At 64.1% G+C, this 55656-nt stretch carries 52 protein-coding genes and 3 pseudogenes (1 of these 55 only partly in view); 34 read left to right on the forward strand and 21 right to left on the reverse strand.

The genetic code is table 11. The features are described from left to right. The 3 genes and pseudogenes from AC0L3S_RS30860 to AC0L3S_RS30870 form a co-directional block, all read left to right on the forward strand. Nucleotides 1–260: pseudogene (locus tag AC0L3S_RS30860) on the forward strand (hypothetical protein); the annotation flags it as partial. A 455-nt stretch (nucleotides 261–715) separates the two neighbouring features. Further along, nucleotides 716–2440 carry a dihydroxy-acid dehydratase gene (gene ilvD / locus AC0L3S_RS30865; RefSeq protein WP_473283416.1) on the forward strand — a complete coding sequence of 575 codons (1725 nt, stop codon included), beginning with the start codon at nucleotides 716–718 and terminating at the stop codon, nucleotides 2438–2440. Then, entirely contained in the window at nucleotides 2427–3248 is an 822-nt protein-coding gene (locus tag AC0L3S_RS30870) for a tetratricopeptide repeat protein (RefSeq protein ID WP_473265811.1), read from the forward strand. Before ilvD ends, AC0L3S_RS30870 begins: the two co-directional genes overlap by 14 nt. Nucleotides 3249–3263: 15 nt before the next feature. Here AC0L3S_RS30870 and xth read toward each other — a convergent pair whose 3' ends face one another. Beyond that, a complete protein-coding gene (gene xth / locus AC0L3S_RS30875; protein WP_473265812.1) occupies nucleotides 3264–4061 on the reverse strand; it encodes an exodeoxyribonuclease III in 798 nt (265 codons plus the stop codon). A gap of 133 nt (nucleotides 4062–4194) precedes the next feature. Between xth and AC0L3S_RS30880 the strand changes: the two genes are divergently transcribed. Continuing rightward, complete coding sequence (locus AC0L3S_RS30880; RefSeq protein ID WP_473283418.1) at nucleotides 4195–6525, forward strand: hybrid sensor histidine kinase/response regulator; 2331 nt, start codon at nucleotides 4195–4197, stop codon at nucleotides 6523–6525. Between the two features lie 9 nt (nucleotides 6526–6534). On the opposite strand, the gene erpA is transcribed toward AC0L3S_RS30880, so the two are convergent. Continuing rightward, the gene (gene erpA, locus AC0L3S_RS30885; RefSeq protein ID WP_007610737.1) at nucleotides 6535–6864 is read right to left on the reverse strand and encodes an iron-sulfur cluster insertion protein ErpA; all 330 of its coding nucleotides are present in this window, start codon (nucleotides 6862–6864) and stop codon (nucleotides 6535–6537) included. 134 nt (nucleotides 6865–6998) lie between these two features. On the opposite strand from erpA, the gene AC0L3S_RS30890 reads away from it, so the two are divergent. The 12 genes from AC0L3S_RS30890 to surE all read left to right on the forward strand — a co-directional run bounded on the left by AC0L3S_RS30890 (nucleotide 6999) and on the right by surE (nucleotide 19085). Beyond that, nucleotides 6999–8207: a deoxyguanosinetriphosphate triphosphohydrolase gene (locus AC0L3S_RS30890; protein ID WP_473283420.1), complete on the forward strand. Its 1209-nt coding sequence runs from the start codon at nucleotides 6999–7001 to the stop codon at nucleotides 8205–8207. A 9-nt stretch (nucleotides 8208–8216) separates the two neighbouring features. Beyond that, a complete protein-coding gene (gene argS, locus AC0L3S_RS30895; RefSeq protein ID WP_473283422.1) occupies nucleotides 8217–10007 on the forward strand; it encodes an arginine--tRNA ligase in 1791 nt (596 codons plus the stop codon). A 139-nt stretch (nucleotides 10008–10146) separates the two neighbouring features. Further along, a complete protein-coding gene (locus AC0L3S_RS30900) occupies nucleotides 10147–11688 on the forward strand; it encodes an SPOR domain-containing protein (protein ID WP_473283473.1) in 1542 nt (513 codons plus the stop codon). A 45-nt stretch (nucleotides 11689–11733) separates the two neighbouring features. Beyond that, nucleotides 11734–12762: a beta-N-acetylhexosaminidase gene (gene nagZ / locus AC0L3S_RS30905; protein WP_473283424.1), complete on the forward strand. Its 1029-nt coding sequence runs from the start codon at nucleotides 11734–11736 to the stop codon at nucleotides 12760–12762. After that, nucleotides 12759–13598 (forward strand): segregation and condensation protein A, encoded by an 840-nt coding sequence (locus AC0L3S_RS30910; protein WP_473265817.1) that lies wholly within the window; start codon nucleotides 12759–12761, stop codon nucleotides 13596–13598. Before nagZ ends, AC0L3S_RS30910 begins: the two co-directional genes overlap by 4 nt. A 21-nt stretch (nucleotides 13599–13619) precedes the next feature. Next, nucleotides 13620–14372 carry an SMC-Scp complex subunit ScpB gene (scpB, locus tag AC0L3S_RS30915; RefSeq protein ID WP_473265818.1) on the forward strand — a complete coding sequence of 251 codons (753 nt, stop codon included), beginning with the start codon at nucleotides 13620–13622 and terminating at the stop codon, nucleotides 14370–14372. A gap of 166 nt (nucleotides 14373–14538) precedes the next feature. Then, nucleotides 14539–14775, forward strand: a complete 237-nt coding sequence (locus tag AC0L3S_RS30920) for a twin-arginine translocase TatA/TatE family subunit (RefSeq protein ID WP_007610722.1) — start codon at nucleotides 14539–14541, stop codon at nucleotides 14773–14775. A gap of 89 nt (nucleotides 14776–14864) precedes the next feature. After that, nucleotides 14865–15419, forward strand: coding sequence for a Sec-independent protein translocase protein TatB (gene tatB / locus AC0L3S_RS30925; RefSeq protein WP_473265819.1), 555 nt, complete (start codon nucleotides 14865–14867; stop codon nucleotides 15417–15419). Continuing rightward, nucleotides 15416–16228 carry a twin-arginine translocase subunit TatC gene (gene tatC, locus AC0L3S_RS30930; protein ID WP_473265820.1) on the forward strand — a complete coding sequence of 271 codons (813 nt, stop codon included), beginning with the start codon at nucleotides 15416–15418 and terminating at the stop codon, nucleotides 16226–16228. Before tatB ends, tatC begins: the two co-directional genes overlap by 4 nt. 195 nt (nucleotides 16229–16423) lie before the next feature. Next, nucleotides 16424–17755: a serine--tRNA ligase gene (gene serS / locus AC0L3S_RS30935; RefSeq protein ID WP_473283426.1), complete on the forward strand. Its 1332-nt coding sequence runs from the start codon at nucleotides 16424–16426 to the stop codon at nucleotides 17753–17755. 94 nt (nucleotides 17756–17849) lie between these two features. Then, entirely contained in the window at nucleotides 17850–18212 is a 363-nt protein-coding gene (locus AC0L3S_RS30940) for a hypothetical protein (protein WP_473265822.1), read from the forward strand. A gap of 105 nt (nucleotides 18213–18317) precedes the next feature. After that, nucleotides 18318–19085 (forward strand): 5'/3'-nucleotidase SurE, encoded by a 768-nt coding sequence (gene surE, locus AC0L3S_RS30945; RefSeq protein ID WP_473283428.1) that lies wholly within the window; start codon nucleotides 18318–18320, stop codon nucleotides 19083–19085. 24 nt (nucleotides 19086–19109) lie between these two features. On the opposite strand, the gene AC0L3S_RS30950 is transcribed toward surE, so the two are convergent. Further along, complete coding sequence (locus AC0L3S_RS30950; protein WP_007590670.1) at nucleotides 19110–19481, reverse strand: response regulator; 372 nt, start codon at nucleotides 19479–19481, stop codon at nucleotides 19110–19112. Between the two features lie 226 nt (nucleotides 19482–19707). Here AC0L3S_RS30950 and AC0L3S_RS30955 point away from each other — a divergent pair, with 226 nt between their 5' ends. Beyond that, complete coding sequence (locus AC0L3S_RS30955) at nucleotides 19708–20358, forward strand: protein-L-isoaspartate(D-aspartate) O-methyltransferase (RefSeq protein WP_473265824.1); 651 nt, start codon at nucleotides 19708–19710, stop codon at nucleotides 20356–20358. A gap of 109 nt (nucleotides 20359–20467) precedes the next feature. After that, entirely contained in the window at nucleotides 20468–21850 is a 1383-nt protein-coding gene (locus tag AC0L3S_RS30960) for a peptidoglycan DD-metalloendopeptidase family protein (RefSeq protein ID WP_473283430.1), read from the forward strand. 163 nt (nucleotides 21851–22013) lie between these two features. Here AC0L3S_RS30960 and AC0L3S_RS30965 read toward each other — a convergent pair whose 3' ends face one another. Continuing rightward, nucleotides 22014–23042, reverse strand: coding sequence for an ATP-binding protein (locus AC0L3S_RS30965; protein WP_473283432.1), 1029 nt, complete (start codon nucleotides 23040–23042; stop codon nucleotides 22014–22016). 180 nt (nucleotides 23043–23222) lie between these two features. Between AC0L3S_RS30965 and yajC the strand changes: the two genes are divergently transcribed. Genes yajC through AC0L3S_RS30995 form a run of 6 tightly spaced genes read left to right on the forward strand, consistent with a single transcriptional unit; the run spans nucleotide 23223 to nucleotide 28876 of the window. Continuing rightward, a complete protein-coding gene (gene yajC, locus AC0L3S_RS30970) occupies nucleotides 23223–23588 on the forward strand; it encodes a preprotein translocase subunit YajC (protein WP_007610701.1) in 366 nt (121 codons plus the stop codon). Nucleotides 23589–23647: 59 nt separating this feature from the next. Beyond that, complete coding sequence (gene secD / locus AC0L3S_RS30975; protein WP_473283434.1) at nucleotides 23648–25252, forward strand: protein translocase subunit SecD; 1605 nt, start codon at nucleotides 23648–23650, stop codon at nucleotides 25250–25252. Between the two features lie 10 nt (nucleotides 25253–25262). Next, complete coding sequence (gene secF / locus AC0L3S_RS30980) at nucleotides 25263–26282, forward strand: protein translocase subunit SecF (RefSeq protein WP_473283436.1); 1020 nt, start codon at nucleotides 25263–25265, stop codon at nucleotides 26280–26282. 60 nt (nucleotides 26283–26342) lie between these two features. Then, on the forward strand, nucleotides 26343–26726 hold the full coding sequence (locus AC0L3S_RS30985; RefSeq protein WP_473265829.1) for an Mth938-like domain-containing protein: 384 nt from the start codon (nucleotides 26343–26345) through the stop codon (nucleotides 26724–26726). Continuing rightward, nucleotides 26723–27586, forward strand: coding sequence for a phytoene/squalene synthase family protein (locus tag AC0L3S_RS30990; protein ID WP_473283438.1), 864 nt, complete (start codon nucleotides 26723–26725; stop codon nucleotides 27584–27586). The genes AC0L3S_RS30985 and AC0L3S_RS30990 overlap by 4 nt, the downstream gene beginning before the upstream one ends. Before the next feature lie 45 nt (nucleotides 27587–27631). Continuing rightward, nucleotides 27632–28876: a threonine ammonia-lyase gene (locus tag AC0L3S_RS30995; protein WP_473283440.1), complete on the forward strand. Its 1245-nt coding sequence runs from the start codon at nucleotides 27632–27634 to the stop codon at nucleotides 28874–28876. Nucleotides 28877–28893: 17 nt separating this feature from the next. Here the strand turns inward: AC0L3S_RS30995 and AC0L3S_RS31000 are convergent, their stop codons facing one another. From AC0L3S_RS31000 to AC0L3S_RS31030, 7 genes are all read right to left on the reverse strand, one after another. Continuing rightward, nucleotides 28894–30072 (reverse strand): aminotransferase class V-fold PLP-dependent enzyme, encoded by a 1179-nt coding sequence (locus AC0L3S_RS31000; protein ID WP_473283442.1) that lies wholly within the window; start codon nucleotides 30070–30072, stop codon nucleotides 28894–28896. 90 nt (nucleotides 30073–30162) lie between these two features. After that, nucleotides 30163–30720: a CAP domain-containing protein gene (locus tag AC0L3S_RS31005; RefSeq protein ID WP_473283444.1), complete on the reverse strand. Its 558-nt coding sequence runs from the start codon at nucleotides 30718–30720 to the stop codon at nucleotides 30163–30165. A 104-nt stretch (nucleotides 30721–30824) separates the two neighbouring features. Continuing rightward, the gene (locus tag AC0L3S_RS31010; protein ID WP_473265834.1) at nucleotides 30825–31919 is read right to left on the reverse strand and encodes an AMP-binding enzyme; all 1095 of its coding nucleotides are present in this window, start codon (nucleotides 31917–31919) and stop codon (nucleotides 30825–30827) included. 7 nt (nucleotides 31920–31926) lie between these two features. Beyond that, nucleotides 31927–33354 carry a methylenetetrahydrofolate--tRNA-(uracil(54)-C(5))-methyltransferase (FADH(2)-oxidizing) TrmFO gene (gene trmFO, locus AC0L3S_RS31015; protein WP_473265835.1) on the reverse strand — a complete coding sequence of 476 codons (1428 nt, stop codon included), beginning with the start codon at nucleotides 33352–33354 and terminating at the stop codon, nucleotides 31927–31929. A 125-nt stretch (nucleotides 33355–33479) separates the two neighbouring features. Then, nucleotides 33480–33632 (reverse strand): DUF1127 domain-containing protein, encoded by a 153-nt coding sequence (locus tag AC0L3S_RS31020; protein WP_007590701.1) that lies wholly within the window; start codon nucleotides 33630–33632, stop codon nucleotides 33480–33482. 471 nt (nucleotides 33633–34103) lie between these two features. Continuing rightward, nucleotides 34104–34928, reverse strand: a complete 825-nt coding sequence (locus AC0L3S_RS31025) for a lytic murein transglycosylase (protein WP_473265836.1) — start codon at nucleotides 34926–34928, stop codon at nucleotides 34104–34106. A 130-nt stretch (nucleotides 34929–35058) separates the two neighbouring features. After that, entirely contained in the window at nucleotides 35059–35967 is a 909-nt protein-coding gene (locus AC0L3S_RS31030) for a DUF2189 domain-containing protein (protein ID WP_473265837.1), read from the reverse strand. A gap of 331 nt (nucleotides 35968–36298) precedes the next feature. Here AC0L3S_RS31030 and AC0L3S_RS31035 point away from each other — a divergent pair, with 331 nt between their 5' ends. Next, nucleotides 36299–36688, forward strand: a complete 390-nt coding sequence (locus tag AC0L3S_RS31035; RefSeq protein ID WP_473265838.1) for a DUF3597 domain-containing protein — start codon at nucleotides 36299–36301, stop codon at nucleotides 36686–36688. Between the two features lie 53 nt (nucleotides 36689–36741). On the opposite strand, the gene AC0L3S_RS31040 is transcribed toward AC0L3S_RS31035, so the two are convergent. Next, nucleotides 36742–37017 carry a GNAT family N-acetyltransferase gene (locus AC0L3S_RS31040; protein ID WP_018458006.1) on the reverse strand — a complete coding sequence of 92 codons (276 nt, stop codon included), beginning with the start codon at nucleotides 37015–37017 and terminating at the stop codon, nucleotides 36742–36744. A gap of 103 nt (nucleotides 37018–37120) precedes the next feature. Between AC0L3S_RS31040 and AC0L3S_RS31045 the strand changes: the two genes are divergently transcribed. After that, nucleotides 37121–38056, forward strand: coding sequence for a tetratricopeptide repeat protein (locus AC0L3S_RS31045; protein WP_473283446.1), 936 nt, complete (start codon nucleotides 37121–37123; stop codon nucleotides 38054–38056). 63 nt (nucleotides 38057–38119) lie between these two features. On the opposite strand, the gene AC0L3S_RS31050 is transcribed toward AC0L3S_RS31045, so the two are convergent. Then, nucleotides 38120–38479 carry a hypothetical protein gene (locus AC0L3S_RS31050; RefSeq protein WP_473283448.1) on the reverse strand — a complete coding sequence of 120 codons (360 nt, stop codon included), beginning with the start codon at nucleotides 38477–38479 and terminating at the stop codon, nucleotides 38120–38122. Nucleotides 38480–38573: 94 nt separating this feature from the next. Between AC0L3S_RS31050 and AC0L3S_RS31055 the strand changes: the two genes are divergently transcribed. The 3 genes from AC0L3S_RS31055 (at nucleotide 38574) to AC0L3S_RS31065 (ending at nucleotide 41654) form a co-directional block, all read left to right on the forward strand. Next, nucleotides 38574–39071: a hypothetical protein gene (locus AC0L3S_RS31055; protein WP_473283450.1), complete on the forward strand. Its 498-nt coding sequence runs from the start codon at nucleotides 38574–38576 to the stop codon at nucleotides 39069–39071. A 105-nt stretch (nucleotides 39072–39176) separates the two neighbouring features. Further along, nucleotides 39177–40784, forward strand: a complete 1608-nt coding sequence (locus tag AC0L3S_RS31060; protein ID WP_473283451.1) for an acyl-CoA synthetase — start codon at nucleotides 39177–39179, stop codon at nucleotides 40782–40784. 9 nt (nucleotides 40785–40793) lie between these two features. Further along, on the forward strand, nucleotides 40794–41654 hold the full coding sequence (locus AC0L3S_RS31065) for a PCC domain-containing protein (RefSeq protein WP_473283453.1): 861 nt from the start codon (nucleotides 40794–40796) through the stop codon (nucleotides 41652–41654). A 16-nt stretch (nucleotides 41655–41670) separates the two neighbouring features. Here AC0L3S_RS31065 and AC0L3S_RS31070 read toward each other — a convergent pair whose 3' ends face one another. Continuing rightward, nucleotides 41671–43743 (reverse strand): DUF1217 domain-containing protein, encoded by a 2073-nt coding sequence (locus tag AC0L3S_RS31070; RefSeq protein WP_473283475.1) that lies wholly within the window; start codon nucleotides 43741–43743, stop codon nucleotides 41671–41673. A gap of 701 nt (nucleotides 43744–44444) precedes the next feature. Between AC0L3S_RS31070 and AC0L3S_RS31075 the strand changes: the two genes are divergently transcribed. The 3 genes from AC0L3S_RS31075 to AC0L3S_RS31085 all read left to right on the forward strand — a co-directional run bounded on the left by AC0L3S_RS31075 (nucleotide 44445) and on the right by AC0L3S_RS31085 (nucleotide 46441). Continuing rightward, on the forward strand, nucleotides 44445–44687 hold the full coding sequence (locus AC0L3S_RS31075; protein ID WP_473283455.1) for a hypothetical protein: 243 nt from the start codon (nucleotides 44445–44447) through the stop codon (nucleotides 44685–44687). 216 nt (nucleotides 44688–44903) lie between these two features. Next, nucleotides 44904–45485 carry an SRPBCC family protein gene (locus AC0L3S_RS31080; RefSeq protein WP_473283457.1) on the forward strand — a complete coding sequence of 194 codons (582 nt, stop codon included), beginning with the start codon at nucleotides 44904–44906 and terminating at the stop codon, nucleotides 45483–45485. Nucleotides 45486–45487: 2 nt separating this feature from the next. Then, nucleotides 45488–46441 carry a YVTN family beta-propeller repeat protein gene (locus AC0L3S_RS31085; protein WP_473265845.1) on the forward strand — a complete coding sequence of 318 codons (954 nt, stop codon included), beginning with the start codon at nucleotides 45488–45490 and terminating at the stop codon, nucleotides 46439–46441. A gap of 72 nt (nucleotides 46442–46513) precedes the next feature. Here the strand turns inward: AC0L3S_RS31085 and AC0L3S_RS31090 are convergent, their stop codons facing one another. Both AC0L3S_RS31090 and AC0L3S_RS31095 read right to left on the reverse strand, forming a co-directional pair. Beyond that, entirely contained in the window at nucleotides 46514–47146 is a 633-nt protein-coding gene (locus AC0L3S_RS31090) for an HAD-IA family hydrolase (protein WP_473283459.1), read from the reverse strand. Between the two features lie 99 nt (nucleotides 47147–47245). Then, nucleotides 47246–48460, reverse strand: coding sequence for a hypothetical protein (locus tag AC0L3S_RS31095; RefSeq protein WP_473265847.1), 1215 nt, complete (start codon nucleotides 48458–48460; stop codon nucleotides 47246–47248). Nucleotides 48461–48543: 83 nt separating this feature from the next. Between AC0L3S_RS31095 and AC0L3S_RS31100 the strand changes: the two genes are divergently transcribed. Further along, nucleotides 48544–48885: a hypothetical protein gene (locus AC0L3S_RS31100; RefSeq protein ID WP_473265848.1), complete on the forward strand. Its 342-nt coding sequence runs from the start codon at nucleotides 48544–48546 to the stop codon at nucleotides 48883–48885. A gap of 15 nt (nucleotides 48886–48900) precedes the next feature. Here the strand turns inward: AC0L3S_RS31100 and AC0L3S_RS31105 are convergent. From AC0L3S_RS31105 to AC0L3S_RS31125, 5 genes and pseudogenes are all read right to left on the reverse strand, one after another. Next, nucleotides 48901–49304 (reverse strand): annotated as a pseudogene (locus AC0L3S_RS31105) (ATP-binding cassette domain-containing protein); the annotation flags it as partial. A gap of 2 nt (nucleotides 49305–49306) precedes the next feature. Further along, a pseudogene (locus tag AC0L3S_RS31110) lies at nucleotides 49307–49860 on the reverse strand (DinB family protein). 45 nt (nucleotides 49861–49905) lie between these two features. Beyond that, nucleotides 49906–52887, reverse strand: a complete 2982-nt coding sequence (gene uvrA, locus AC0L3S_RS31115) for an excinuclease ABC subunit UvrA (RefSeq protein ID WP_473283461.1) — start codon at nucleotides 52885–52887, stop codon at nucleotides 49906–49908. 277 nt (nucleotides 52888–53164) lie between these two features. Then, nucleotides 53165–53860 carry an outer membrane protein gene (locus tag AC0L3S_RS31120; protein WP_473283464.1) on the reverse strand — a complete coding sequence of 232 codons (696 nt, stop codon included), beginning with the start codon at nucleotides 53858–53860 and terminating at the stop codon, nucleotides 53165–53167. A gap of 230 nt (nucleotides 53861–54090) precedes the next feature. Further along, nucleotides 54091–54891 carry an outer membrane protein gene (locus AC0L3S_RS31125; protein WP_473265851.1) on the reverse strand — a complete coding sequence of 267 codons (801 nt, stop codon included), beginning with the start codon at nucleotides 54889–54891 and terminating at the stop codon, nucleotides 54091–54093. A gap of 459 nt (nucleotides 54892–55350) precedes the next feature. Between AC0L3S_RS31125 and AC0L3S_RS31130 the strand changes: the two genes are divergently transcribed. Then, nucleotides 55351–55656 carry the 5' portion of a single-stranded DNA-binding protein gene (locus tag AC0L3S_RS31130; RefSeq protein ID WP_007590726.1) on the forward strand. 192 nt of this gene lie beyond the right edge of the window, so 306 of the gene's 498 nt are visible here — the first part of the coding sequence; its start codon is at nucleotides 55351–55353; its stop codon lies off the right edge, out of view.

The following is a 55656-nucleotide window of genomic DNA, read 5'->3' on the forward strand; positions in this document are numbered from 1 at the left end:
CACCCGGCCTTCCCTGCGCCCTCTTGGACAAGAGGGGTGGAATGACCAGGCAAAGCTCGGGCGAAACGCGCCGCGAGGACGAGAAGGCGTGCGGCTACACACTCTCTGTCATCGCCCGGCTTGACCGGGCGATCCAGTACTCCGAGACAGTTATGATTGAACCGAGAAGCCGCGGCGTACTGGATTCCCCGCTCTCGCGGGGAATGACAGTGGTGCTGGGAGGACGAAGCCGTCACCTCATACTCGCAAAGACGCTTTGAGAGAGTGTGCGCACCACTCCACCCTTGCGTCTCCGATGCGCAGCGCAGAGGCCTTTGCAGCACGTAGGGGCACGCGCGGGGGGGATGATGCGCCGACTCACCCCTGGCTGCGCCTTGGCGTCGCGCCGAAGTTGCTGCGCAGGCACGTACTGGAAACCTGAAGTTGTGGATTGTCCTCCCGCCGGGGGTATTGCAGTAAGCTCGCCCGTGTCCTCCAGGCCACGATTGTGCCGTCCATGCAACACCCGTCATGGATTTAACCATCATCTCTGTCCGTTCGCATGAACGCCGCTTTTTGGCCACACCTGAACATGAATAAAATCACTCGAATGTTTTAGCGGCAGCGGTGGTCCTGGAAGGCGACGGAAATCCCCAAGGTCGATCCAAAAGGTCGATTCAAATCTTGGCTCTGATTTTTCGGGTCTGAAAGGGTTGGCCGGGGAAACTGGTTGGCGATGGACGCGAAGAGCAACATCAAGCAGAGGCTGCCGAGCCGTCACGTGACGGAAGGCCCTGCGCGCGCGCCCCATCGGTCCTACCTCTACGCCATGGGTCTGACCACCGACCAGATCCACCAGCCCTTCGTCGGCGTCGCCTCGTGCTGGAACGAGGCCGCGCCCTGCAACATCTCCCTGATGCGCCAGGCGCAGGCGGTGAAGAAGGGTGTTGCATCCGCCGGCGGCACGCCGCGCGAGTTTTGCACCATCACCGTGACCGACGGCATCGCCATGGGCCATGACGGCATGCGCTCCTCGCTGCCGTCGCGCGAATGCATCGCCGATTCCGTCGAGCTGACGATCCGCGGCCACGCCTATGACGCCCTCGTTGGCCTGGCCGGCTGCGACAAGTCGCTGCCGGGCATGATGATGGCGATGGTCCGCCTCAACGTGCCCTCGATCTTCATCTATGGCGGCTCGATCCTGCCCGGCAATTTCCGCGGCCAGCAAGTGACCGTGCAGGACATGTTCGAGGCCGTCGGCAAGCACTCGGTCGGTGCGATGTCGGACGAGGATCTCGACGAGATCGAGCGCGTGGCGTGCCCCTCGGCGGGTGCCTGCGGCGCGCAGTTCACCGCCAACACCATGGCGACCGTCTCCGAGGCGATCGGGCTGGCGCTGCCGTACTCGGCCGGTGCTCCGGCACCCTATGAAATTCGCGACGCCTTCTGCATGACCGCGGGCGAGCAGGTCATGGAGCTGATCGCCCAAAACATCCGGCCGCGCGACATCGTCACCCTCAAGGCGCTGGAGAATGCCGCCGCCGTGGTCGCCGCATCCGGGGGGTCGACCAATGCTGCACTGCACCTGCCGGCGATCGCGCACGAGGCCGGCATCAAGTTCGACCTGTTCGACGTCGCCGAAATCTTCAAAAAGACACCGTACGTCGCGGATTTGAAGCCGGGCGGCCGTTATGTCGCCAAAGAAATGTTTGAAGTAGGTGGCATACCGCTTCTGATGAAGACGCTGCTCGACAACGGATTTCTCCACGGTGACTGCCTCACCGTTACCGGTCGAACGATCGCCGAAAACCTCAAAAGCGTGAAGTGGAATCCGCACCAGGACGTGGTGCACCCGGCAGACAAGCCCATCACCGTCACCGGCGGTGTGGTCGGTCTGAAGGGCAATCTGGCGCCAGAAGGTGCGATCGTGAAAGTCGCGGGAATGTCCAACCTCAGGTTCACCGGTCCGGCCAGGTGCTTCGACCGTGAGGAGGATGCTTTCGAGGCCGTCCAGAAGCGCACCTACCGCGAAGGCGAAGTCATCGTGATCCGCTACGAGGGGCCCAAGGGCGGTCCCGGGATGCGGGAAATGCTCCAGACCACCGCGGCGCTGACCGGCCAGGGCATGGGCGGCAAGATCGCGCTCATCACCGACGGCCGCTTCTCCGGCGCCACCCGCGGCTTCTGCATCGGCCATGTCGGGCCGGAAGCCGCCATCGGCGGCCCGATCGGGCTGCTCGAGGACGGCGATGTCATCGAGATCGACGCGGTCGCCGGTACCCTTAACGTAAAATTGAGCGACCAGGAGCTTGCCCAGCGCAAGACCAAATGGACCGCTCGCGCGACTAACCACACGACGGGCGCGCTCTGGAAATATGCTCAGCAGGTTGGACCAGCGGTCGGTGGGGCAGTGACCCATCCGGGCGGCGCGCACGAGAAACAGTGCTATGCGGACATCTAGGCGTACCATCGTTGCGTTTGTGTTGGGGGCTACCGCGCTGGCCGCGCCGGCGCTCGCCTTTGACGGCGCACCCGTCAGCCAGAAGGATGCGACCATTCCGGTGGTCACGACCTTGCCGGGCGCAGCGGGCAAGGTGCGCAATGTACCGCCAGTCGTGCCCCAGGAAACCTCGCTCAGCGCCCTGCAATATGCCGCGGAGGGTGGCCACCCCATCGCGCAGTGGAAGCTCGGCCGCATGTACGCCAATGGCGACGGCGTCGTCCAGGACGATGTGCGTGCGTTCGAGTATTTCACCCGCATCGCCAACGCGCATGCCGAGGATAGCCCGTCGGCGCCGCAGGCGCAGATCGTCGCCAACGCCTTTGTGGCGCTCGGCCGCTATTATCTCAGCGGCATCCCGAATTCGAAGGTCAAGCCGGACCAGGAGCGGGCGCGGGAGATGTTTTCCTATGCCGCGTCCTATTTCGGCAATGCGGATGCGCAATACGATCTCGCCCGCCTGTACCTCAAGACACCAGACGCTTCGCGCGAGGATTTCCGCTACGGCGCACGCTGGCTTGGGCTCGCCGCGCAAAAGGGGCAGCACGAGGCCCAGGCGCTGCTCGGCCAGATGCTGTTCAACGGCGACCGCCTGCCGCGGCAGGCCGCGCGCGGCCTGATGTGGCTGACGCTGGCGCGTGACAGCGCCGGCAGCGACGAGACCTGGATCAAGGAAAACTACAACCGCGCCTTCGCAAAGGCCTCCGACGACGATCGCGCCATGTGCCTGCAAATGCTGGAGCAATGGGTGCAGGGCCGCCGGGAGTAAGTGGTTGAGGCGGCCTCACGCCGCCTCAAGATCGAGATCCGCCCACACCGGCACGTGGTCCGATGGCTTCTCCCAGCTGCGTACATAGCTGTCGATACCGACATTGGCGAGCCGGTCGCTGGCCTGTGGCGACAGCAGCAGATGGTCGATCCGCAGGCCGTGGTTCTTCTGCCAGGCGCCGGCCTGGTAGTCCCAGAAGGTGTAGAGCCCGGGCTCGTCGGTGACGGCCCGAAGCGCATCGGTCAGGCCAAGGCCGAGCAGGGACTGAAAACTCTCCCGCGTCTCGGCCTTGAACAGGGCGTCCTCGCTCCAGGCGGCGGGATTATGGACGTCCCGGGCATGCGGGATGACGTTGAAGTCGCCTGCGAGGATCAGCGGCTCCTCGGTCTTGAGACGCTCCTTCGAATATTCAAGAAGCCGCGACATCCATTTGAGCTTGTAGGGATATTTCTCGGTCCCGACCGGATTGCCGTTGGGCAGATAGAGGCAGGCGATGCGCAGCACTCCGCGCTTGAGCGTCACCACGCCTTCGAGGAAGCGCGCATGCGCATCCTCGTCGTCGCCGGCCAGCCCCGACTTGGTCTCGTCGAACGGGAGCTTGGAGAGCAGGGCGACACCGTTGAACGTCTTCTGCCCGTGGGTGACCACGTTGTAGCCGAGCGCCTCGATCTCCAGCCGCGGGAAGGCCTCGTCCACGCATTTGATCTCCTGGAGGCAGACGATGTCCGGCTGGCACTCCTTCAGCCAGGTCAGGAGGAGGTCGATCCGCTGCCGGACCGAGTTCACGTTCCAGGTGGCAATTCTGATGGGCATTTCGACGGGCTCCGGGCAGGGACATTGGTTAGAACAAAATGCAAACGCGCCCGTCAAGGACGCTGCGAAATCTCCACAAAATTAACCCGGCTTAAGTCGGGCCTGGGCCATTGATCGTGAAAAGGTTTTTCGAATGGGACGGCCGGACAAATCCATGAAGCGAACCGAGACCCGCGACGGGTTGATCGGCGCGTTCCTGTACTGGCTCGGCGGCTACGAGATCGAGGACGGCCTGACCGCCGGTCTCAGCGAGCGCGAGCTGAGCCGCATCCGCGCCAAGCAGATCGACGCGGTGATACGACTGATCCCGGTGACGATGGCCGTCACCATGCTCAACGTCGCCGTTGTGCTGATCCTGTTCTGGGGCAGGGGCTGGAACGACTTTCTCGCGATCTGGGGCATGACCCTCGGGACCGCCGCCTCACTCGCGGTGCGCGCGTGGCGGCGCTCTCACCAGAGCCCGCCGCAGGAAGCCTCGCCCCGCGCCGCGCGGCAGATGTTGCGGCAGGCGTTTTTCCTCGCCGCGATCTGGGGCACGCTGCCGGTCGCGCTGTTCAGCCGCATCGAGCCGACCAGCCAGCTCGTCCTGGCCTGCCTGATGGTCGGCATGATGTCCGGCGGCGCCTTCACGCTCTCGACCTTCCCGCGCGCGGGCCTTGTCTATCTCGCGACGACGACGATCGCCTGCGTCGCGGCGTTGCTGTCGTGCGGCGCCGGGCCGTATCTCGTGACCGCGGTGTTTCTGCTGCTGTTCGCGTTCTTCATGGCGCGCAACATCGTCTCGCAAGGCAATCTGTTCCTCGGCAATCTCAAGGCCCAGCTCGAGCTCGAGCGCCAGACCGAGATCATCTCGCTGCTGCTCAAGGATTTTCAGGAGAACGCCAGCGATTGGCTGTGGCAGACCGACGCCGAAGGGCATCTGGTCGACGTGCCCGAGCGCTTCGCCGCGGTCGCACAGCTGCCGCTGCCGCTGCTGAAGGGCTCGCATTTCGCCGACGTGCTCGACATGCTGTGCCCCGAAGACAAGAGCGCGGCCTACAACGTCGTCGGCCTGATGGAGCACGCCGAACCGCTGCACGAGATGAACCTCAAGGTGGTCGCCGGCGGCGAGGCGCGGCTGTGGTCGCTCACTGCAAAGCCGGCCTACGACCGCGACGGTCAATTCCTCGGCTATCGCGGCTTCGGCCGCGACGTGACCGAGCGCTGGCGCGCGGAAAAGGCGGAGGCCGAGAGCCGTGCAAAATCGGATTTCCTCGCGGTGATGAGCCACGAGATCCGTACGCCGATGAACGGCGTGCTCGGGCTTGCCAGCATGCTGCTGGAGACAAAACTCGATCCGGAGCAGCACGAAGCCGTCACCACGATCCGCGAGTCCGGCGACAATCTCCAGCGCATCCTCAACGACATCCTGGACCTCTCGAAGCTCGAGGCCGGACGCTTCGCGTTCGAGGTGATCGACTTCGCGCCGCAGGCGCTGGTCGAAGCCGTGGCGACCGTCGTGCGCGCGGGCGCCAAGAGCAAGGGGCTCGCCGTCAAGATCGAGCTCGATCCCAACCTGCCGCCGACGCTGCGCGGCGATGTCGCACGTATCCGCCAGGTCCTGCTCAATCTCGCCGCGAACGCGGTAAAGTTCACCGACGCAGGCGAAGTCACAATCGCAGCTGTCTGTCAGGCCCGCCGCGATCTGCTCGCCACCGTCGAATGGAGCGTGACCGACAGCGGTATCGGCATCGCCGCCGAGAAGCTCGGGCAGCTCTTCTCCGACTTCGCCCAGGCCGACGCCTCGATCAGCCGCCGCTTCGGCGGCACCGGGCTTGGGCTTGCGATCTCCCGGCGCATCATCGAGCAGATGGGCGGCACCATCGGCGTCACCTCGACGCCGGGCGAAGGCTCGACCTTCCGCTTCACGCTGGTGTTGCCGTGGAGTCAGGTGCAAACGTCCGATCACGACGCAGGCCGCGAGGAAGCCGACGATCTCAAGGCGCGCATCGCAGGCCTCGACCGACCGCTGAAGGTGCTGGTCGCCGAGGACGACGCCGTCAACCGCATGGTCGTGAGCAAGATGCTCGGTGCCTTCGATGTCGAACTGCGCGCCGTAACCGACGGTGTCGAGGCCGTCGCGGCCGTGTCCGAAGGCGATTACGACATCGTGCTGATGGACGTGCGCATGCCCGAGATGGACGGCCTCGCCGCGACCCGCGCTATCCGCGCCGAGGGCGGACGGTTCGCGGCCTTGCCGATCATCGCGCTGACCGCCAATGCCTTCCCCGAGGACGTCAGGATCTGTCGCGATGCGGGGATGTCCGACTTCCTCGCCAAACCGCTGCGTAAGCCTGCGCTGGTCACGGCGCTGCTTCGTGCGCTGGACGGCCAACGGGTGTCGGAGGACGCACCGCTTCAGCCAGAGCAGATGCCGGTCGAGGCGGACTGGACGGACGAGGAAAGGCAGATCACCGGCGCTTAGCCGGCGGCGTCAGATCGAGAAGCTGGTCCCGCAGCCGCAGGACGCGGTGGCGTTGGGATTGTTGACCCGGAACGAGGCGCCAATCAGGTCGTCGACGAAATCGACCTGCGACCCCGCCAAAAACGGCTGCGAGGCGGAATCGACCAGCACCACCGCATTGTCCTGCTCGATCACGAGATCGTCGTCGGTGCGGGCACGGTCAATGTCGAACTTGTACTGGAAGCCGGAGCAGCCGCCGCCCTCGACCGAGATCCGCAGCATCGCGCCAGACCCTTCGCCCTTGAGGATCTCCCCAATCCGGCGTGCGGCCTTGTCACTGATGGTCACGTCAGTCGTCATCGTTCGTCTCCGATAGCCCCGCGGTCACACCAAGGTCACCTGAGGGTCGCTTGCCCAATTCAGTTGGTATCCCGCGTCCGGCATAGTTAAGTGCCACCATACGCAGAATCAAATGGATAGGGACTAAATTCGCCGTGTCCGTCGGAATGGCTGCCCCCCACGCGCCCTATGCCTGCGATCCCGAGCGCAGTCGCGGCCGGTTGGTTGCGGAACCGCCGAGCCGGACCCGCAGCCCGTTCCGGCGGGATTGCGACCGGGTCATCCATTCCACCGCGTTCCGCCGGCTGAAGTACAAGACCCAGGTCTTCGTGTTCCACGAGGGCGACCACTACCGCACCCGGCTGACCCATTCGCTGGAGGTGGCGCAGATCGCCCGGGCGCTGGCGCGGCAGCTGGGGCTGGACGAGGACCTCACGGAAACCCTGGCGCTCGCCCACGACCTCGGCCATCCGCCGTTCGGGCACGCCGGCGAGCGGGCGCTGGACGCCTGCCTGAAGGATTTCGGCGGCTTCGACCACAACGCCCAGACGCTCCGCGTCGTTGCGGCGCTGGAACACCGCTATCCCGAATTCGACGGGCTCAACCTGACGTGGGAGTCGCTAGAAGGCATCGTCAAGCATAACGGCCCGCTGACCGATCGCAGCGGTGCGCCGGTCGGGCGTTATCGCGAGCACGGCATTCCCGTCGGCATCGCCGACTACATCGAGACCTACGATCTCGAATTGTGGAGTTTCGCCTCGCTGGAGGCACAGGTCGCCGCGATCGCCGACGACATCGCCTATGATGCCCACGACATCGACGACGGCCTGCGCGCGGGTCTGTTTCACCTCGACGACCTCAAGGTGATGCCGCTGACCGCGGAGATCATCGCCGAGACGTCTGCGCATTACCCTCATCTCGAAGACGTCAGGCGCGGCGCCGAGCTGGTGCGTGAGCTGATCTCGCACCTGATCGGTGCCGTGTTCGCCGAGGCGCAGACAAACCTTGCCGCCGTGAAACCGCAATCCGCCCAGGACGTGCGCCAGCAGAGCCGGGCACTGATCGCGTTCCCCGCCGCGGTCGCCAAGGAGGAGGCCGCCATCAAGCGCTTTCTCTATCAGCACATGTACCGCCACAAGCGGGTCATGCGGGTGATGGGCGAGGCGGAACAGATCCTGTTCGACCTGTTCGCAAAATACCTGACATCGCCCGGCGAGCTGCCGCCGGAATGGCTGGTCGGGGCGGAGGCGGACAATGAGGGCGACCGGGCTCGCCGGATCGGGAATTTCATTGCCGGAATGACCGACCGTTTCGCCCTGACCGAGCACCAGCGGCTCTTTGACTCGACCCCGGATTTGCGTTAGGCGGCGCCCATGTCCGACACATCCTCAGCACTGCACCTGTTCGCCGACGTGCTCGCACGCGTGCACGCCGTCTGCCGCGCGCTCGCGGCGGAAGCCAACTGGCCCGAGGGGATCGATTTCTCGCGCGTGGTGGTCGAGCCGCCGCGCGATGCTTCCCACGGCGACATGGCGACCAATGCCGCCATGGTGCTTGCGAAAGAGGCAAAGGCAAAGCCGCGCGATCTCGCCGAGCAGATCGCCGAACGGCTGCGCGCGGACCCGCTGATCACCAAGGTCGACGTCGCCGGTCCCGGCTTCATCAACCTGACGCTGAAGCCGGCCGCATGGGCCGAGGCGCTACGGACCGTGTTGGGCGAGGGCGCCGATTACGGCCGTGTCCGCGGCGGCTCCAAGGTCAACGTCGAATATGTCTCCGCCAACCCGACCGGACCGATGCATGTCGGCCATTGCCGCGGCGCCGTGTTCGGCGACGCGCTGGCGAGCCTGCTCGAGTTCGCAGGCCGTGACGTCACGCGCGAATATTACATCAACGACGCCGGCGCGCAGGTCGACGTGCTCGCCCGCTCCGCTTTCCTCAGATATCGCGAGGCGCTCGGCGAGGACATCGGCGCGATTCCGGAAGGCCTTTACCCCGGCGACTATCTGAAGCCGGTCGGGCAGGCGCTGGCACAGGAACACGGCGACAAGCTCCTCGCCATGAGCGAGGGCGCGTGGCTGCCGACGGTACGTGCCAAGGCAATCGCGATGATGATGGACGAGATCAAGGACGATCTCGCCGCGCTCAACATCCGCCATGATGTGTTCTTCTCCGAGCGCTCGCTGCAGGACGCCGGCAACAACAAGGTCGCCGAGACCATCGATTTCCTGCGCGCCAAGGGCGACGTCTACCAGGGCCGTCTGCCGCCGCCAAAGGGGGCCCCGGCCGAGGACTGGGAAGATCGCGAGCAGTTGCTGTTCAAGGCGACCGCCTACGGCGACGACGTCGATCGCCCGCTGATCAAGTCGGATAATTCCTACACCTACTTCGCCGCCGACATCGCCTACCACAAGAATAAGTTCGATCGTGGTTTCGCGGAGATGATCGACGTCTGGGGCGCCGACCATGGCGGCTACATCAAGCGCATGCAGGCGGCGGTGAAGGCGACGACCTCCGGCAAGGGGGCGCTCGACGTCAAGATCGTCCAGCTCGTGAAGTTGCTGCGCAACGGCGAGCCGGTGAAAATGTCCAAGCGGAGCGGGGACTTCGTCACCTTGCGTGAGGTGGTGGATGAAGTCGGCCAGGACGCCGTCCGCTTCATGATGCTCTACCGCAAGAACGACGCGGTGCTCGACTTCGATCTCGCCAAGGTCATGGAACAGTCGCGCGACAACCCTGTCTTCTATGTCCAGTACGGCCACGCCCGCGGCCATTCGATCTTTCGCAACGCCCGGGCCGAGGTGTTCCCGGAACTCCCGGTGGATACGGAACAGCGCATCGCCTGGCTCGGTGAGTCGGCGGTGGAACGGCTGTCAGACCCGGCTGAACTCGACCTTCTTAAGCGGCTCGCAATTTTTCCGCGCATGCTGGAAGCGGCGGCAAGCGCCCACGAGCCGCACCGAATTGCCTTCTATCTCTATGACTTAGCGAGCGAATTTCACGCACTTTGGACGAAGGGGCGCGATTTGCCCTATTTACGCTTCATTATCAATAATGATGCAGATCTAACGAAGGCGCGGCTGGCCATGGTCCAGGGCGTCGTCTCTGTCCTGGCATCGGGCCTCGCCATCCTCGGCGTCCATGCTCCGGACGAGATGCGGTAGTTTGGGGCGAACTACTTAAGGGATTTCGGGGGTAACCGGCAGAAGCCGGATCGCTTAGACTTGGTTGAAAGCCTTGTGGGTCGAAAGCCGTGCCTTGGTCGAGGGGCGCGCGGCTTTCCCGAAGGGACGCATCATCACGATGGCCGAACGATATCAGGACAGACCGTTTCCTTCCGATGACTATGGTCGCGGTGGCGATCAGCATGCGAGCGGCGATCCCTTGGCCGAACTTGCCCGTTTGATCGGGCAGACCGATCCGTTCGCAGCGCAAGGACGGCCCGGCGCGCACCCGCCAGCAGCGCCTGCGCCTGTCCAGAGCTATCGGGACGACGACTATCGGCAGGACGATGATCAGCAGGACTATGCTGAGCAGGCTCCTCCGCCGCCGCCCGGACCGCCCTCATGGATGCGGCGCGCCAATGTGCAGCCGCAGACGGCGCCAGCTGAGCCTTCCTATCCCGCTTCCGTAAGCCCGGTTCATCCACTGCATCGTTATTCAGCCCAGCCGACTGCGCCCGAGCCCGAACCTGATTTTCGTCAGCCGCAGGCCTATCCGGATCAGGCCTACCAGCAGCATGATCAGGCTTACCAAGAGCAAGCCTATCAGCAGCAAGCCTATCAGCAGCCCGATTCGGCGCGCTACGACGATGCGCTCTACGGACGGCTGGAGGCGGGCGAGCAGGACTACCAGCGCGATCCCGCCTATCCTGACGATCCTTACGCATTCCAGAGCGACTATCCCGAGGCCGATCTCGACGAGCCGAAGAAGCAGCGCGGCGGCATGATGACGGTCGCGGCGATCCTGGCGCTTGCCGTTGTCGGGACCGGCGCTGCGTTCGCCTACAAGACCTATGTGGGCTCGCCCCGCAGCGGCGAGCCGCCCATCATCAAGGCGGACAACACGCCGACCAAAATCGTGCCGGCGCCGTCGGATTCCTCGGCCAAGGTGCCGGACCGTATGGTCACCGGTGATGGCACCGAGAAGATCGTGCCGCGCGAGGAGGCGCCTGTCGACGTCAACGCCAAGGCGGGAGGTCCCCGCGTCGTGTTCCCACCGCTGAACCAGAACGCGAACCCGCCGCCGGTGGCGAGCGTCTCGCCGTCCAGCATTCCGCTGTCGAGTGCGGGCCCGAATCCGAGCAACGGCACGCTGCCGAACAATTCGCCGCGCGCGATCAGGACCGTGGCCGTGAAGGGCGATCAGACCGACGCCACCGCGTCGCAAGCCGCCACGGTCGCGAAGCCGGCAGCTCTCCCGAAGCCCGTTGCGGCACCGGCTGCACCACGCTCGCCGCCGACCTCGGCCAATGCCAGTGCCAATCAGCCGCTCTCGCTGGCGCCGCAATCGGCGCCGGCTGCGGAGCCGCCGCAGCGGATGGCTGCGACCAATCCGACGCAAATTGCGCCCCCGAGCAGCAGTGGCGGCGGCTACGTCGTGCAGGTCTCATCGCAGCAGACCGAGGATAGCGCCCACGCCTCCTACCGGGTGCTTCAGAGCAAGTACGGCAGCGTGCTGGGTTCCCGCGCACCGGTGGTCAAGCGGGTCGACCTCACCGACAAGGGCAAGGGAATCGTCTACCGCGCCTTCGCTGGGCCCTACGGCTCGCTCGAAGAGGCGAACCAAGCCTGCAACAGTTTGAAATCCGCTGGCCTGTCTGCCTGCTTCGTCCAGAGGAATTAACAGCCGTTTCCTTGACCCTCTCGCGGGTCAGGGTTAATCGGCCGTATGAGCACGCGGGCCTTCATTACCGGCGTTTCCGGAACGGAACTAACCGCCGCCGAGCGGGAGTTTATCCGCAGCGAACGCCCATGGGGTTTCATCCTCTTCAAGCGCAACGTCGAGACGCCGGCTCAAGTTGCTGCACTCGTTGCGGAATTGCGGGCGGTCGCGGGTTTCGCTGATGCCCCTGTCCTGATCGACCAGGAGGGTGGACGGGTGCAGCGCCTAGGTCCGCCGCATTGGCCGGTCTATCCGCCGGGCGCTGTTTTCGCGGATCTCTACGATACTGATTCGGCGCTCGGGCTGGCCGCGGCGCGCCTCAGCGCACGGCTGATCGCGGTCGATCTCGCAGATCTCGGCATTACCGTGGATTGCCTGCCGCTGGCCGACGTGCCGGTGGCTGGCGCCAACGCCGTCATCGGGAATAGGGCCTACGGCACCGAACCGGGAAAAGTCGCCGCGATCGCCCGCGCGGTCACCGAGGGCCTGGAACAGGGCAGCGTGTTGCCGGTGCTCAAGCACATCCCCGGCCATGGCCGCGCTACGGCCGATACCCATTTCAATCTGCCGACGGTCGACACGCCGCGAGACGAACTGGATCGCACGGACTTCGCGGCATTCAAGCCTTTGGCGGATTTGCCGATGGCCATGACTGCACATGTTGTGTTTAGCGCGGTCGACCCCGCCCATCCGGCGACGACATCTGCGACAATGATCGCTGAGGTGATTCGCGGCACTATCGGGTTCCAGGGTTTGTTAATGAGTGATGACGTGTCGATGAATGCGCTGTCGGGCAATATCGCCGAGCGGACCCGCGCGATTTTTGCGGCCGGTTGCGACGTGGCCCTGCATTGCAACGGCAACATCGAGGAGATGCGTGAGGTCGTCGGCCAGACACCCGAACTGGCGGGCAGGGCGCTGGAGCGGGCGAACGCCGCGCTCGCGGCGCGCAAGGGACCGCAGCCGTTCGATCGCGCGGCCGCACGCGCCGAACTGGACGCATTGATCGCACGGGCAAACACGGCATCGGCATGACCGCAGAAATCCTATCGTTTGAAACCGGGCGGCCCGCAGAGCTCGCCGAGGGTGAGCCGGCGTTGGTGGTCGACGTCGAGGGCTATGAAGGTCCGCTCGACCTGCTGCTCGCACTGGCGCGGCAGCAGAAGGTCGATCTCGCCAAGATCTCGATCCTGGCGCTCGCCGACCAGTATCTCCACTTCATCGAAGCCGCGCGAAAGATCCGCCTCGAGCTTGCCGCCGACTATCTCGTGATGGCGGCCTGGCTCGCCTTCCTGAAATCGCGCCTGCTGCTGCCGGAGCCGCCGAGTGCGGAAGGCCCGAGCGCCGAGCAGATGGCGACGGCGCTCGCCAATCGCCTGCGCCGGCTGGAGGCGATTCGTGAAGCCGCCAACCGGCTGATGAACCGGCAGCAATTGCTGCGCGACATCTTCCCGCGCGGCGAGCCCGAGCAGATCGCCGAGATCAAGCATCCGAAATACACCGCAACGCTCTATGACCTGCTCACCGCTTATGCCGCGCAGCGCCAGTCGCGCGTGCTGGCGAACGTGCATCTGGCCAAGCGCACGGTGTGGTCGCTCGCCGAGGCGCGCGCCACGCTGGAGCGGCTGGTCGGCAGCATCAGCGAGCAGGACGATTGGGGCGTTCTCGACGATTTTCTGCTTCAGCATGTCGCCGATCCGACGCAGCGCGCGACGGTGCTCGCCTCGAGTTTCGCGGCTGCGCTCGAGCTGGTGCGCGAAGGTCAGCTCGAGCTGAATCAGAAAGAGGCGTTTGCGCCCATCTATTTCCGGAAGGGGCGCCCCAAGCCGGTCATGGACGCAGCTCCTGCGCCCGATGCGCCGGTCGCTTAAGTGCAACAAGGAGAATCTGCCATGGCAAGCCTGGCTGAAGTGCGGGTAGAAGAGGCCGAGCCGATGGAGAACGAGTCCCAGGCACGTCCCGAAGAATTGCGGCTGCTGGAAGCGCTGCTGTTTGCTTCGAATGAACCGCTGGACACGGCGACGCTGGCCAAGCGCATGCCCGAGGGCGTGGACGTGAAGGCTGCGCTCGAGCAGTTGCAGGCCGACTATTCCCTGCGCGGCGTGAATCTCGTGCGGGTCGCCAACAAATGGACCTTCCGCACCGCGGGCGATCTCGCCTGGCTGATGACCCGCGAGAGCACCGAGACCCGCCGCCTGTCGCGCGCCGCGATCGAGGTGCTGGCGATCATCGCCTATCACCAGCCGGTGACCCGCGCCGAGATCGAGGAGATCCGTGGCGTCGTCACCTCGAAGGGCACGCTGGACGTGCTGCTGGAAACCGGCTGGATCAAGCCGCGGGGACGTCGCAAGACGCCGGGCCGTCCCTTGACCTTCGGAACCACCGAGGACTTCCTGTCGCAGTTCACTCTGGAACAGCTTGGCGATCTGCCGGGCCTAGAGGAGCTGAAGGGCACGGGGCTCCTGGATTCGCGCCTGCCGACCGGATTCAGCGTGCCGACGCCGTCGGATGACCCGACTTTGCGGGAGGACGAGGATCCGCTGGAACCGGGAGAGGACCTTGATCTCGCGCTGGCGCCTGCGGTCGAGCCCGAGACGCCGCCGGAAGGCGGCCAGGAGGGTGGCGAGGGCGGCAGCGAGGACTGACGTCCCGGCCTTCTACCGGCCACCTGCGACCAGTTAACACTAGCAAAATTACGTAGCGCCAACAGCGAATTGGCGCTGCCTTGGTCCTTGTTTTTGACACCTGCCAAGCCTAGGTTTCGGTGAAGATCGGCCGGTCCCCGGCCATGCGCGTTTGGAGGGTTGCAGGATGGGTTCACTCAGCATTTGGCACTGGGTCCTGGTGATCGCAGTGGTCCTGCTGCTGTTCGGTCGCGGCAAGATTTCGGATCTGATGGGCGACGTGGCGCAGGGCATCAAGGCATTCAAGAAGGGCATGCAGGACGACGACAAGGTCGCCGACAAGCCCGAGCCGGCCAAGTCCATCGAGCACAACAATGCCGCGCCGACCGCGGCACGGTCCGACGTCGGCAGCAAGGCCGTGTAAGCCAGAGAGCACGCGAGACGCGGGTAGCGGACCCGATCCTGCGCGCGAGGGATTGGGCCGGCTTGCTGCTGGCGTGAACGGAAGACCTCATGTTCGATATCGGGTGGAGTGAACTGGTCCTGATCGGGGTCGTGGCCCTGATCGCCATCGGCCCGAAAGAGCTGCCGGGCGTGCTGCGCATGGTCGGGCAGTGGATGGGCAAGGCGCGCAAGATGGCCGCCGAATTCCAGGGCCAATTCCAGGAAGCGATGCGCGAGGCCGAAATGGCCGACCTCAAGAAGAGCTTCGACGAGGTCAAGGAAGCGGCTTCCGGCTTCGCCGGCAACAATCTGATGACCTCGCTCCAAAAGGACGTCAGCGACGCACTCCGCGTCGATGCGCTGGACAAGCCGGCCGAGACCTCGACCACCGCCGTTGTCGAACCGCTGACGACCGCAAGCGAAGCGCCGGCGACGCCCACCACGCCGGAAGCGCCGACGCCAGAGACCTTCGTGGAGGCCGAGGCACATGCGGCCGCAAACGAGCCGCTCGCCATCACCCGTGAGGTCGAGCAGGCGCAGGTCACGCAAGGTTCGGTCACGCAGGATTCGGTCATCCAGGACACTGCGCCGGCCGAGGCGATCAAGGACGCCAAAGCGTCATGAGCGCCGCCGACATCGAAGCCAGCAAAGCCCCCTTGATGGACCATTTGATCGAGCTGCGTTCGCGGCTGATCAAGGCGCTGCTCGGCTTCGGCATTGCCTTCATCTTCTGCTTCTTCTTCGCCAAGCAGATCTACAACGTGCTGGTCTGGCCGTTCGTGTGGGTCGCGGGTCCCGAGAACTCGAAATTCATCTACACCGCGCTGCTGGAATATTTCATCACCCAGCTCAAGCTCGCGCTGTTCGGCGCCGGCTTCATCTCGTTCCCGATCGTCGCGACGCAGATCTACAAGTTCGTCGCTCCGGGCCTCTACAAGCACGAGAAGCAGGCCTTTCTGCCGTATCTGGTCGCGACCCCGTTCTTCTTCGTGCTGGGCGCCGCACTGGTCTATTTCGTCGTGCTGCCGATGCTGGTCCGCTTCTCGCTCGGCATGCAGCAGGCCGGCAGCGACGACACCGCGCAAATCCAGCTGCTGCCGAAGGTCGGCGAATATCTGTCGCTGATGATGTCGCTGATCTTCGCCTTCGGCATCGCCTTCCAGCTTCCGGTGATCCTGACGCTGCTCGGGCGCATCGGCATCGTCACGTCAAAAATGCTGCGCGAGAAGCGCCGCTATTTCATCGTCGTTGCCTTCGTCATCGCGGCTGTTCTGACCCCGCCCGACGTGCTCAGCCAGTGCTCGCTCGCGATCCCCTTGCTCGCGCTCTACGAGGGCTCGATCATCGCGGTGGGAATTGTGGAGAAGAAGGCGGCAGCTTCGCAAGCCTCTAGCGGCACTGACGTATCGACGCCGGCCAATCCGGCGGAGTAGGGCGACACCCCCGCTGTCATCCCCCGCGCAGCCGGAGAATCCAGTACGCCGCGGCCTCTCGGGGAATCACGGACGTCTCTGGAATACTGGATCATCCGCCTTCGCGGATGATGACAGCCGTGCTAGGAGACGCGCTGATGTGAACTGACAACGTTTGCCGTTGTGTGTTTACGCGCTGCCCCCAGGACCTCGGCCATGCACGACATCAAATCGATCCGCGACAACCCGCAAGCCTTCGACGCCGGCCTGGCACGACGCGGCCTGAAGCCGATGTCGGCGTCGCTGCTTGCGATCGACGAGACCCGGCGTGCGGCGATCCTGGCTTCCGAGCAGGCGCAGGCGCGGCGCAATGCGGCCTCCAAGGAAATTGGCGATGCCAAGAAGGCGAAGGACGAGGCGCGCGCGGCGAAGCTGATGGCGGAGGTCGCCGAGCTCAAGACCACGATGCCGGAGCTCGAGGCGACCGCGAAGGCTGCCGACGAGGAGCTCGCCAGGGAGCTGGCGGCGATCCCCAATCTGCCGCTCGGCGAGGTGCCCGATGGTGTCGACGAGCACGGCAATGTTCAGCGCCATGTCTTCGGCAACAGGCGCAACTGCGCGTTCGTGCCAAAACCCCATGACGATCTCGGCGCCGAGCTTGGTGATATGGATTTCGAGACCGCGGCGAAGCTCTCCGGCGCGCGCTTCGTCGTACTGAAGAAGGGACTGGCGCGGCTCGAACGCGCGCTCGGCCAGTTCATGCTGAATCTACACGTCGATGAGCACGGCTATACCGAGATCAATCCGCCGCTGCTCGTGCGCAACGAGATCATGTTCGGCACCGGACAATTGCCGAAATTCGAGGACGACCAGTTCTGGGCGATCAAGGGCGAATTGCTCGCTGAGCCCGACCATGAGCGGCTCCAGACCGAGCGTCTCGGGATCATTCCGACCGCGGAAGTGGCGCTCACCAATCTCGTCCGTGAATCCATCCTCGACGAAAAGCAGCTGCCGATGCGGCTGACTGCGCTGACGCCGTGTTTTCGCGCGGAGGCGGGGGCCGCTGGGCGCGACACGCGAGGCATGATCCGGCAGCACCAGTTCACCAAGGTCGAACTGGTCTCGATCACGACGCCGGAGACGAGCAAGGACGAGCACGAGCGCATGCTCGCCTGTGCCGAGGAAGTGCTGCGGCGGCTCGACCTGCATTACCGCGTGATGACGCTGTGCACCGGGGATATGGGTTTCTCGTCGCAAAAAACCTATGACATCGAGGTCTGGATGCCGGGCCAGGGCGACGGCGGGGCATTCCGCGAGATATCGAGCTGCTCGGTGTGCGGCGATTTCCAGGCCCGCCGGATGGACGCGCGCTCGCGCGGCCCCGATGGCAAGCCGCGGTTCGTGCACACGCTCAACGGCTCCGGCACAGCGCTCGGCCGCGCGTTGATCGCCGTGATGGAGACCTATCAGCAAGAGGACGGCTCGATTGCGGTCCCCAGCGTGCTCCAGCCCTATATGGGCGGGCTGAAGGTGGTCGCGCGCCACTAGGCGTGCTGCCAACCTGAAACGGAGAAACGTTTGGTTGCGAAGATCGGGCGGCCGGTTATCCTGCCGGCCACCCGACAACGCGAACCGATCGTTCATGGCCTTGCACCGCGACATCTTCTGGGTCGGCAGACAATGGGCGGTGACGGGTGCCGGCATCCAGGCTGTCGATCAGCGGCTGCGTGGCGTACTCGACATCGAGATCACGCGGCTCTGGGACGATCATCTCGTCCAGAGCCGGCGGGCCAAGCCCGGTGTGAATGCCGCGGATTTCGACCAGGCACTGACGCTGGCACGCGAACGCTTTCCGCAGGCGCCGCTAGCGGACCCGTTCGTTGCACAGTTGGAGGCGCTCGGCGTCATCGAGGCTCCCATCGTGAGCCCGGTCGTGCCGGCGATGAAATTGCATGCCGAGGGCCGGCTGGCGCGCTTCCTGCCGCAATGGCGCGTTCGCCGGTAGCCGGCCCAAGCCGGCAACCGGGTGCCGGCCCCAGTCGGCCGGTTTGCCTGATCGGCCTCGGCCGGATAAGACGGCTCAGACCCGCTTCAGGAATCGACCTTTCCCATGCGCATTCTTTGCACCAATGACGACGGCATCCATGCCCCCGGGCTCAAGGTCCTGGAGGAGATCGCGCGCGCATTGTCTGATGACGTCTGGGTTGTCGCGCCGGAGCTCGACCAGTCCGGCGTGTCGCATTCGCTGTCGCTGAACGATCCGCTGCGCCTGCGCGAGGTCGGTCCGCGGCATTTCGCGGTGCGCGGCACGCCGACCGACTGCGTCATCATGGGCGCGCGCCACATCCTCGGCGCCAAGCTGCCCGATGTCGTGCTGTCCGGTGTCAACAAGGGCCGCAATGTCGCCGAGGACGTGGTCTATTCCGGCACCATCGCCGGCGCGCTGGAGGGAACCATCCTGGGACTACCGTCTTTCGCCCTGTCGCAGGAGTTCAGCGTCGAGACCCGCGACCGGCCGCTGTGGGACACTGCGCGCAAATTCGGGCCCGACATCCTGCGCAAGGTGATCGCCGCCGGTATCCCGAAGGACACCGTCATCAACGTCAATTTCCCGGCTTGCGCGCCGGAGGATGTGCTGGGCATTCGCGTGACGCGGCAAGGCAAGCGCAATCTCGGCTTCCTCAGGATCGACGAGCGCAAGGACGGCCGTGGCAATCCTTATTTCTGGATCGGCTTTGAGCGCACCGCGATGATGGATACGCCCGCCGACGGCACCGATCTCGCGGCGCTCCGCGAGCGCTACGTCTCCGTCACGCCGCTCAGGCTCGACCGGACCAACGAGGCGTTTTCCGACGCGCTAAGTGCGACGCTGAAGTAAGTCTGACCTGGAACGGGGCCTAGTCTAGCCGCCGCGAAGCGCGGCTTCGATGGTCTTGCCGAGGGCGTCGAGCTGAAATGGTTTTTGAAGCGCCGGCCGATCGCGGTACTGCTCGGGCAGGCCGGAGGAACCGTATCCGGTGGCGAAGATGAACGGGCAGCCCTTCGCCTTGATGACATCGGCGACCGGCGAGATGACCTTGCCGTTGACGTTGACGTCGAGAATGGCGATGTCGAACTCGGTTGCCTGGGCGAGCCGCATGGCTTCGGTGATGTCGCCAGCCTCGGCCGCGATCTTGTAGCCAAGCTCTTCGAGCATGTCCGCGACCATCATCCTGATCATCACCTCGTCTTCGACGAGGAATACAGAGCGGCCGGTAAGCCCCGTCGCAGTCATGGTCGAGTCCTTGCCCATCACCAAAAACGTTCGCAGATAACATGAATCGACGCAATGTGCGTTTCGACGAACGGATGCTTGAAAATGGCCATCGCGGCTCGCCCGTTGCAAGCCAATTTGTGGTCAACTACGCCATCCGAAGCCTATCATGGGTTCCCGGAGCCGGAACAAGAATCTCGCGCCCCCCGGGTTGGCGCCCCGGACCCCAAAAGACAGTACGCAGGCAATGACCTCCCATCAGCACCCGCCGGAAAAGATGATGTTTCAGCTCACGCTGAGGCGTCGGGGCATCAGCGACCAGGCGGTCCTGCGGGCCATGGAGGAGGTGCCGCGCGATCAGTTCGTCGACGACGCCGATCGCGACGGCGCCTATCGCGACAGTGCGCTGCCGATCGCCTGCGGGCAGACCATCAGCCAGCCCTTCGTGGTCGCCTACATGACCGAGCAGCTCCAGCTTCAGAAGAAGCACCGCGTGCTGGAGATCGGCGCCGGCTCGGGCTACCAGGCGGCGGTGCTGTCGCGGCTCGCCGGCCAGGTGTTGACGGTCGAGCGCTACCGCAAGCTTGCGGATGCCGCACGTATCAGGCTTGAAAAGCTCAACTATCACAACGTCGAGGTGATGCTGGGCGACGGACTCAATCTGCCCCCCAATATCGGCCCGTTCGACCGCATCATCGTCACGGCCGCGATGGAGCAGCTTCCGGAGAACCTGGTCGAGCGGCTGGAGGTGGGCGGCATCCTGATCGCGCCCGTCGGCCCGCATCAGGGCGTGCAGACGCTGATCCGCTTGAGCCGGACCGAAGCCGGGATCGAGCGCAAGGAACTCGTCGAGGTCCGGTTCGTGCCGGCGCTGCCCGGGGTGGCGCGGGAGCTGTAGAATTCCGGATTGGCTGTGCTGCCAACATCTTATTGGGAGGGTTAAGCCGTTATTTACTCGGCGCGTGTTTACTTAAAACACCAGTTCTGTTGCGTACGAGTGAGTAACCATGTCCGTTGCCGCCGAGTTGCTTTACTCGCGCCGTGTGCCGCAGGTCGCGGTGCTGGCGCTGATCTCCTTCAGCTTCGCAGGGTGCAGCGCCGACATGTCGTCGCGCATGTCCCAGTCGAACTTCTCCAATCCCTTCGCGCAGGAATCGACCGGTTCGGTGCAACAGGCGCCGCCGCCGCAGCGTGAGCTGCCGCAATATTCGCGGCCGCAGACGCAGCCCGGTTATTATCAGTCGCAGCCTTTGCCGCCGGCGGTGTCCGCGCCGCAATCCTACCCCGTTGCAGCAGGCGGTGTGTCCGGAGGCGGCCGCGGTGTCGGCTCGTACACACCCCCGGCGCAGCCGCATCTCGAGACCACGGCCACCGTGCCGCCGCGCTCGGTTGCAGCCGCCCAGCCGGTCGGTGGAACCAAGATCATCGTCGGCACCAGCGATACGCTCGACCTGCTTGCCAAGCGCTACCGCGTCACGCCGCAGGCGATTCTCGCCGCCAACGGGTACAAGGGGCCGCGCGCGCTCTCGCCCGGCCAGCAACTGATCATTCCGCACCAGGCCACGGCCGCTGCGCCCGCGCCGCTCATGGCCCCCGTTGCCGCTGCGCCGCCGCCTGCTGCGAGGCCGGTTGCGGCCGTTGCCGCGCCGTCAAGCACGCACTTCGTGAACCACGGCGACACGCTCGCCAGCATTGCCCGCAAGAACCATATCTCGGCGGCTGAACTGGCCCGTGCCAACGGCCTCAATCCCTCTGCAAAGCTCAAGCTTGGCGCCAGGCTGGCCGTGCCCGGCGCCAAGACCGCGGCCGTCGCAGCACCGCTTGCCGCGCCTCCGGTCGGAGCCGCTCCCGTCGCGAGCACGCTGCAGCCCGTTGCCGCGGCATCTGCGCCCGCCACCAAAATGGCGGCCGTCGCGCCGGCGCAAAGCGCGCGCTTGGCCCAGGCCACCGCCAATGTTGAAGAGAAGACCGCGGAAACTCCGGCGAAAGCTGCGGAGACCACCAGCGCGCTGCCGACTTTCCGCTGGCCGGTGCGCGGCAAGGTGGTCACGAGCTACGGCGCCAAGACCAATGGCAAGTCCAACGACGGCATCAATCTCGCGGTGCCTGAGGGAACCCCGGTCAAGGCGGCTGAAGACGGTGTCGTTGCGTATTCCGGCAACGAGCTGAAAGGCTATGGCAATCTCGTCCTGGTTCGGCACTCCAACGGCTACGTCACCGCATATGCCCATGCGAGTGAGCTGATGGTGAAGCGCGGCGATACCATCAAGCGCGGCCAGGTCATTGCCAAGTCGGGTCAATCCGGGGAGGTGGCGTCGCCGCAGCTCCACTTCGAGATCCGTAAGGGATCGAGCCCGGTTGACCCGCTTCAATTCCTGAACGGGGCTTGAGCCTGAAGTCGGGCGCGCCATCGCCACAAACGCGGTGTCGTCGCACGGCTTGACCGGGCGACCCAGCACGTTGCGGCGTCTCGATCGATCAAAACCGTCGCTGGAATACTGGATTCCCCGCCTGCGCGGGGAATGACAGGTGCGAGTGCCGCTACAGATTCCGCTACGTCGCCGTCAGCTTCACGCCGAGCCGTCCCGCAAGCTCCTGCACGAACTGCCAGGCGACGCGGCCCGAGCGCGAGCCGCGCGTCGTCGACCATTCAAGGGCCTCGCGCTCCAGCGCGTCATCGTCGACCTTGACGCCGAAATGGCTGCAATAGCCCCGCACCATGGCGAGATATTCGTCCTGGCTGCAGCGGTGGAAGCCGAGCCAGAGACCGAAGCGATCCGACAGCGAGACCTTCTCCTCGACGGCTTCGCCGGGATTGATCGCGGTCGAGCGCTCGTTCTCGATCATCTCGCGCGCCAGCAGATGGCGGCGGTTGGAGGTGGCGTAGAGGATGACGTTCTCCGGCCGCCCTTCGATGCCGCCTTCGAGCACCGCCTTGAGCGATTTGTAGGACGCATCATTGCCGTCGAAGGAGAGGTCGTCGCAGAACACGATGAAGCGGAAGGACGAGGCGCGAAGCTGCTCCATGAGGGCGGGCAGGCTCTCGATGTCCTCGCGATGGATCTCGATCAGCTTCAGTCTGTCGGCCGGTTTGCGCTCCGCGTTGATGCTGGCATGCGCCGCCTTCACCAGCGACGACTTGCCCATGCCGCGCGCGCCCCAGAGCAATGCGTTGTTGGCGGGCAATCCGTTGGCGAAGCGCTCGGTGTTCTCCATCAGGATGTCGCGCATCCGGTCGACGCCCTTGAGCAGGAACAATTCGACGCGGCTGACGCGCGGCACCGCCGCAAGGCGGCCGTCCGGGTGCCAGACGAAAGCATCCGCCTGCTTGAACGACTCGCGTTCGACGGCGGGCTTGCCTTGAGCGGAGAGGTGCGCCGCAATCGTCTCTAGCGCGCGAACGATGCGCTCCTGGGAGACGCTTTGGTTGGCCTTGGACGTGGTCTTGGAGCTCACCTTGGAAGTCGTCTTGGAAGCCGCTTTGGGGGCCGCCTTGGGACGTTTTGCCGCGACGCGGGCTGGCTTCGCGGCAGGGGTGCGGGGGCCTTTGCCGGCCGGGCTTTTGCTTGGTTTTTGGGGCATGTCCGAAGTTCCTGAGAATGCAGCCTTATCCGGCCTGAGCGCGCGCCGCAAGGTGGCTAAAAGGGCGGTGTGGCAGCGTTGCAATTGGAGCAATGGCCGCTATAGTCCGCGCGAATTTGACCGAACCGGTCGCCATTTGGGCCTGACCGGTTCTCCCCCGTTCTCACGAGGATCGTCCGAATGTTGATTACCCCTGCGTATGCCCAGGCTGCGGGCGCCGGCGACACCAGCGGCATGTTGATGTCGCTGCTGCCGTTCGCCCTGATCTTCGTGATCATGTACTTCCTGATTCTGCGTCCGCAGCAGAAGAAGGTCCGTGACCACGCCGACCTCGTGAAGAACATCCGCCGCGGCGACACCGTCGTGACCTCGGGCGGTCTCGTCGGCAAGGTCACCAAGGTCGTCGACGACGACCAGATCGAGTTCGAGATCGCCGATGGCGTGCGCGTGCGGCAGATGCGCTCGATGGTCTCCGGCGTGCGCGCCAAGGGTGAGCCGGCCAAGGAATCCAAGGAAAGCGCTAAGGAAGACGCCGCGTCGAAGTGAGTGCTTCCGCGAGTCTCTCAAGTTTTCCTGCAAATCTCCTGATCTGACAGGTCCAGTCGATGTTGTATTTCACGCGGTGGAAGGCGCTCGGGATTATCCTGACGGCGCTGATCGTGTGCCTCTGCGCGGTCCCGAACTTCTTTCCCGAAGCGCAGGTCAAGACCTGGCCCGCCTGGGCACAGCGTCGGCTCGTGCTCGGCCTCGATCTCCAAGGCGGCTCCTATCTGCTGCTCGAGGTCGACGGCAACTATGTGAAGAAGGAAAGGCTCGACCAGGTCCGCGACGACGTTCGCCGGACGCTGCGCGATGCCAAGATCGGCTTCACCGGCGGCGTCATCGTGCGCAACGACGCGGCCGAGGTTCGGATCACCAAGGAATCCGACCTGCAGCCTGCGCTCGCCAAGCTGCGCGAGCTGTCCCAGCCGCTGGGTGGACTGGTCGGATCCAGCGGTCAGCGCGACCTGGAGGTGACTGACGCCGGCGGCGGCGTGATCCGCCTTACCATCCCGCAGGCCGCGATGCTCGACCGCATGCGCAAGACCATCGAGCAGTCGATCCAGATCGTCGAACGCCGCGTCAACGAGCTCGGCACCGTCGAACCCGTCATCCAGCGCCAGGGCAACGATCGCATTTTGGTGCAGGTCCCCGGCCTCCAGGACCCGACCCGACTGAAGGAATTGCTGGGCAAAACCGCGAAGATGGAATTCCGCATGGTCGATACGTCGGTGCCGCCCGATCAGGCGCAGCAGGGACGTTTGCCGCCGGAATCCGAGCTTCTGATGAGCGCGTCGCCGCCGCCGACACCCTATGTGGTCAAGAAGCAGGTACTGGTCGCCGGCGGCGATCTGACGGATGCCCAGGCGAGCTTCGACCAGCGCACGAGCGAACCCGTCGTCAGCTTCAAATTCAATACCTCAGGCGCGCGCAAGTTCTCGCAGGCCACGCAAGAGAACGTCGGGTTGCCTTTCGCGATCGTGCTCGACAACAAGGTCATCTCGGCGCCCGTGATCCGCGAGCCCATCACCGGCGGACAGGGCCAGATCTCGGGCAATTTCACCGTGCAATCGGCCAACGATCTCGCGATCCTGCTGCGCGCCGGCGCGCTGCCGGCACCGCTCACGGTGGTCGAGGAGCGCACCGTCGGTCCGGGCCTCGGCCAGGACTCGATCGAGAAGGGCGAGCTCGCCGCCTACGTCGGCTCGATCCTGGTCATCATCTTCATGCTCTTGACCTACCGGCTGTTCGGCGTGTTCGCCAATATTGCGGTGGCCATCAACGTCGCCATGATCTTCGGCCTCCTGTCGCTGCTCAGCGCCACGCTGACGCTGCCCGGTATCGCCGGCATCGTGCTCACCGTCGGAATCGCGGTCGATTCCAACGTGCTGATCTACGAGCGCATCCGCGAGGAATTGCGCGGCGGCCGCAACGCGATCTCGGCGATTGACGCCGGCTTCAAGCGGGCGCTTGCGACCATCCTCGATTCCAACATCACCACTTTCATTGCCGCCGCGGTGCTGTTCTACATTGGCACCGGTCCGGTGCGCGGCTTCGCCGTGACGCTCGGAATCGGCATCATCACCACGGTGTTCACCGCCTTCACCCTGACCCGGCTGATCGTGGCCTGGTGGGTGCGGTGGAAGCGGCCGCAGAGCGTGCCGATCTAGGAGCCTGATCGTGAATCACACCGTTCTCATCGGGCTCGGCGTCCTCATTGCCATTCTCACCGTGGTTGCGGCATTCGGCTGGCTGCCGTCGCTGCGCATCGTTCCCGACGATACCCATTTCGATTTCACGCGGTTTCGCCGGGTCAGCTTCCCGATCTCGGCGGCGCTGTCGATCGTCGCGATCACGCTGTTCTTCACCCATGGACTGAATTTCGGCATCGACTTCCGCGGCGGCACGCTGCTGGAGGTGCAGGCCAAGTCCGGCACAGCCGATATCGCGGCGATGCGTACGACGTTGGATGGCCTGCGTCTCGGCGAAATCCAGTTGCAGCAATTCGGCGGCCCCGCGGACGTCCTGATCCGCGTCGCGGAGCAGCCGGGCGGCGACGCCGCCCAGCAGGAGGCCGTGCAGAAGGTCCGCACCGCGCTTGGCGATTCGGTCGACTATCGCCGCGTCGAGGTCGTGGGACCGCGCGTATCGGGCGAATTGCTCGCCTACGGCATGCTCGGCCTGATGCTGGCGATCGTCTCGATCCTGGTCTACCTCTGGTTCCGCTTCGAGTGGCAGTTCGCGCTCGGCGCCATGATCGCCAACGTGCACGATATCGTGCTGACGATCGGCTTCATGTCGATCAGCCAGGTCGATTTCGACCTGACCAGTATCGCGGCGCTTCTGACCATTTTGGGCTATTCGCTCAACGACACCGTCGTCATCTACGACCGTATCCGTGAGATGCTGCGGCGCTACAAGAAGATGCCGATGCCGCAGCTCCTCAATGAATCGATCAACTCGACGCTGTCGCGCTCGATCATCACCCACTTCACGGTGACGCTGGCGCTGCTGGCTCTGCTGCTGTTCGGTGGCCATGCCATCCACAGCTTCACCGCGGTGATGATGTTTGGCGTGGTGCTGGTCGGCACCTATACCTCGATCTTCATTGCGGCCCCGATCCTGATCTATCTCGGCGTCGGCGAGCATCGCGAAGATGCGGCCGATAAGGCTACGCCCGCGAAGAAAAGCAGGGCATGATCCGAACCGCGTGCCCTCGCAGGAGTTTGCGAGGGCAGTAAGCTCATTCGGACGAAGCTCATGGCCGGCGATCCCAACGCACCGCATTTCCCCCGCTCGGCGCCGATCGAAGCCTATGGCAAGGGCGGCTTTGCCTTTGCCGGCATGTCGCATCGGGGATCGCTGCTTTGCCTGCCCGACGCGATCTGGGCTTGGGATATAACGGACCCCGCGAAGATCGACCGCTATTCGCTGGATCGAGTCTTCAAGTCCGCCAACAGCATCGACACGCTCCTGATCGGCACCGGAACCGGAGTCTGGCTGCCGTCGGCGGAACTGCGCCAGGCACTTAAAGCGGCGAGGGTGGTTCTGGATACGATGCAGACCGGTCCCGCCGTGCGTACCTACAACATCATGATCGGCGAACGGCGGCGCGTCGCGGCCGCGCTGATCGCCGTGCCATGAGTGGCTCCGCGCCGCCGCCGGATTCTGCTGCGTTCTGTGCGGACCTCGTGCGCAGCCACGACTTTCCGCGCTATGCCGCGACCCTGTTCGCGCCTGCCGCCGAGCGCCGCGCGCTGCTGGCGCTCTATGCCTTCAATGTCGAGATCGTCCGCGTCCGCGACCAGGTGAGCCAGCCCTTGCCCGGTGAAATCCGCCTGCAATGGTGGACGGACATGCTGTCGGGCCAGGTCCATGGCAGCGCCGAGGGCAATCCGGTCGCGGCGGAGCTGCTCCGCGCAATCCGTGATTTCGACCTGCCGATCGAACCGCTGTCGCTGCTCGTCGACGAGCATCAATTCGATCTCTACAACGATCCAATGCCGACCATGGCGGCGCTGGAGGGCTACCTCGCGGCGACCTCATCGGCGCTGTTCGATCTCGCCGCCCGGATCATGGGACCACCGTCGGAAGCGGCCGAGCATCTCGCCCGCCACGCCGGGCTGGCGCAGGGCATCGTACAGGTCATCGCGAACTTGCCCCGTGATGCGGCGCACCGGCAATTGTTCCTGCCGCAGCAGGTCCTGGCGAGCCACAATTGCAACATGGAGGACGTATTCGCCGGCAAGGAGACGGCGAATTTGCGCGCCGTCCTGGACCAACTCGTGGGCGAGGCCGGGCAGCATTTGACCACGGCCTTGTCGCTGTTGCCGGAGGTGTCGGTGTCGGCACGGCCGGCGTTTCTGCCGCTGAGCCAGGTAAGGGCCGACCTCAAGCGCCTGTCGCAGCCCGGGCGCAATCCGTTTACGCCGCAACCGTCATCGCGGCTGCGTACGCTGTGGACGCTTTGGCGGGCTTCACGTTCGCGGGAATTTACCAAATAGCGGTTGGCTTATCGCCTCAAACTGTCAAATGCCCTATGCTGTCCTATGGCTGAGTTGTCGCAAAGCATCTCCTGTGATCTCAGCGGCCTTCCGGTCGCACCGGCCGACATCCATGCCGCCGCCGAGACGATCCGCGGCGCCGTCGTCGAGACGCCCTGTAGCTACAGCCGCACGCTGAGCAATATCTGCGGCTGCGACATCTGGCTGAAATTCGAGAACCTCCAGTTCACGTCCTCGTTCAAGGAGCGCGGCGCGCTCAACCGCCTCAAGGCGCTGACGCCGGAGGAGCGCGCCCGGGGCGTCGTCGCGATGTCGGCGGGTAACCACGCGCAGGGCGTCGCCTATCACGCCAAGCGGCTCGGCGTTCCCGCCACCATCGTCATGCCGGTCGGCACGCCCATGGTGAAGGTCGAGAACACCAGGCATCACGGTGCCGAGGTGGTCGTGACGGGCGCCACGCTGGAGGAGGCGGCCGCGTATGCGCGCAACCACGGCGAAGTCCGTGGCATGATCTTCGTCCATCCCTATGACGATCCGCTTGTCATCGCGGGGCAGGGCACTGTCGGGCTGGAAATACTCAAGGCCGTGCCGGAGCTCGATACGCTGGTCGTCCCGATCGGCGGCGGTGGCCTGATCAGCGGGATCGCCATTGCCGCGAAATCGATCAAGCCGTCGCTGCGGATCCTCGGCGTCGAGGCCTGGCTCTACCCCTCGATGTACAACGCCATCCACGACGGCAATCTGCCGGCGCGCGGCGACACGCTCGCCGAAGGCATCGCGGTGAAATCGCCCGGCAAGCTCACCACCGAAATCGTCCGCCGCCTCGTCGACGACATTGCGCTCGTCAACGAAGCCGAGCTCGAGCGCGCGGTGGCGACCCTGATCTCGATCGAGAAGACGGTCGTCGAAGGCGCCGGCGCCGCCGGTCTCGCCGCGCTGATGTCCGACCCGTCCCGTTTCGCCGGCCAGAAGGTCGGGCTGGTGCTGAGCGGCGGCAATATCGACACACGTCTGATCGCATCGGTCCTGACCCGCGAGTTGGCGCGCGAGGGGCGGCTCACCCAGCTGTCGCTCGACATCCCCGACAGGCCCGGCCAACTGGCTGCGGTTGCGGCACTGCTGGCCGAGGCCGGCGCCAACATCATCGAGGTCTCGCACCAGCGCACCTTCTCGGATCTTCCGGCCAAGGCGACGCTGCTGCAGCTGGTGATCGAGACCCGCGACAGCGCCCATCTCGACGAGGTCATGGCGAAGCTTGGCGCATCCGGATTGAGTGCGCGCTGTACCTGAGCGGTGCATGATCTCCGCTATCGCGGCGTCAAACCCGCCAAATGGGCGATCAGCCGATCGATCTCGGCTTCCGTATTGTAGTAATGCGGGGAGGCGCGCACCACCGGCGGCAGCGAGCGAATTTCGGCATCGATGCGCGTGCTCGACGGATCTGAGGCACCGATCGTGATGCCGGCTGCGGCCGCGTCGCTGACGACGGCTTCCGCCTCGTAGCCTTCCACCGTGAAGCTGACGATGGCTCCCGGAGCGCGTCCGAGGTCGCGAATTCTGATGCCGCGAATGGACGCAAGGCCGCCCCGGAGGCGGTCCGCCAGCATGCGGCAACGCTGCTCGATGGGGCCGATCCCGATATCGAGGGCATAATCGACAGCCGCGCCGAGCCCAAGCCGGGCTGCGTAGTTGTTCTCCCAGGTCTCGAAACGGCGCGCATCGTCACGCAGCCGATAAGCGTCTCGCGAGACCCAGGGTGCGGCGAAGTGGTCGATCATCGGCGGTTCGAGCGCCTGCAGCGTCGCGCGGCGGACGTAGAGAAAGCCGGTGCCGCGCGGGCCGCGGAGGAATTTGCGACCGGTCGCCGACAGCATGTCACAGCCGATGGCCTCGACGTCGACCACCATCTGTCCGACCGCCTGGCAGGCGTCGAGGAGATAAGGAATGCCTCGCGCTCGCGCGATCTTCCCGACGGCCGCAGCCGGATTGACCAGCCCGCCATTGGTCGGAACCCAGGTGATCGCAATCAGCTTTACGCGCTCGTCGATCATGCGTTCGAGCGCGTCGACCTCGAGCTCGCCGCTGGCATCGCTCGGCACGATGTCGATCGCGACGCCTGTTCGCTTCGCGACCTGAAGAAAGGCGACATAGTTGGCCGCGTACTCTGCTTCGGCAGTCAGGATCCGGTCGCCATCGCGAAACGGAAGCGCGTAGAACGCCATCTGCCAGGCAACCGTCGCGTTCTCCATCAGGGCGATCTCATCGGGCGCGGCATTCAGCAGGCGCGCCACGGCGCCGTAGACTGAATCAAGCCGGCGGGCCTCGTGGTCGGCGGCCGCATAGCCTCCGATCTCGCTCTCCAGATCGATATGCTGCTTCATGGCTTCGACGACAGGAACGGGCATGAGAGCCGCACCCGCGTTGTGCAGGTACGCAAGCCGGGAGGTGGCTGGCGTGTCGGCACGTATTCGCCCGATGTTGATCAAGTGCGCCGCCTTTGCTCTCGCGATCGTCCCGAATAGATTAGACCGGCGAGGAATGCGGACAAGAGGCCGGCTGCAACATCTGATCTCGCCTCAGATGCAGAGGCCGAGCAGCTTGATGTGGCAGCCGCTGGATTTCGGCTTGCTCGCGGGCGCGACCTCGCGCTTCACGGCTACCAGAGGCTCCCCGTCTTTCTTGCCTTTGCCTTTGCCCTTCGGCTCGTAGTCGCCGGCGATCACCATCGCCCAATAGGTGCGTTTGCCGCTGGCGTTTTTCGCACTCGCGATCCCGACGCGGGAAGCGTTGTGCAGCAGCAGGTTCTTGCGGTGTCCCGACGAGTCGATCCACTGTCCGAGGGTTTTCTCGAAATTGTCGTAGCCATAGGCGATGTTCTCGGCGGCGCGGCCTGCGCCGGCCGGTGCGACCCGGCGGTTGAACGGGCCGAGTGCGTCGTGACTGAGGTCGTCCTTTGTCGCCATCGCGCGCGCCTGGTCCATGGCGATGCGGTCGAGGGTTGAATCGCGGACGACGCGGACTTCACCATGCTTGAGGCGGAAGCTCGAGATCAGCTCGGCCGGGGACTCGGCCATCGCGGACGTGGTGGCGAGCAGCAGAAGGCCGGCGATCAGGCCGCCAACCACACGGTGCATCATCGTCCCCCGAGTGCCCATGACCCCGCCAAGTCCCTCCGACAAGCTCGAATATCGGATCGCTTCTCTATCGCCAATGTGGACGCTTCAAGGCGTGATCCACGCTAGCCCGCCGGGAGATCGGCCTCGAAATTGAAGCGGTCGCGCAGGTTCTTGCGCTGCTCCAGGATGTCCTTGAGGAAAGCGCGGTCCTGGTCGTTCTTCATCATCGGCTCGATCAGGTCGAGCTGGTTCATGGCGACCAGTTGCAGGATCTCTGTGCGCGGCTTGCCGTCGGCGTTGCGTGGCAGTGCGTGCACGACCTGGATGTGTTCCGGCGGCTTCGGCCCCTTAGCGGCGCCAAGCTCGTTCCGCAATTGGCCTTCGAGCGCGGCCTGATCGGCTTCGACGAAGGCATAGAGCCCGACACCGGAGCGGCGGTCGGCAAAGGCGACGATGGCGGTGTCGCGCACGGCGGGGTTCTTGCGGATCAGTTCCGCCAGCACCGGCGCGTCGTTGACGAGCCGGCGGCCGCCGCCTTCACGGTCGGTGAAGTTGAACAAGCCGCGGGTGATTGCCCGATAGACCTTCTTGCCGGTCGCGAGCCACAGGTTGGCGGCGAAGGACTTCTTCGCCAGGATCTTGCGCTCACGCGGCGTCAGCGCTTCAGGCGCGTAGGAGCGCTTGTGCTTGAGCAGATGCCGCAAGTCTTCATAGGCGAGGGTGCGATAGAGCCGGCCGCGTCGGTTGAAGCAAGCCGCGAGCTGGAAGTCGGTCACGTAGGCGAGCCCGTCGCGGCCGACCAGCCAGTTCTGTTCCTTGGCAAGGTCGTTGTGGCAGATGCCGGCGCGGCGCAGCCGGCGCAGCGCGGCCTTGGCCGAGCGAAAATAGGCGAGGTCCCCATGCGGCTTCGCCAGATGCAGCGCGACGCCGTCGACAAAGCCACGCACCAGTGCGCGGCGTCCGGCCCACAGCAGCTCGGGGCCGACATCGAGGCCTTTGGCGAGCACCAGCGCATGCTTTTCGCGGGCGAACAGATGGCGGGCCAAAAGGAATGACCACCACGGCACCTCGTCGAGGCGGCGCAGCACCGCGTCGACCTCGCCGTCGTCGTCGCGGAAGCGGCCGCGCTCGACGGTCGAGAACACGTCGCGCTTGAGCAGCACGCCCTCGATCCAGCGCGCCGAGAGTGTTGCGGCGTCGTCTTTGGGAAGGTTCATCGAAAACTCACGCCGCGGCGGCAATGCGCAGGTGATCGGCGATCCAGCGATCGAGATCGGCGAGCGCCAGGGCGCTCATCGCCTGCTTCTTGGCCACCGTCTTCTCGTTGCCGCGCAGCCGGCTTCCGTCGGGCTTTTTCGTCGGTGCGCTGGCGAGCGGCGGGAACAGGCCGAAATTGATGTTCATCGGCTGGAACGAGCGCGTGCCGGGCTCGATGGTCTCGATATGGCCGCCGGTGATGTGGCCGAGCAGGGATCCGAGCGCGGTCGTGCCGGGCGGACTCGCAAGCGTCTCGCCGCGCACGTCCGCTGCCGCATAGAGGCCGGCAATCAGGCCGACGCTGGCGGATTCCACATAGCCCTCACAGCCCGTCATCTGGCCGGCAAAGCGCAGTCGTGGTTGTGCGCGCAGGCGCAACTGGCCGTCGAGCAGCTTTGGCGAGTTGAGGAAGGTGTTGCGATGCAGGCCGCCGAGGCGGGCAAATTCGGCCTTCTCCAGCCCCGGAATGGTGCGGAAAATGCGTTGCTGCTCGCCGTATTTCAGCTTCGTCTGGAAGCCGACGATGTTGTAGAGCGTGCCGAGCTTGTTGTCCTGGCGCAGCTGCACGATCGCGTAGGCCTTTGTGGTGGGATCGTGCGGATTGGTGAGGCCGACCGGCTTCATCGGCCCGTGGCGGAGAGTCTCGGGGCCGCGTTCCGCCATGACCTCGATCGGCAGGCAGCCGTCGAAATAGGGCGTGTTGGTCTCCCATTCCTTGAACTCGGTCTTCTCGCCGGCAACCAGCGCTGCGACGAAGCCGTCATACTGCTCCTTCGTCATCGGGCAGTTGATGTAGTCGGCACCGGTGCCGCCGGGACCGACCTTGTCGTAGCGCGACTGGAACCAGGCCACCGACATGTCGATGGTTTCGCGGTGCACGATCGGTGCGATCGCGTCGAAGAAGGCGAGGGCGTTCTCGTCGGTCAGCTCGCGGATCGCGTCGGCCAGCGGCGCCGAAGTGAGGGGGCCGGTCGCAACGATGACGTTACTCCACTCGGCCGGCGGCAGGCCTGCGACCTCGCCGCGGGCGATCTCGATCAGGGGATGATCGTTCAGCGCCTTGGTGACGGCCGCTGAGAAGCCGTCGCGGTCTACCGCAAGCGCGCCGCCGGCGGGCACCTGGTTGGCGTCGGCTGCGCGCATGATCAGCGAATCGAGGCGCCGCATCTCGGCATGCAGCAGGCCGACGGCGTTGTTGGCGGCATCGTCCGAGCGGAACGAATTGGAGCAGACGAGCTCGGCAAGCCCATCGGTGCGGTGTGCCTCGGTCATGCGGGTCGGCCGCATTTCGTGGAGCACCACGGGCACGCCGGATTTGGCCACCTGCCAGGCGGCTTCGGAGCCGGCAAGGCCTGCGCCGATCACGTGCACAGTATTTGATTGGGGTCCTGTCATGGGCGGACAGGTAGCGCTTTTCGGCGGTCAGTGGAATCGCCGAGATCGAGTTTTCTGCCTCCGGATGCGACAACGCCCGCACGAGGCGGGCGCTATCGGTTCGTCCGGTTAAGGGCTGAACGATATCAGCCCTGATACTGACCGGCGGCAACGCGCGGGATGTCCGAGCGATCGAGGCCGATATCGGCCAGCTCGCGATCGCTGAGCTGGGACAGCTCGGCAACATTGCGCTGATAGTCCCGGAAAGCCTGGATCATGCGGATGAGCGAGAGCAGCATTTGGTAGTCTCCTGTAGTTCGATTCAGCTCTTGCCCGAGCCTCATCGTTGAAATGAATATAGATGAGAGTGGTGCAGTGCGAAAGTTCCGATGTTGCGATGCAGCTAAGCGTTGGATGCATGGCATCGGTAACGGACGATTAACCCAGGAGCACTCCCGCCCAAAGGGTGGGCGGAATGGGAAAAAAGGTGCTCGAAATGCCCGTCAATTCACGGATTTATCGCAGATCAGCCGGTTCCATTCGCATGCAAATAGGCTGCTTTTCGGTCGTCAGCAAGCTGGTTGACTAGCCTCTATACCCAAGTCTTGCATGCGCGAATCGCATGATAGCGGAGTGATAAAACTGAATCATGATTCAATTACCGGCAGTCGCGTACCCTTTGCCAGCTGTAGGCAGCGGTGCGATTGGACCCGCGGATCGACATGACGAGGACGCTGGTGCAGTGGCACACACGCCGAACTATGGGGCTGCTAGGGGGCGCGCGCGAGCTGGGTGGCGAAATAAGCGATGGTCTTGGAGTAGACCTCGCTCTTGTTCCACTGCTGCAGCACCGCGAAGTTCGGGCTGCCCGGCTGCCAATCCTTGCCCTTCTGCCAGCCATAACCGGCAAGATAGTTCGCCGTGGAAGCGAGCACGTCGGGGGCGTTGTGCAGGAGATCGCGCTTGCCATTGCCGTCGAAATCGACGGCGTATTTCATCCATGACGACGGCATGAACTGGGTCTGTCCGAGCTCGCCGGCCCAGGCGCCCTTCATGTCGGCCGGTGCGAGGTCGCCGCGCTGGACGATGCGGAGCGCATCCAACAGCTCGGCGCGAAACTGCTCGGAGCGCCGGCAGTCATAGGCCAGCGTCGCCAGCGAGCGGATGGTCGCGAACTTGCCGGTATTGACGCCGAAATCGGTCTCGAGACCCCAGATCGCGACCAGCACCTCGCCGGGCACGCCGTAGGTCTGCTCGATGCGCGACAGCACCGAGCCGTATTGCTTCATCATGTTGGAGCCGCGCGTCAGGCGCGGCGGCACCATGCGGCCGGAAAACTCCTCGAAGGTCTGGCTGAAGACCTTCTGCGAGCGGTCGCGGTTGAGCACGTTCTGATCGAGCGTCACACCGGCGAGCCCGGCGGAAATGGCCTGTTGCGAGACGCCTTTGGCCGCGGCGTCGGTTTTGAAGTCTGCAAGCCACGCGTCGAAATTGCCCGAGCCGCAGGCAACCGCGGCGAGCGCGGGCTGAGCGGATAGGATGGATGCGGTGATGGCTAAGGCGGCGAGGGCGAGACGAGAAATCGTCGGGGTCATTCGAGCAAATAAATTCCGTGAAGTGATCTGACCGGCGTGCGCAATCTCGATGGAAACCGCGGCCAAAGCAAGGCGCATGACAGTCCGCGATCCTGCCCGCACCGGGGCAGGATCGCATCTCACGATATCGTCAGGCGTCGGTCCGATTGCGCCAGGGGAAGAGGTTGACGGGGAAGTCGGCGGCCGGCTTGCGTGGACGATGCGGCGGAGGCGGCACCGGACGCGCGCCCGGATCGGCGGCGATCACTTTCCGGTAGAGATGCCAGGTGGCATGGCCGAGCACGGGGACCACCACGGCAAGCCCGAGGAAGGCGGGAATCGTGCCCAGCGCCAGCAGGACGGCCACGATCAGGCCCCAGGCGGCCATCGGCACCGGGTTCTTCGCGACGACGCGCAACGACGTCACCATGGCCTCGAACGCGCCGGCATGGCGGTCGAGCATCAGCGGGAACGAGACGGCGCTGATGCAGAGCGCCGCAAGGGCGAACAGGAAGCCGGTGCCGCAGCCGACCACGATCAGCCACCAGCCTTGCCGGCTCGTGAGCACGCGCGTCAGAAAATCCGAGATCCCGGACGCGCCTTCATAGCCGAAAGCAGCGACGTAGATCGCCTGCGCGGTCGCAACCCAGGTCACGAACAGGGCCAGCAGCAGCGCGCCGAGGCCGAGCATGGCGCCGAAGGAGGGCGAACGCAGCACCTCCATGGCATCCCAGGCGCTGGCCTCTTCATAACGCTCCCGCCGGCTGGAGAGCTCGTAGAGACCGAGAGCGGCGAACGGGCCGATCAGGGCGAAGCCAGCGGCCAACGGAAACAACAACGGCAGCACTGAATAGCCCATCACCACGCGGGCGAGCACGAGGCCCAGCACGGGATAGATCACGCAGAGGATGATGGCGTGGCTCGGCACCGCCTTGAAATCGTCCCAGCCGCGCTTGAGCGCATCGTGCAGATCGGAGAGTTGGATGGTTCGGATCACCGGTCCAGCCGCTTCGGCGGTCTGGCCCATAGTTGGGACATTGCCCTGGTAGAGTGTGGCCATGGTCGCTAGCTCCCTTGCCATGCGGCCGCATCTGGCGCCAGCAACGGCGCAAGTGGCCGCTATTCTGAGTTTCGCGATCCCGACCAGACGCGAATTCCGGATGGCGTCGCGAACTGAACATCAAGCGTACGCCCATTTGCGAGTCCTGTCCCTCACGCTTGGGTGAGATTCGATGCCGCAGCGCAACCTCGACGATGTCATTCGGTCGTCATTTCGCCGCAGATAAGCTGATGCTGCGTGTTGGTTCGCGGAACTTCGCGGGCGCAACGACGCATCTTGGTCTATAAGGGCCACTCAAGGCCCTTCCACGGGTCCTTTTCGGGGAGCAGACATGAGCATTTTCGGGAAAATTATGGGCGCGATCTTCGGTAGCCATCCAGCTTCCGCCGCGCCCGCAGGCAGCGCACCGTCGGGCAGCGCGCCCGCAGGGGCCGCGCCGGGCGGATCGGCGCCTGCGGCGACGGTGGACGTTGCCTCAATCGTCGACGCCGCGGTCGCCGCGCACAAGGGCGAAAAGCTGGAATGGCGCACCTCGATCGTCGACCTCATGAAGGCGCTCGACATCGATTCCAGCCTCGCCGCGCGCAAGGACCTCGCCAAAGAGCTCGGCTACAGCGGCGACACCAACGATTCCGCAAGCATGAACGTCTGGCTGCACAAGCAGGTGATGTCCAAGCTCGCGGCGAATGGCGGCAAGCTGCCGCCGGAGATCAAGCACTGACCGATCGCCCGCTCGCAATCCAAGGGCCCGCGATCGGGCGGGCCCTTTTGCATTCAGGCGACGAGATCCGCATCTTCCGGATGTCTGTCGAGATAGTCGACGACGAAGCCGCAACCGGCGATCACCTTCCTGCCGTCGCGACGGATCAATTCCAGCGCGCCCTTGACCAGCTCGGAGCCGATGCCCCGGCCGCGCAGCGCACGCGGCGTCTCGGTGTGGGTGATGATCACCGCCGACGGCGTCAGCCGGTAATTGGCGAAGGCGATCTCGCTGCCGACATCGAGCTCGAAGCGGCTTCTGTCCTTGTTGTCCCGTACCGATGGCGCCATGCAAAATCCTTCCGACGTACTGCTTGCCTCTGATCTAGGCGCCTGAACCAGCCCTTGCCAAGGTGCGACCAAGAGAGGTTGCCGCAGGGGAGATATCCGGAAAATGCGTGTCCCGCTCAGCCGCCTGGCGCTGCTCGCCGCGCTGATCTCGCCGGCGCCGGCGCCGGCTGCGGCGGCAGGCGGTCCGGCTCGGGAGGCTTGCGTCGGATTGACCAGCACGCCGGACGAGCGGATCAAGGCTTGCTCGACCGTGATCGAAACGAAAAGCGAGAGCGGACCTCGGCTCGCCGGCGCTTATTGCAATCGCGGTCATGGCCTCACCGAGAAGCGCGAGCTCGAGGCGGCGTTGTCCGATCTCGACGAGGCGGTCAGGCTCGACCCCGGTTTTGCCTGCGCCTACAACAATCGCGGCCGTGTCTACAGTTTCAAGCGCGACTATGATCGCGCCATCGCCGATTACGACAAGGCCATCAAGCTCGATCCGTCGCTGGCGCTGGCCTACAGCAATCGCGGCGAGTCGCGTTTCAACAAGGGCGATCTCGACGGTGCGTTTGCCGACTTTGACGCGGCGATCAAGCGCGATCCCAAATACGCGATGGCCTACGCCAATCGCGCGTTGGTGTATTACCGCAGGCACGACATGGCGCACGCCATCGCCGACTACACCACGCGGATCAAGCTTGCGCCAGATCTGCTCGCCTATATCGACCGCGGCAACGTGTATCGCGACAGCGAGCAGCTCGATCGCGCCGCCGCCGATTATGGCGAGGCGATCCGTGTTGCGCCGACCGACGCGCGCGGTTGGCGCAATCGCGGCATGATCCGGCTCTATCAGGGCGACAGCAAGGGCGGCGTTTCCGATTACGACAAGGCGCTGCAATACGATCCCTCCGACGTGTTCTCGTGGAACAACCGCGGACAGGCTAAGCTGCGGCTCGGCGACAAACAGGGCGCGATTGCCGATTTCAGGAAGGCGCTGGAATTGAAGCCGGGCCTCCAGACAGCACAGGAGTCATTGCGGAAGCTCGGGGCGTTGTAGCTCTCGGTTGCTTCTCGCGACGACGGGGTTGGACTTCCTCCAGGTCCTGATAGGCCGGATGCTTCAATCGGTCGCCTTGGCGAGCCTGGAATCCTCCGGCTGCGCCTGCGGGCGCAGGCATCCCTGGCAGATGACGAGGGAACGGTTGACCCTGGCGTCCTGTTCAGCCTCGATTCCGTCCTGCGCCTGCCACCATTCCTTCGAATAGGGCTGAAGCCCGGCTTGCGACCTGTTGCGCTCGGATCGCGCGACGGTCCGTGTTGATTCTGAGCCAGCGCGCGGGTGATTGGGATTCTCGCCGGCGCCGTCCCAGGCATAGCGCGCAGGCGTGAAGGCGGGATCGGAGGCGAGGTGCGCTTGTGGGCCCACGGCACATCCGGCAAGCGCCAGCGACAAGACGAGGAGGGCGGGCGCTTTGACCATGATGCGGCACTCTGTACGCGACAACTGACGAAGGTTGCGCCGATCATGTTTAAAATTTCCTGAACGATCGCGGCTGCGCTGACGACCAATGCCAATGCGATATCTGATCCTCCTGCTCGTCCTGTTCGCAACCGCTGCGCGCGCTGACAACGCGAAGCCGTTCAATCCTGCCGACTATCCACCCGGCGTGCAGAAGGCTGTGCGCTACGCCAATGGGGAATGCGAGAGCCAAGGCGGCGGCGCGGTGACTTTTGCGCCGGATACGGTGCGCCGGATCGACCTGACCGGCGACGGCCGCGACGACTACATCGTCGATTTCCGCGACACCAAATGCGGCGATCGCGAGACGACCTATTGCGGAACCGGCGGCTGCATCATGAACATCCTGGTCACGTTGCCGGATGGCAGCGTGCAACCCGTCTTCGATGGCCAGGTCCGCAGCTACGAGATCAAGCCGAAGCCAACGAAGCGGGGTGCGGCGCGCACCATCCGTTTCGATCTGCATGGCAGCTATTGCGGCGGCTTTGGTGCGCAGGCCTGCGTCAAGGAGAGGGCCATCTCGGTGGCGCCGTTCGCGTTCAAGCAGCCTTAGGGCAGCTTCGCGGGCGGTGGCCTTGCAGGGGCACTGGCGATGGCGATAAATGGGCTGCAATGAGCGGGGGGCTCGCGTGCCGTCCGCCGCCGAAGAGGAAGCCCGATGCAGCCCTTGCGCATGTCCCGTCGCGTCATGAATCTCGCTCACATGCTGACCCAGAATGCGCGGCGGCATGGGGCGCGTCCCGGTTTCGTCTGGGGCGATAGATCCTGGACCTGGCGGGAGATCGATGCGCAGGTCTCGGCGCTGGCGGCAGCACTGGCCGCGCGCGGCATCGCGAAGGGCGACCGCATCCTCGTCCATTCCAAGAACGGCGACGAGATGTTCTTCTCGATGTTCGCGGCGTTCCGGCTCGGTGCCGTCTGGGTACCGACCAATTTCCGACTGATGCCGGACGAGGTCGCCTATCTCGCGCAGGCTTCCGGCGCGAAGGCGTTTCTGTGCCATGTCGATTTTCCCGAGCACGCCGCGACCGTGAGCGGTGGCGCGCTGGAATTCACCTGGAGTGTCGATGGTCGGGCGCCATTTGCTGAGACGTCGGTGGCGGATGCCGTCGCGTCGCGCGCCGGCACGGTGGTCGAGAACGTCGCGGTCGAGCACGACGATCCCTGCTGGTTCTTTTTCACGTCGGGGACCACCGGCCGCTCCAAGGCTGCGGTGCTCACCCACGGCCAGATGGGTTTTGTCGTCACCAACCATCTCGCCGATCTCACCCCCGGCGTCACCGAAGCGGATGCCTCGCTGGTGGTGGCGCCGCTGTCGCATGGCGCCGGCGTGCATCAGCTGGTGCAGACCGCGCGCGGCGTGCGCACGGTGCTGCTGCCGACCGAGAAATTCGACATCGACGAGGCGTTCCGCCTGATCGAGGCGCATCGGGTCAGCAATCTCTTCGTGGTGCCGACCATTCTGAAGATGATGGTCGAGCATCCCGCCGCCGACAAATACGATCATTCCTCGCTGCGCCAGGTGATCTATGCGGGTGCGCCGATGTATCGCGAGGATCAGAAGGCCGCGCTGAGGACGCTCGGCAAGGTCATCGTACAGTATTTCGGCCTCGGCGAGGTGACCGGCAACATCACCGTGCTGCCGGCAGCGCTGCATGACCCCGAGGACGGGCCGCACGCGAAGATCGGCACCTGTGGCTTCGAGCGTACCGGCATGCAGGTCTCGATCCAGGATGACGAGGGCCGCGAGCTCGGCCCCAACCAGAGCGGCGAGATCTGCGTGATCGGCCCCGCCGTGCTTGCCGGCTACTACGATAATCCCGAAGCCAATGCGAAGGCGTTCCGCAATGGCTGGTTCCGCACTGGCGATCTCGGCCACATGGACGAGGAGGGGTTCGTCTACATCACGGGACGAGCCTCCGACATGTACATCTCCGGCGGCTCCAACATCTATCCGCGCGAGATCGAGGAGAAAATATTGACCCATCCTTGCGTCGGCGAGGTCGCGGTGCTCGGCGTCCCCGATGCGACCTGGGGCGAGGTCGGGGTTGCCGTCTGCGTCGCGCGCGAGGGCGCCAAGCCGGTGAGCGAAGCGGAGATGGCGGCGTTCCTCGGCCCCAAGGTGCCGCGCTACAAGATGCCGAAGCGGTTCTTCTTCTGGGAGGCCTTGCCGAAATCCGGCTACGGCAAGGTTCCCAAACGGATGGTTCGCGACGAGCTCGAGGCGCGCGGGCTGCTCGATCTCGACAAGACACGGGCAGGCTGAGCGAAGGTCATGCGCAGCATCAAGCAGCCCGGCGCGCCGGTCGCCGAACGCATCCAATGGGTGGAGGCGAGGGGACGCGCCTTCTCCTTCACGCTTCAAGCAGGTCTGCCGCTGCTGGAAGCCGCGCGCCGCGGTTTTGCCGCGGAGGGATTTGCCGGCGGTGTGCTCAGCTTCGGGCACGGCGCGCTCGGGCCGTTCGGCTATGTCATGCCGGCGCTGTCGAAAACGAGTGAGAACGCCGCGTTCTATAGCGACACATTCCGGCCCAGCGGCGTGACGCGCACCAGGCTCGGCAGCATGACGCTGGGCATGCGCGATGGCGCGCCGTTCTTTCATTGCCATGGGCTGTGGACGGAGGCCGATGGCCGCGCAAGTGGCGGCCACATGCTGCCCGACGAGACAGACGTCGCCGAGCCGTTCGAGGTCGAGGCCTTCGGTATTGATGGAGCGATGTTTGCCGCGGAGCCAGATCCCGAGACCAATTTCAAGCTGTTCGGGCCGGTGGCGGCTGCGAGCACCGGCGCGCGCACGATCAGCCGCGCTTTCGCGTTGCGGCTGCGCCCCAATCAGGATTTCGCCTTCTGTCTCGAAGACTTCTGCCGCGCGCACGGCATCGCGCGCGCCAGGATCCATGGCGGTGTTGGTTCGACCATCGGCGCCCGCTTCACCCATGGTGGTGTGACCGAACTCTTCGCGACCGAGCTTGCGGTAACAGCCGGCATGATTGCGGTGGGCTCCTCCGGCGCGCTCGAAGCCGCACTCGACGTCGCCCTGATCGACTACACCGGCGGCATAGCGGAGGGCCGCCTGATCCGTGGCGACAATCCCGTGCTGATGACCATGGAGCTGGTGCTCGAGGTGTTGGACTAGTCCCGGCGAGCGATCATCAGTGGGTGCGTAGCTTGGCAATGGCCAAGTATGTGGAGTCGCTGATCCCCGAACCGGATCCCTGAAACAGGTTGAGCAGGGGGGATTGACCCTGGCCGGTGCTCTGACTGTTTCTGATGTCATACATGGCGGAGAAACGGTTCAAAAGCTTCGTAACCTTCGCGGGATCCGACAGATCCTTGATCTTCATGAATCTGTCCACGAACTTGGCCTGCTGATCGATCGGCATCGCCGCCATCGAGTCAGGCAGATCGAAGGTGGTCCTGAACACCTCCGAAAGAGCCTTGTCGGCAAGGATGTCGTACGCGGACGTGATGTCCCCCGCTTTTCGCTGGAAATAGAGCGCCAGGCGCACGCCGGGATTCGCATCCCCTTGCTGCTGCTCCAGGCTTTGCTCGACATAGTTCGCTTGTGTCTCCCGAAACTGATCCCGCTTCTGCGGACCTATCATCGGAAGACGCGCGACGTTGCCTTTGCTGTCGAAATTGAACGACGCCACGATTTCGGCAAAGCGAGGATCGCTCTGGGTGTTCGCGAAGCTCTTTGGATCGTTCAGATCGGAGCTGAAGATCTTCTTGAGAAATTCGGTGCCGACCTTCTTGGGATCCAGACCCTTGGCCAGGAGAATGAAATCGACCATCGGCCTGTTTGCGAGAAGATCGGAAACGCCGTCGATGCCGGCGATCGCTTGCTGATATTCCGACGCATCCTTCGTGGCCTGTGCCCGAACCGCGGCCTGTTGCTGGGGAGTTGCCGTGCTTGCGCTCTTCACCGCTCCAATGACGTAGTCCTTCGCGATCTGGAGGACTTCAGCCGAGTCCTGAGCTACCAAGGGGGTCGTCAGATTGCCTTTTGCGTCGAAGTTGAAGGCGCGGGCCAGTCCCAAATATCGATTGTCCTTGAGGGTATAGACGTAGCTCTTGGGGTCGTTGAGGTCGCTTTCGAGCACAGCCTTGACAGCCGCCGGCGAGACGTTTGCGGGATCGAGGCCGACGGCTCCCAGCGCAAAATTGTACACGCCCGGTGTCGATACGAACGCCTCGACTGAATCGATCTTGAGGATGGCTGTTCTGAATTGCCTGATTGCAAAGGCTTCGTTCAACGGGCTTGCCGCCGAATAAACGTCGGACTTGCTGTCGTCGAACTTTTGTTTCGTGATCGTGACATTCGCAGCAGTCTGCGCCGACACACCTGACGGAAGCGACCCGTCGGAGGAAAACTCGAACGCACCGGCCAGGTCGACGAGGCCGCCAATCGTCCCTATCTGGTCGCTGAGGCTGGAAATGCTGCTCGCATATGATTCCAGGTGATACTTTTCGACCAGGATCTGGACGTTCAACTGGGGCACGTTCGCGCCCGGTTGCGATAATTGGGTGGTGTAGTCGGCTATCCTTGAATTGGCCGCGGTGACATCCGATCGGGCTTGGGCAAGGTCGGCGTTGAGGCCACTCAACTGAGAAGCGAAAGTGGTGTTGACGTAGCTGTTGGGATCGGACGGATCGCTGCGCAAGACCTGGCTTATCGTGTCACGCGACCACTTGCCTTGATCGATCCCGTACGCCGAATAGACATAATTGCGAAGTCGGTCGTTGTTCAGGAGCTGGTCTGCACTGCTGATGTTGCCGATTTCGCCGCTGTAGTAATTCGAGTCGCCGGTAAGTGCATCGACCTGGCTCTTCCTGGTGGCCGTGTACAGACCGATCATCTCATCGGTCTGGTTCTCCGATTGCGCAACCGGCGTGGCGCTGCCATTGAAGGAAAATGCCGCGGCGAACTCGCGATAGCGCTTGTCGACCAGCTTGTTGACGAAGCTGTTTGCGTCGGAGAGGTCGCTCTCCAGCACCTTTTTCATGAAGGCCTTGGCGTAGGCCATGTCTTCCAGGCCATATGCCTTCGTTGCATAATGATAAAGGCGATAGTCTTTCATGAAGTCGTCGACGGACTTTACCTTGCCGATGTGGGCCTTGTAATAGGCGGCCTCTCGCGCCACGTCCTGTTGCTGTTCGACCCGCGTCAGGGACTGCTTGAGATTGCGCGTGATGTAGCTGTAACTGAAATACGTTGATACCATCGCGCACTCCTCGCGGCTGTTGCGGTCCCGGACGTCCGTCAATCATTGCGGGGTCGCGAGGTGGGGGCTGGCTTCATGCCAGGAAACTATCTCAGCTGCGTCTTCCCATGACGATTCTGGTCACATTCTCAGGTTACAATTTGCGTCCAAGTGACGGATACCGGGTTTGTTGCCGTTTGTTTCTAGCTGTTTCCCAGATGCAGCTTTCGCGAGGCTTTCGTACTTGGCATGTTGCTGTCGCCAGCGCGCCAGATAGAGTTCCACGCTCGTGTCCCGGACAAGCTGCAACGCGTAAGCGTTGCGGCGTAGAGCCGGGATCCAGAAACCGTGCATTTGTCGCTGCGTGGGCCCCGGCTCTGCGGCGCCCCGCCGAAGGGGCGCTGCGCCGCGTCCGGGGCACGCGCGCAAAATCCATCTTCGCATTTCAATCCACAGAGTCCGCGCAGTTTCGCATTCTCGCGGCCTGTGCGGCCCGAGCTTTGCGGAATTCTTTGCCCTCAAAAATGCCGAGGGCGCAGGGAAGACCGGGTGCCGGCTGGCACCCACGGTCCACTGTGCGAAGGTTGCGCTACAAGAGGCTGCACAGCGGCATGCAGGTGAAGCCCAACACACGGCCTTCCCTGCGCAGTGGTTCTACGGCTTATATCGTGCTCTCCCCGGGGAGCGATGCACTATTGCCCCCGTCGCCTTGCGGATGACTGATGCTGCGGACCCGGTCGGGCCGCCACATCACCGCAACACTTGGCGCACAGACCCCGGGCGCCAGGACCACACGATTTTGCCGTACGCAGGCTGCACCGGTCGTGTGCGCGACGCCTTCGCTCACGGTTGCCCGCCCTGCAAAGCCCTTCGCGCCGACGCCGCCTGCGTCCACCACGTCCCATCCCGCGTTCGTGACGATCGCGATCCGCCCCTCGGCCGGGTTGGGATGGCTCTCTATATGATAATCCGAAATACGGATAAAGAGAAATATTTTTACGCGCCATGATTGACCCTCTGCTTGGGTGTTTTGCCCCGCCGGGCGGCAAGGGGTTGTGGGGCGCGCGGACGGCCGCCGCAACGCGGCCACGAACGGGTCTCCCCCCGGCCGCAAAATGCGCTACCATGATCCCAGCGCGCATCAAGTCGCGCATGATCAACGAGACGCATGAGGAAACGAGATGAGGGTGACGATCGGACGGCGCATGGTCCTGGCCGCGGTGCTGACGGCCGCGGGCGCGGCGGCTCTGACGGCGGCGTTTGGCCCGGTTTTGACGTCGGCCTGGGCCCACGGGCCGACCCGGCAGAAGGTGCGCGAATCCATCGAGATCAACGCCGCTCCGGCCAAGGTGTGGGCCGCAATGGGCAATTTCCAGGACATGAGCTGGCTGCCGCCGGTTACCAAGACCGAGGGCGAGAAGGGCAACGAGATCGGCGCCACGCGGAAGCTGACGCTGACGGGAGGCGCGACCGTCGACGAGGAGCTCTACAAGTTCGACGCCGCCGCCATGAGCTATTCCTACCGGATCACCAATGTGGACGTGAAGGTGCTGCCGGTGACCAATTATTCCTCGACCTTGACGGTGACGCCGAACGGCGACGGCAAGGGTGCGACGCTGGAATGGGCAGGCGCGTTCTACCGCGGCTTTCCCAACAACGATCCGCCGCCGGAGCTGAGCGACGAGGCGGCCAAGACTGCGGTGAGCGGGCTCTACAAGGCCGGCCTCGAGTCGTTGAAGAAGAAGATCGAGAGCGGAAGCTGACGGTGCGGGCGCTGGTCCTGGCGGCGCTCGCCGTCAGCCTTTGCCTGGACGGCATCGCGCACGCCTCCGCTGAGGAGGCGTTCGTCACCAACCAGCTCAGCGACGATCTGATGGTCGTGGACCTCGCCACCGCGCGCAGCGTTGCGACGATCCCGATCGGCGGCAAGCCGGCCGGCGTCGCCGTCAGCGCCGACGGGCGTTTTGCCTATGTGACGAGCCCGGATGCCAAGGCCGTGACGGTGGTGGACGCGGCAACGCGGCAGGTTGCGGGACGGATCGAGGTCGGCGGCGGGCCGCTCGGCATTGCCGTCGCGCCGGATGGCCGCACCGTCTATGTCGCGGACTGGTACGCAGCCGCCGTGCGGGTGATCGACGCGGCGAGCCGCAGCGTCACGGCCAGCATTGCGGTCGGCGCCTCGCCGTCGGGCCTCGCGGTGACGCCGGACGGCAAGCTGCTGCTCTCGGCCGACCGCGACGACGACAGCGTCTCGGTGGTGGACACGGCGACACGCCAGCGCAGGGCGACCATCAAGGTCGGCACCCGTCCGTTCGGCGTCACAATCGATGCCGAGGGCAAGCGCGCCTACACCGCCAATGTCGGCTCCGACGATGTCTCGGTGATCGACATCGCAGAGGCGCGCGAGATCGGCCGCGTGCCGGTCGGGATGCGGCCTTATGCGGTGGCGCTGGCTCAGGACCGCGGCTTCGTCACCGACCAGTATGGTGGCACTGTCAGCGTGTTCGATCTGGCGACCTTGAAGCCGATCAAGCGCATCAATGTCGGCGATTATCCCGAAGGCATCGCCGCGACCGCCGACGGCAAGCGCATCATCGTCGCCTGCTGGGAAAGCAATACGCTCGACATCATCGATGCCGCCGAGCTGAAGCTGATCGGCGAGGTCAAGACCGGCGACGGCCCGCGCGCGTTCGGGGCGTTCTTGCGCAGGACGGAGTAGGGGATTGTAGCCTGCATGGAGCGAAGCGGAATGCGGGGACACTTTCCCGGATTGCGCGTTGCTCCATCCGGGCTACGACGCCGGGCGCAATGCGCGCGCAATCTCGTCCATCCGTTCAAACATGTGATCTGGCGCCAGCGCCCGCAGCGCCGCCGGCGCCGCATAGCCCCAGCCCACCGCGCCGCAGGCAATCCCCACGGCCCGCGCCGCTTCGATGTCACGCACCTCGTCGCCGATCGCAATGACCTTGCCCGGCGCCACGCCGGCGCGCCGCATGACCCGTCGAAATTTTGACGGCTTGCCGAACAGCGACGCCGCGCAATCGAAATGGGCGAACAGTGCCGCACAATCGCCGAGCTTCTCGCGCGCATTGGCCTCGCTGTCCGACGTCACCAGCGCGAGCTGCACGCCGTTCTCCGCCAGCGTCCGCAGCATCGTTTCGACCCCGGCGAACAGCGCAATCTCCGCCGCCGCCTCCGCCTTCAGCCGCCGCGCATGCCGCGCGATCGCCGGCAGCTTCCACAGGGGCACCTCAAGCCGGCTGAGAATCTCGCGCGACGAAGCATGCCGCAGCCCTTCGACGTCCTCATCCGCAACACGGCGAAAGCCGAAGCGGTCGGCGACGCCGTTGATGGTCCGCAGGAACCACGGGAAGCTGTCGGCCAGCGTGCCGTCGAGATCGAAGATGGCGAGGGAGTAGGGCATGGATTCCGCGGCGTCCGCAACTCTCACAGTTGCGGAAATCATTTTGAGAGATTGGAAACGCCGGCGTTCCGGCAGCTGGCTTACGACGCGCCGACGCAATCACTCCTCAGATCGACGCTTGCTTTTCGACGGTGGACGCTTTTTTGGTGGCTTCCCAATTGTCTGGATTTGCGTCAAGGTCGCGTGCTCCACCGTCGCGCCCTTGCCAAGTGCTACCGCTTGGCGCGCCGAATAGCTGTCTCCGGCTACTGAAATCGCTTGGGCGTTAATTTGAAAACCATAGAAATCACCATAAATGTTTAGTCTCTCGATCGAAATGTTTCCTCCCATTATTTGCTTGAGGGGGAATTCAACAGGATTCGAAAAGTGATTCATATGCTCATCGAAGTCGGTCAAAATCGGCCGTTTGCTGTCTGAATATCGCCCTGCATAGTTTTCAAGCCAATCCGTTGCCTCAGCCAATCCGTCGCTCCCACGACTTGGGTCGAACGAGCAGAATGTCCATTGCTTTCTAAGATCTGTTTCGTATCCATCTAATGAAACTCTCGATGGTCCTCTCGCTCCACGGCTGTCTTCGTTTTTATAATAGCTTCCGGCAAACATCACGGATGCCGTCGCGATCAACTTGGTGGATGGGCTCCCGATAAAAGATATTGCGTCTGCGAACAGATAGTATTTTGGGACACAGCGATCGCTGATGATTAGTTGAGTGTGCTTAGGTGGAACACGTAGGCGACCAGCAATGCTCGCAACACAAGAGCCGCGTCTCTCTATTTCTGTACCGATGCGATCATACAGGTATTCAGGGAGCGCAATAATGATGCCTTGATGAGCTATTCCGTTCGAAGATGCCCCTAGTAGGTAAAAGACTTGTCGTTCGATACTGAACGATTGGAGGCGGACACAGCCGATACCACCCAGAACCATTTCTGCCTTTCCAGCGGGATAATATTCGTTATTGGTCCATGAGAAGAATTCGGCTGCACGATCTCTGGCCGTTGCTGCTTCAGGGGTGAAGTATCTGCCGGGAGCGAGTGGGCTCCACTCGGTGACACAGAATTCTGATAACAACAATCGATGGCCCTCCCGGACACGTCGGGTGTTTAGGTCGGTCCAAAGTGATTGATTTTCGGAATATACCGTAGGAGTTGGAGTGCGAGTTTCAATATCCGTAGAATTAAGGTCGGCAATCACCGGCCTGAACCCCAAATTATCATCTAAGTAGCTTGTAACGCTTTCAGGGCGTTCCTCGCGTGAGACGTCTCCACGAAAGTGAGCAACGCGGCGTTCCAGGTCGATCGACGACTCATCCATTGGTCCCTCCTCGGCGATGCAGACAACCTTGAATGTTTGCACACTCTGTGGTGGCATGTCTGCAGGTTAGAAGGGAGATGATTATGGGTAAATCGAGCTTCACGGGAAATCAGGTGGCCGCGATGGGGCCGGGTGCCACCGCTAACAACGTCACGATGATTCAGCTCTCGAAGGGGCAGATTGACCCGCAGGAGCTATCTAAACAATTGGGGATGCTCCGAATTGCGCTCAAGGGTGAAGCTTCGACCGCTGATCATGATGTGGCTATCGGTGGCGTTGCTGCTGCCGAAAAAGCGGCAGCGGAAGGTGATGGCTCAGCTGCGCTGCAGCATCTTAAAACGGCGGGGAATTGGGCACTCGCGATAGCCGAAAAGATTGGGGTAGGCCTCGCGGTCGCAGCCTTAAAGACTTCAATGGGACTGTAGCAGAGAAAGCGGCCCTCACTCCGCCGCCTCGCTCGCCGCGCGCCTCCGCTTCGGCTTCCGCGCCTTCGCCGGCACCGGCGCCAGAAACTTCCCCGTGTAGCTCCTTGGCGCCTTCGCGATGTCTTCCGGCGGGCCCCAGACGACGATCCCGCCGCCGTCGCCGCCTTCGGAGCCGAGGTCGATGAACCAGGCGGTCTTGATCAGTTCGAGGTTATGCTCGATGACGACGTCGTGGAAGTGCAGGCCGGTGGTCGGCTCGTCCAGGATGTAGAGCGTGCGGCCAGTGGCGCGCTTGGATAGCTCTTTCGCCAGCTTGACGCGCTGGGCTTCGCCGCCGGACAGGTCGTGGTCTGCTGGCCGACATGAATGTAGTCGAGGCCGGCGCGATGCAGCGTCTCGCGCACGCGCGCCTCCACCTTGACTAGGATTTCCACACGGTCCCCTCGGTCCAACCAAGATCGGCGAACTCGGTAGCCCGGAGCGGTGCTTCTCCCTCGGCGAAGAATTCGTCGGGCTGAGGCGGGGCAATGTGCGTTTCGGACAGCATCGCGTGGGCCTGTCCGCGATGATGAATTTGATGCTGGAACAGATGCATGAGTAGCCGGTCACGGCGTTCGGTCTGGACCCGCATGTCGCGGTTGATCCGCACAATGCCGTCGAGAAGCTCGGGCGTCAGCGCATCGCAGACGGCAATCAAGCGCTTGTCGATCGCAGCCTGCGCAGCCTTCAGCGCGGCAAGGGAGGGATGCGGCACTTCGTTCTTCCAAGCCGCCGGTCCCAGCCACCCGCCCTCCAGCGCATCGACATAGAAGAGGTCTATGACACGGATGTGGTTGAGCGTGCGCTGCAGGCTCGGAAAGAAGCCGGTTCGTGCGGCTTCGAAGTCGGCCTGAGACAGCGTCGCGCAAGCGGTGAGAAGCCGATGGTTCGCCCAGGGGCGAACGCACGATAGGTTTGCACAAGTCCTGCAGGCAAACGCGATCCTCCCTCAGACAAATGCTTCTGCTCATTCCAGGTGGGCTACTCCGCCGCCTCGCTCGCCGTCCGTCTCCGCTTCGGCTTCCGCGCCTTCGCCAGCACCGGCGCCAGGAACTTGCCCGTATAGCTCCGCGGCGCTTTCGCAATGTCCTCGGGCGGGCCCCAGGCGACGATTTCGCCGCCGCCGTCGCCGCCTTCGGGGCCGAGGTCGATGACCCAGTCGGCGGTCTTGATGACTTCGAGATTGTGCTCGATGACGACGACCGTGTTGCCCTGCGCGACCAGCTCGTGCAGCACCTCAAGCAGCTTCTTGACGTCGTGAAAATGCAGGCCGGTGGTCGGCTCGTCCAGGATGTAGAGCGTGCGGCCGGTAGCGCGCTTGGACAGCTCCTTTGCCAGCTTGACGCGCTGGGCTTCGCCGCCCGACAGGGTCGTGGCCTGCTGGCCGACATGGATGTAGTCGAGGCCGACGCGATGCAGCGTCTGGAACGTCTCGCGCACGCGCGGGACCGCCTTGAAGAACTCGGCGGCTTCCTCGACGGTCATGTCGAGCACATCGGCGATGCTCTTGCCCTTGAACAGCACCTCGAGCGTCTCGCGGTTGTAGCGCTTGCCCTTGCAGACGTCGCAGGTGACGTAGACGTCGGGCAAAAAGTGCATTTCGATCTTGATGACGCCGTCGCCCTGGCAGGCCTCGCAGCGGCCGCCCTTGACGTTGAAGGAGAAGCGGCCGGGCTCGTAGCCGCGCGCCTTCGATTCCGGCAGGCCTGCGAACCATTCGCGGATCGGCGTGAAGGCGCCGGTATAGGTCGCGGGGTTCGAACGTGGCGTGCGGCCGATCGGCGACTGGTCGATGTCGATGATCTTGTCGATGTGCTCGAGGCCCTCGATGCGGTCGTGCGGGGCGGCGCCCTCGCTGGCATTGTTCAGCTTGCGGGCGATCGCCTTGTAGAGCGTGTCGATCAGCAGCGTCGACTTGCCGCCGCCGGAGACGCCGGTGACGCAGGTGAACAGGCCGAGCGGAATTTCGGCCGTGACGTTCTTGAGATTATTGCCGCGCGCGTTGACCACTTTGATGGTGCGACGATGGTTCGGCGGGCGCCGCTCCGGCACCTCGACCTCGAGCTCGCCCGTGAGATATTTGCCGGTGAGCGAGTTGGGGTTGCGCATGATCTCGGCGGGCGTGCCTTCGGCGATGATGTTGCCGCCATGCATGCCGGCGCCGGGGCCGATGTCGAGCACGTGGTCGGCGAGCAGGATCGCGTCCTCGTCATGCTCGACCACGATCACGGTGTTGCCGAGGTCACGAAGTCTCTTGAGGGTGTCGAGCAGGCGCGCATTGTCGCGCTGGTGCAAGCCGATCGAGGGCTCGTCGAGCACATAGAGCACGCCTGTTAGCCCCGAGCCGATCTGCGAGGCCAGGCGGATGCGCTGGCTCTCGCCGCCGGAGAGCGTGCCGGAGGAGCGGGAGAGCGTGAGGTAGTTGAGGCCGACGTCGAGCAGGAAGGTGAGGCGCTCGCGGATCTCCTTGAGGATGCGGCCGGCGATCTCGTTCTGCTGGGTGTTCAGCGCCTCCGGGACGGTCTCGAACCACGCGCCGGCGCCTTTCACGGACATCTCTGAGATGTCGCCGATATGCTTGCCGCCGATCTTGACGCAGAGCGCCTCGGGCTTGAGCCGAAAGCCGTGGCACGCCTCGCAGGGCACGTCGTGGAAATACTTCGCAAGCTCCTCGCGCGCCCACTCGCTCTCGGTCTCGCGATAGCGGCGGTTGATGTTGGTGATGACTCCCTCGAACGGCTTCTTGGTGTCGTAGGAGCGGACGCCGTCCTCGTAGGAGAACTTGATCTCGTCCTCGCCGGAGCCATGGAGGATCGCGTTCTGCGTCTTCTTCGGCAGATCCTTCCATTTGGTGGTCAGCGTGAACTTGTAGTGCTTGCCGAGCGCAGTCAGCGTCTGAATGTAATAGGGCGACGAGGACTTGGCCCAGGGCGCGATCGCGCCCTTGCCGATGGCGAGCTCCTTGTCGGGAATGACGAGGTCTTCGTCAACATGCTGCTCGACGCCGAGGCCGCCGCAGGCGGGGCAGGCACCATAGGGATTGTTGAACGAGAACAGGCGGGGCTCGATCTCGGGGATGGTGAAGCCGGACACCGGGCAGGCAAACTTTTCCGAGAACAGCATGCGCTCGGGTCCGCTCTTGTCGTGGATCTTTGCGGTCTTCTTTTTCTCTTCCGCGGGTGCTGTCGCAGCCGGCGCATCGGCGAATTCGATGACGGCGAGGCCCTCGGCAAGCTTCAGCGCGGTCTCGAAGCTTTCGGCGAGGCGCTGGCCGATGTCGGCGCGCACCACGATGCGGTCGACGACGACGTCGATGTCATGCGGGAATTTCTTGTCGAGCACAGGGGCTTCCGCGAGCTCGTGGAAGGCGCCGTCGATCTTGACGCGCTGAAAGCCCTTCTTGAGCCATTCGGCGAGCTCTTTGCGGTACTCGCCCTTGCGGCCGCGCACGACCGGCGCGAGCAGATAGAGCCGCGAGCCCTCCGGCAGCGCCAGCACGCGATCGACCATCTGCGAGACGGTCTGGCTCTCGATCGGCAGGCCGGTGGCGGGCGAATAGGGCACGCCGACGCGCGCCCACAGCAGGCGCATGTAGTCGTAAATTTCGGTTACCGTGCCGACAGTGGAGCGCGGGTTCTTCGACGTCGTCTTCTGCTCGATCGAGATCGCCGGCGACAGGCCGTCGATCTGGTCGACATCGGGCTTCTGCATCATCTCCAGGAACTGGCGAGCATAGGCGGAGAGCGATTCGACGTAGCGGCGCTGGCCCTCGGCGTAGATGGTGTCGAAGGCGAGCGAGGACTTGCCGGAGCCCGACAGCCCCGTGAACACCACCAGCTTGTCGCGGGGAATCTCGACGTCGACGTTCTTGAGGTTGTGCTCGCGCGCGCCACGGATCGTAATTGCGCGCAGGTTTGATCCCACGTTCTGTTGTTGGCGCTTGGCCTTGATCACTTCATCCATCCTGGTGGTCCTCAGGGAATCCAAAAGCGCGCGATCGCGCCAACGCAATAGGCGCGCTTCGCCCGGAACCGGGATCGGCGCCGATGGGTATGTGAGCGAACGTAGGAAGAACGGGGACGGATTTCCAGTGGCGTTTACGAATCGTCAACGGATTGTTGGCGCGCTGGCGGCAACTGGCAGGAGCAGGGCGGGTGGAACTGCGCAGTAACGTGTCCGGCAAACAAAAAGGCCGGCGCGAGGCCGGCCTTTCGTAACACGATGGCGTCGATAGCGAAGATCAGTACTTCGCGACGATCGGGCCCCCGAAGTGATAGTTCACGCCGACCTGCACGGTGTGGAAGTTGAGCGTGCCGGACGGCAGCGCAGCGCCGAGGCTCGAGAAGTAGTTCTCGCTGCCGAGGCTGCGATAGAGGTACTCGCCCTTGACCGACCACTGCGGAGCGAAGAACGCTTCGACGCCCGCACCGACGGTCCAGCCGGAGTGCCACTTGCTGTCCGAAGCGGTCACGCCGAGCGCGCTGATGCTCAGCTTGTTGTCGATCCAGGCGTAACCACCGGTGCCGTAGAACAGCACCTGGTTGACGGCGTAGCCGATACGGCCGCGCACGGTGCCCATCGCATCGGTCTTCGAGCTGAAGGTGGTGCTCACGACGCCAAATCCGGGGACGGCAACTGGGCCAGTCACAGACGCGTTCACGTCAGCCCAGGCGCCATCGGCCTCGATGCCGAACACGACGTTGCCGGTCTGCCAATTGTAGCCGGCGGTGCCGCCGACGAAGCCGCCCTGCATCCGCGGGCTGTTCGAATCTTCCCAGGCGCCGCCACCGACGACACCGAGGTAGAAGCCGGTCCAGTTGTAGACCGAAGCCATGGCCACCGGGGCCTTGGTGTAGGGGCGCGCCGCGAGATCAGCGGCCGAAGCCGGGGCAGCGAGAGCGAACAAACAGGCCGAAGCCAGCAAAACCTTTTTCATTTTCAACTAATCCCAGTCCCAGTTTCTGATTGTGCCTTCCACGATAGGGAAGGGCATCGGACTCACTTGCCCAACTGAGGCCGTACTTACACCATTGAAGCTGCAAGTTGTGTCACTGGAAAGCCACAGCGGCCTGAAAATGGCGCAGTTACTGACCTATGGTCCTCCATGGGACCAGCAACAAAAAAGGCCGGCACGAGGCCGGCCTTGATTGATGAATGTCAGTTCGATCAGTACTTTGCGATGACCGGACCGCCCCAGCGATAGTTCAAGCGGACGAGTCCCATGTCGACGTCCTGGCCGATCCGGTCACTGCCGAAGACCGCACCCGCGGGCGTTGTGAAGCCGATCGTGCGATTGCCGAGGAAGATGTGGTCGTACTCGAGGCCCAGCGACCAGTTTGGTGCGAAGCCGAACTCCAGACCGGCCCCGACCGTGCCACCCCAGCGAGTTTCACGGGCGGAAGCCAACAGGGTGCCCGCGCCGGGCGTGCCCGCAGCAGCGTAGACGTCGTACTTGTCGCCGACGACGGCGGCGCCGCCCTTCACGTAGAACAGCACGTTATTCCAGGCGTAACCGACTTGCCCGGTGATGAGGCCGAAAGCGTCGATGCGAGAACGGTTGCGATCACCCGTCACCAGAGCGGTGCCAGGGAAGAGGGTGCTCACGTTGTCGCCCCGGAAGTCGGCCCAGTTGCCTTGGCCTTCAAGGCCGAACACCCAATTGGTGGATTGCCACCGATAGCCGATCTGGCCACCGACGGTGCCCCCCGTCGCATTGTGACAGCCTTCGCTGGCCAGAGCACCTGGGACCCCGGTCACCGCGCCGGTCGCATCCAGGAAACTCCAGCAATTGCGGCTCGAGCCCCCGCCGCCGTTGATGCCGATGTAGAAGCCGCTCCAATCGTAGATGGTGGCAATCGCCGGCGCGGGGGCCTTGGTATAGGGACGCGCAGCCAGATCCGCCGCGCTTGCGGGAGCCGACAGGCCCATCGCCACTGCACCTATTGCACCAATAAGAAGCTTATTCATTGCCAGTCTCCCCAGGTTCGTCCGCTTCTTATGTCCCCGAAGCGGCTGATCAGGCGCGAGGGCCCATATGAACTAAGTCCGAGGCAACGGTAGCTCTGCGGAGCGGCAGAGTCCGTCTCCGAAATGCAACAAGAACGGGGCAGTGCGAGTACCCATAACCTGCTGAATGTTAAGTTCTTTCTCCCGTTTCAGGGAACCTACAAAGGTTCCAATCTACCCGTGCCTTCCCGCAGCACATCGGCCGATCGATCTCACACCTTCAGTGCTGTCGTTCGCCAAGAACAAATCTGGAACGAGCCGGAGGTCGATGCTATATGTGGGGATAACCGGAGGGGTGACGGACTGATCGGCGTCCGCAAGCGTTCGGCGAGCGTATAGGGTCGCCTCAACAGGCACGGCGGAACGCGGGGAGCGGACCGGCCTTCTTGAATTCAATGGCATTCGGAGCGGAGAGCGGAGATGGCGGGAAGCGTCAACAAGGTCATTCTGGTTGGAAATCTCGGCAAGGATCCTGAAATCCGCCGCACCCAGGACGGGCGTCCGATCGCCAATCTGAGCGTCGCCACCTCGGAGACGTGGCGCGACAAGGCAACCGGCGAGCGCAAGGAAAAGACCGAGTGGCACCGCGTCGTGATCTTCAATGAAGGGCTCTGCAAGGTCGCCGAACAGTATCTGAAGAAGGGCGCCAAGATTTACGTCGAGGGTGCGCTCCAGACCCGCAAATGGACCGACCAGAGCGGGGTCGAAAAGTACTCGACCGAAGTC

The organism is Bradyrhizobium sp. Ken01, assembly GCF_055807355.1.

Excerpts from the sequence above, each read along its gene's own strand:
- secD (WP_473283434.1), top strand. The coding sequence starts at position 23,648 with ATGTTGTATTTCACGCGGTGGAAGGCGCTCGGGATTATCCTGACGGCG.
- AC0L3S_RS31050 (WP_473283448.1), bottom strand. The coding sequence starts at position 38,479 with ATGGTCAAAGCGCCCGCCCTCCTCGTCTTGTCGCTGGCGCTTGCCGGA.
- tatB (WP_473265819.1), top strand. The coding sequence starts at position 14,865 with ATGTTCGATATCGGGTGGAGTGAACTGGTCCTGATCGGGGTCGTGGCC.
- nagZ (WP_473283424.1), top strand. The coding sequence starts at position 11,734 with ATGAGCACGCGGGCCTTCATTACCGGCGTTTCCGGAACGGAACTAACC.
- AC0L3S_RS30995 (WP_473283440.1), top strand. The coding sequence starts at position 27,632 with ATGGCTGAGTTGTCGCAAAGCATCTCCTGTGATCTCAGCGGCCTTCCG.
- AC0L3S_RS30920 (WP_007610722.1), top strand. The coding sequence starts at position 14,539 with ATGGGTTCACTCAGCATTTGGCACTGGGTCCTGGTGATCGCAGTGGTC.
- AC0L3S_RS31100 (WP_473265848.1), top strand. The coding sequence starts at position 48,544 with ATGGGTAAATCGAGCTTCACGGGAAATCAGGTGGCCGCGATGGGGCCG.
- xth (WP_473265812.1), bottom strand. The coding sequence starts at position 4,061 with ATGCCCATCAGAATTGCCACCTGGAACGTGAACTCGGTCCGGCAGCGG.
- AC0L3S_RS30880 (WP_473283418.1), top strand. The coding sequence starts at position 4,195 with ATGGGACGGCCGGACAAATCCATGAAGCGAACCGAGACCCGCGACGGG.
- AC0L3S_RS30985 (WP_473265829.1), top strand. The coding sequence starts at position 26,343 with ATGGCCGGCGATCCCAACGCACCGCATTTCCCCCGCTCGGCGCCGATC.
- erpA (WP_007610737.1), bottom strand. The coding sequence starts at position 6,864 with ATGACGACTGACGTGACCATCAGTGACAAGGCCGCACGCCGGATTGGG.
- AC0L3S_RS31005 (WP_473283444.1), bottom strand. The coding sequence starts at position 30,720 with ATGCACCGTGTGGTTGGCGGCCTGATCGCCGGCCTTCTGCTGCTCGCC.
- AC0L3S_RS31060 (WP_473283451.1), top strand. The coding sequence starts at position 39,177 with ATGCAGCCCTTGCGCATGTCCCGTCGCGTCATGAATCTCGCTCACATG.
- AC0L3S_RS30960 (WP_473283430.1), top strand. The coding sequence starts at position 20,468 with ATGTCCGTTGCCGCCGAGTTGCTTTACTCGCGCCGTGTGCCGCAGGTC.
- tatC (WP_473265820.1), top strand. The coding sequence starts at position 15,416 with ATGAGCGCCGCCGACATCGAAGCCAGCAAAGCCCCCTTGATGGACCAT.
- AC0L3S_RS31070 (WP_473283475.1), bottom strand. The coding sequence starts at position 43,743 with ATGGTATCAACGTATTTCAGTTACAGCTACATCACGCGCAATCTCAAG.
- serS (WP_473283426.1), top strand. The coding sequence starts at position 16,424 with ATGCACGACATCAAATCGATCCGCGACAACCCGCAAGCCTTCGACGCC.
- AC0L3S_RS30950 (WP_007590670.1), bottom strand. The coding sequence starts at position 19,481 with ATGACTGCGACGGGGCTTACCGGCCGCTCTGTATTCCTCGTCGAAGAC.
- AC0L3S_RS31025 (WP_473265836.1), bottom strand. The coding sequence starts at position 34,928 with ATGACCCCGACGATTTCTCGTCTCGCCCTCGCCGCCTTAGCCATCACC.
- AC0L3S_RS31095 (WP_473265847.1), bottom strand. The coding sequence starts at position 48,460 with ATGGATGAGTCGTCGATCGACCTGGAACGCCGCGTTGCTCACTTTCGT.
- AC0L3S_RS31040 (WP_018458006.1), bottom strand. The coding sequence starts at position 37,017 with ATGGCGCCATCGGTACGGGACAACAAGGACAGAAGCCGCTTCGAGCTC.
- AC0L3S_RS31020 (WP_007590701.1), bottom strand. The coding sequence starts at position 33,632 with ATGCTGCTCTCGCTCATCCGCATGATCCAGGCTTTCCGGGACTATCAG.
- AC0L3S_RS31010 (WP_473265834.1), bottom strand. The coding sequence starts at position 31,919 with ATGAACCTTCCCAAAGACGACGCCGCAACACTCTCGGCGCGCTGGATC.
- AC0L3S_RS30955 (WP_473265824.1), top strand. The coding sequence starts at position 19,708 with ATGACCTCCCATCAGCACCCGCCGGAAAAGATGATGTTTCAGCTCACG.
- AC0L3S_RS31055 (WP_473283450.1), top strand. The coding sequence starts at position 38,574 with ATGCGATATCTGATCCTCCTGCTCGTCCTGTTCGCAACCGCTGCGCGC.
- AC0L3S_RS31120 (WP_473283464.1), bottom strand. The coding sequence starts at position 53,860 with ATGAAAAAGGTTTTGCTGGCTTCGGCCTGTTTGTTCGCTCTCGCTGCC.
- AC0L3S_RS31125 (WP_473265851.1), bottom strand. The coding sequence starts at position 54,891 with ATGAATAAGCTTCTTATTGGTGCAATAGGTGCAGTGGCGATGGGCCTG.
- AC0L3S_RS31030 (WP_473265837.1), bottom strand. The coding sequence starts at position 35,967 with ATGGCCACACTCTACCAGGGCAATGTCCCAACTATGGGCCAGACCGCC.
- AC0L3S_RS31075 (WP_473283455.1), top strand. The coding sequence starts at position 44,445 with ATGCTGCGGACCCGGTCGGGCCGCCACATCACCGCAACACTTGGCGCA.
- AC0L3S_RS31090 (WP_473283459.1), bottom strand. The coding sequence starts at position 47,146 with ATGCCCTACTCCCTCGCCATCTTCGATCTCGACGGCACGCTGGCCGAC.
- uvrA (WP_473283461.1), bottom strand. The coding sequence starts at position 52,887 with ATGGATGAAGTGATCAAGGCCAAGCGCCAACAACAGAACGTGGGATCA.
- AC0L3S_RS30870 (WP_473265811.1), top strand. The coding sequence starts at position 2,427 with ATGCGGACATCTAGGCGTACCATCGTTGCGTTTGTGTTGGGGGCTACC.
- surE (WP_473283428.1), top strand. The coding sequence starts at position 18,318 with ATGCGCATTCTTTGCACCAATGACGACGGCATCCATGCCCCCGGGCTC.
- argS (WP_473283422.1), top strand. The coding sequence starts at position 8,217 with ATGTCCGACACATCCTCAGCACTGCACCTGTTCGCCGACGTGCTCGCA.
- AC0L3S_RS30965 (WP_473283432.1), bottom strand. The coding sequence starts at position 23,042 with ATGCCCCAAAAACCAAGCAAAAGCCCGGCCGGCAAAGGCCCCCGCACC.
- trmFO (WP_473265835.1), bottom strand. The coding sequence starts at position 33,354 with ATGACAGGACCCCAATCAAATACTGTGCACGTGATCGGCGCAGGCCTT.
- AC0L3S_RS31065 (WP_473283453.1), top strand. The coding sequence starts at position 40,794 with ATGCGCAGCATCAAGCAGCCCGGCGCGCCGGTCGCCGAACGCATCCAA.
- scpB (WP_473265818.1), top strand. The coding sequence starts at position 13,620 with ATGGCAAGCCTGGCTGAAGTGCGGGTAGAAGAGGCCGAGCCGATGGAG.
- yajC (WP_007610701.1), top strand. The coding sequence starts at position 23,223 with ATGTTGATTACCCCTGCGTATGCCCAGGCTGCGGGCGCCGGCGACACC.
- AC0L3S_RS31045 (WP_473283446.1), top strand. The coding sequence starts at position 37,121 with ATGCGTGTCCCGCTCAGCCGCCTGGCGCTGCTCGCCGCGCTGATCTCG.
- AC0L3S_RS30940 (WP_473265822.1), top strand. The coding sequence starts at position 17,850 with ATGGCCTTGCACCGCGACATCTTCTGGGTCGGCAGACAATGGGCGGTG.
- AC0L3S_RS31035 (WP_473265838.1), top strand. The coding sequence starts at position 36,299 with ATGAGCATTTTCGGGAAAATTATGGGCGCGATCTTCGGTAGCCATCCA.
- ilvD (WP_473283416.1), top strand. The coding sequence starts at position 716 with ATGGACGCGAAGAGCAACATCAAGCAGAGGCTGCCGAGCCGTCACGTG.
- AC0L3S_RS30910 (WP_473265817.1), top strand. The coding sequence starts at position 12,759 with ATGACCGCAGAAATCCTATCGTTTGAAACCGGGCGGCCCGCAGAGCTC.
- AC0L3S_RS31080 (WP_473283457.1), top strand. The coding sequence starts at position 44,904 with ATGAGGGTGACGATCGGACGGCGCATGGTCCTGGCCGCGGTGCTGACG.
- AC0L3S_RS30900 (WP_473283473.1), top strand. The coding sequence starts at position 10,147 with ATGGCCGAACGATATCAGGACAGACCGTTTCCTTCCGATGACTATGGT.
- AC0L3S_RS30990 (WP_473283438.1), top strand. The coding sequence starts at position 26,723 with ATGAGTGGCTCCGCGCCGCCGCCGGATTCTGCTGCGTTCTGTGCGGAC.